The organism is Brevibacterium antiquum CNRZ 918 (genome assembly GCF_900169145.1).
Classification (GTDB): domain Bacteria; phylum Actinomycetota; class Actinomycetes; order Actinomycetales; family Brevibacteriaceae; genus Brevibacterium; species Brevibacterium koreense.
In genome coordinates this window covers 461374-516852 of sequence record NZ_FXZD01000001.1, presented here as the reverse complement: position 1 = coordinate 516852, position 55479 = coordinate 461374, and the positions used below count along the sequence as shown (strand labels likewise).

The following is a 55479-nucleotide window of genomic DNA, read 5'->3' as shown; positions in this document are numbered from 1 at the left end:
TAGATCATGGGGACGATGAACGCGAAGCAGGCAGAGAGCAGACCGGCCCAGAAGAGCCAGAACTGGGTACCCGTGGCACCGTAGAATCCGGCACCGAAGAGGTAGAGACCGAACACGACGAGGGCAAACGAGAAGATGAAGACGATGACGTCAGCGAACGATGCTGAGTTCCGGCTTCTCTTCGTGGTGGCGATATTGGACATGTTCTCCTCCGACGGTCATTGAGGTGCAGACTGACACACTGCGAGCAAGTCTACACGCAGTAGAGAAGAATCCGGTTGCGACCCTCGCTCGAGTCACGGCAGGGATCGATCAGTCGCGTGCGGAGCTCTTCTCCGGGACCAGCCAGCCCAGGAGCGCGGAGACGATGGAGATGATGATCGCGGCGAAGACGGCTTGGAAGAAGAACGAATCGATGGTGAACGCGAATGGGGTGAAACCGCTGAGCCAACTGGTCAGGGCCAGCATCACTGCGTTGATGACGATCGAGAACAGCCCCAAGGTCAGACAGGTGATCGGTGCCGACAGAACACTGAGGATCGGTTTGATGAACGCGTTCGCCAGACCGAAGATCAACCCGATTACGAGGTAGGAGATGATCGTGGCAGGGATAGCTCCGGTCTGGTCTTCCACGACGCGGTTTCCTTCGATGGCGACGCCAGGCAGTATCCAAGCCGCAACCCAGATCGCACATGCGTTGACGACAACTCGTGAGAGGAAGTTCATGCTGATATGTTCCCAGATCCGCCTGCATTCTTTCTGAGTCGCGGATGGGAATGCGGTCCGTGCCGACCACCGTGCTGGCCTCCGTACCGGCCCCCGCGCCGACCACTGTGTTGGCCAGCCCTGCTGTCTAAGCGGCCGGCAATGGTGAGCAAACTCAAACCGCTTCGTCACCGTAGGCCTCGTGGGCCCGCGGTGATGCCTGTAGCCTGGGAATGGCGCCATACGTCGCCGAGAGTCACAGCAGTGTGCATCTACCGAGTGCTTCGATCCAGGTCACCACGGCGGCACAGAACCCCATCGAGTCGATGGGTAGAAACTGGATTGGTATGTCGAGCAACGAAACCCGCACCCGCACTCACGAAGTCGCCGCACCGAAGCTTCTGACCGTCGTGGGCCGCACCTACTTCCCGATCGCCTTGATGGCCCGTCTGCCTTACGCCATGGTGGTCATCGGAGTCCTCACCCTCGTTGTTGCGGGCAGAGGATCACTGAGTCTCGGCGGAATCAATTCCGCCATGGTCGGTCTCGGAACAGCGATCTTCGGATCCTTCATCGGCGCGGCCGCCGACCGTTGGGGACAGCTACCAGTGCTCCTGATCGCAGGTCTGGCCAACAGCGCCGCGCTGATCTTCATGGCATGGGTCGTCTTCAGCCCGCTGCCTGACGCAGTAGTGCTCATCGCGGCCTTCGCCATCGGTGCCACGGCTCCACAGGCGGCCCCGATGTCGCGCTCCCGCCTCGTCGAGATCATCATGTCGAAGCTCGCCGGGCCGGGACAGCAGAAGACCCTGAGTTCGACCATGGCCTACGAGTCGGCCGCGGATGAGTTCGTCTTCGTCTTCGGCCCCTTCATCGTCGGCCTGCTCGCGACGACCTTTCATCCTGTGGCGCCGATCATCGGTGCAGTCGTCATGACTTTGATCTTCATCTCGGCCTTCGCTCTCCACCCGACCGGTCGGGCCCATGTCAACGCGTCATCGGGCCCGCGCGCCCAGGCCCCGGCCAAGGAACTATTCACCTTCGCAGTCCTCGTCGTCGTCCTCGGAACCTTCGGCATCGGACTCGTCTTCGGCTCGACCCTGACCGCACTGACCTCACTGATGAATGATCTCGGCCATCCGGAGGAAGCCGGCATCTTCTACGGCATCATGGGCATCGGGTCCGCGATTCTGGCGATCGCCGTCGCACTCTTCTCACCGCGTTATGCATTGTGGGCCCGCTGGCTGTCATTCGCCCCGGTGATGCTCGTCGGTGCTTTCATCATGTCAACCTCAGACTCGATGATCACCGTGGTCATCGCCCTGTTGCTCATGGGCTGTGCGGTTGGACCGACGCTGGTGACCTTGTTCAGCCTCGCCGCCGAACGCAGCCCGCTCGGTCGTTCTGCGACCGTCATGTCCATGGCCGGGTCCGCGATCATCGTCGGTCAGTCACTGGCATCGGCAGTCAACGGAATCCTCGCCGAGGAGGCCGGGACCTCGGCCGCGATGGCTGTCCCGATGGCGGCTTCCGCACTCGTCCTCGTTGCCGGCCTGCTCAACCTCTTCGTCGGCAAAAGAGCCCGAAAAAGAGACCTGGTTCACTCCTAGTTTCCGTCTTCTGGGACGTCTCGTCCCAGCATTGAGATGGTGTGACCTGAGCAATAACGGAGAGTAGCATTGCCGCTTGTTCACAGTGAATCGCGCAGCACAGTGCGCGTTTGCACGCCACAACGGAAAGCACGATATGTCATCAAGCACCTCAGCCACTGAGGCCGCGCGGAACGACACCCGATTCTTCGGGCACCCACTTCCGCTCATGCAGCTCTTCAGCCTCGAACTGTGGGAACGGTTCTCCTACTACGGCATGAACGGCATCCTCGCCCTCTACCTGTACTTCCAGGTCTCCGAGGGCGGACTGGGAATGCCGCAGCCAACCGCCATCGGAATCGTCGGCGCCTACGGCGGCGCCGTGTTCCTGGCGACGATCCTCGGTGCATGGGTTGCCGACCGGATCCTCGGTGCGGAGCGAATCCTCTTCTACTCGGCGATCATCATCATGGTCGGCCACATCTGCCTGGCGCTCATCCCCGGATTCGGCGGCGTCGCCTCCGGTCTCATTCTCGTTGCACTCGGATCCGGTGGTCTCAAGGCCAACGCCTCCGCTCTCGTCGGTGAGCTCTATACCGAGAAGGACCCGCGCAGGGATGCCGGATTCACCCTCTTCTACATGGGCGTCAACATCGGGGCCCTCCTGGGACCGCTGATCACCGGCCTTCTGCAGAAGGAGATCGGATTCCACTTCGGCTTCGGCGCCGCAGCAATCGGTATGGCTCTGGGTCTGATCATCTATGCGACAGGTCGTAAGAACCTGCCCGACGAGTCGCGGGGTGCGGTCAACCCGCTGGCGACCTCGAAGCTCTACCTCTTCCTGGCGGCCATCGTCGTCGCAGTCATCCTCATCGTGATTCTCTGGTTCTCCGGTGTCGTCAACCCCGACAATCTCGACTGGTGGATTGCGGGAATCTCAGCCGGTGCAGCGGCCTGCTACTTCATCGTCATGGGTGTCAGCCCGCAGACGAATGCCGATGAGCGTTCACGGGTGCTCGCATTCATTCCCTTCTTCATCACCTGCGTTGTCTTCTGGTCCCTCTACCAGCAGATCTTCGGAACGCTCACTGCCTATTCCGACACGCAGATGAACCGTGAGATCTTCGGCTGGGAGATGCCGATCAACTGGCTCCAACTCATCCCGCCGATCTTCGTCATCGCCTTCGCTCCGGTGTTCTCGGCGATCTGGTTCAAGCTGGGCACACGTCAGATCTCGACTCCGGTCAAGGCAGGGCTCTCGCTCATCCTCATCGGCATCGCATTCCTGCTGTTCCTGCCGTATGCGAATGCCGGCGAGCATGAGACACCGCTGCTGTGGGTAGCATTCATCCTGCTGCTCTTCGTCTTCGCAGAACTGCTCATCTCACCCATCGGTCTGTCCTTCTCCTCGAAGGTTGCCCCGAAGGTGTTCCAGTCACAGATGATCGCCGTCTTCTTCCTCGCCTCGGGCGTGGGAACGGCTCTGTCCGGTGTGCTGGGCGGCTACTACTCGGCCGACAATCAGACACCGTATTGGACATCTATCGGCGCGGCGTCGATCGTTCTCGGTCTGCTGGCTCTGACCCTGACGAAGCCGATGCTCAAGGCTCTGCGCGGCATCCGCTGACCCTTAGCAGTCCCATCGTGGCTCCTTCGAGCTGCAGCGAACTCCCTCGCTCACACAGTGTGAGCGGGGGAGTTTTCTCATACTCCGATGAAGATGGGCAGCGCCTCGGGATGGTGGGCATGGACGATCGTGAGGAAGACGAGCGCGTCGAAGAGGAGGTGGACCGTCACGGTGTATGGCAGCGACTTCGTCCGGGTGAAGATATAGGCCTGGACGAGTGCGAACGGAATCGTCAGCACCGGTCCGATCGACCGATAGCCCAGCTCCCAGAGGAAGGACACGAAGATGACGGTGGTGAATACGTTCGCGGTCCAGAAGGCGAAGTGCTTGCGCAGCAGAGCGAAGACCGTGCAGATGAAGAACAGCTCATCCCAGATGCCGACGGCGTTGACGCCGAAGAAGAGACGGACGATCTCATCCCACTGCGTCACCGGCGGCCAGTTGAGATAGACCCCAGTGCGCATGAAGTACTGGGGGAGGACGAGCCAGGCGACGACGATCACGAACAGCAGCCACGCCCACTCCAGACGCGACCATCGCTGCCCCCGACGCAGCGGGAAGACGATGGTGCGGTCCTTGAATCCGTAGCGGGTGATCAGCCAGGGCCCGATCACTACGGCAGAGAGCACGACCCCCATGCGAGCGATATTGGACCACGAGATATCGGCGGCCACCGAGATCGAGGAGATCAGACCCAGGCAGCCGGCGATGACGCTGAGGTCGCGTGCGAATTCCCGGTCGGCGCTCCAGGCGACGATGAGGGAGGCTACCATCGGTACATACCCGAAGGCTCTCACCTCAGGAAACGTGGTTCCCAGTCCGAACAGGACGAAAGCGGACAGTGCCAACAGCGTCGCGGCCAAGCCTGGCCAGGAAACGAGGTCGAATCGGCGAGAATCAGTGTCGAATCGTGTTTGAGTGTCCACGCCTGCCACTCTAAGTCACCACTGTCCGAACGCGAGTGCCCGAAGCGGCAACTCCTCGTAGGATTCCCAACAGACGAAAGGACACCCGTGGAACCAGAGGAATACTGCCGACTCATCCTCGCTTCGGCTCCCCAGCGCACCGAAGAGACGATTCCCACCATGTCAGGCCATGGCAGAATCGCCGCGGAAGACGTGATCGCCGATTCCCCCATTCCCGGCTTCGCCACCTCGGCGATGGACGGCTTTGCACTCGACGAGACGGCTCTGACCAGTGCCAGAACCGGCGCCGAGGTGGATGTGCGCGGTGACATCCCCGCCGGTGCCAGGCCCGTGGACATCACACCGGGGACCGCCGTGCGGGTGATGACCGGGGCCCAGGTGCCCGCCACCGCCGAGGTGGTCGTTCCCGTCGAGTACACCGATGCCGAACGCACGGGGCCGGCCCCGGACCGAATCCGCATCTCCTCCTGGCCCAAGGGCGCGCGACCAGGCTGGAACATCAGAGCAGTGGGGGAGGACACCGGGAGCGGAGATACCGTCATCACCGCCGGTGAGGTGATCAACTCCGCCGGTGTGGGCACGCTGGCGATGATGGGACGCGAGACCATCCGCGTGCGCCGGCCGCTGACCATCGGTCTCATCGTCACCGGAGATGAGCTGGTCACCGATTCCGCCACCTCGTCGCAGCCATTCATCCACAACTCGAACCTGCCCATGCTCAGTTCCGCGATCGCCGCTGCCGGCGCGATCCCCGTCGAACGCAGCTGCGGTGACGACCCAGCAGTCTTTCGACAGATCGTCGACGAACTGCGCGACAGCGTTGACCTGATCATCACCACCGGCGGAATCAGCGCCGGTGCCTTCGAGGTCGTCAGGCAGGAACTGGGCGATGACCATTCGACGTTCCTGCGTCTGTCGATGCGACCGGGTGGGCCGCAGGGGCACGGACGCATCGCCGGCGTACCGCTGCTGCATTTCCCGGGCACACCGACAGGGGCCATTCTGTCCTTCCACCTCTTTGCACGTTCGGTCATCGCTGCGCGGCCCCTCGCATCGAGGTGGAGGAAGGCCGTGTACACCGGTCCCGAAATCACGGGCCACAGCACAGCGGTCAGCCTGGTGCCGGGTCGTCTCACCGCTGGGGGAGAGATCGCGCCATTCGAGCGGTCACGACTGCGAGACTTCGCCGGCGCCGAGGTCATCATCCGGGTCCCTCGAGCGCCCGGGATCATTCGCCCCGGCGATGTCATCAGGGTCCTAGACTGCTGAAGCCAACTAGACTGGGATGCATGTCAGGCAAAACCCTCAGCTCCGCGGACACGGCACGCTATGCCCGTCAGATCCGCCTCAGCGGCTTCGGACCACAGGCCCAATCCGCGCTCCTGGATTCCCATGTGCTCGTCATCGGCGCAGGAGGACTCGGGGCACCGGTACTCACCTACCTGGCAGCCGCCGGAGTCGGACACATCAGCATCATCGACCCCGACACAGTGGAACTGAGCAACCTGCACCGCCAATTCATCCACTCCGAGACAGGTGTGGGGCAGCGCAAGGTCGAATCCGCGAAACATCGGCTGGGCGAGCTGAACTCCGCCATCGACATCACCACCCACCCGGTCCTGCTGACACCGGACAACGCCCTCGAACTCATCGGTGCTGCCGACATCGTCATCGACGGAAGCGACAACTTCGCGACCAGATACCTTGCCAACGACGCCTGCGAGATCCTGGAAAAACCCCTCGTCTGGGGCACGATCCTCGGATTCGACGGCCAGGTCGCCGTCTTCGACACGAGGCAGGGGGCGACTCTGCGCGACCTCTACCCCGTCGTGCCAGGACCCGGATCGGTCCCGGACTGTGCAACAGCCGGTGTCCTCGGCGCACTGTGTGGAAGCATCGGTGCTGCCATGGCGATGGAGACGATCAAGGTCCTCACCGGCATCGGCACGCCGCTCTGCAACGCAGTCTCCATCCACAGCAGCCTCGACGCCAGCTGGGAGACCGTTCCGGTCGGACGGATACCGAATCGCCAGCCGATCACGGACCTGGAGAGCCACCTCGGCGACTACGGTGACACACTCGGCAGCCATGGTGACGAGAGCGCCGCCGGGACGTCCGAGGGGACGGATCCGAGCGTGACATGGGCGTCGCTGGCACCCGGCACACACCTCGTCGACATCCGAGACGACGACGAGGTCTCGGCGGGCATGGTCCCGGGAGCCCAGCACATACCGATGGACGCTCTCCTGGAGGATCCCGGACAGCTCGCCGGACACGAACTGGTCGCACTCTACTGCCGTTCGGGCGTGCGGTCGTCACGGGCGTGCGCCCAACTGCGCGCACAGGGTACTGAGGTCAGCTCAGTCTCCGGCGGATACCTCGCATACCTGTCACTGCCGCACTGACAAACTCAGCTGCGCTGACGACATCGGCCACACGGAACCAGCCGGTCTCAGCCGCCGGCGAAGGGCGGCAGGACGTCGACGGTGTCACCCTCACTCAAGGGCGCTTGCGGGTCTGTGGCGGCGACCGCATTGACGAGGAAGCTCGAACGGGAAATGACTGTTGTCGCCTCGGTGCTGGCGTCCTTCGTCAGGGTCGTCATCAGCTCGTCAATGGTTGACGCGGCCGCGGTCGATTCCTTGGTTCCGAAGGCCTCTCGTGCGGCTGCGAAGAAGCGGACTCTGATCTGGGGCACTTATCCTCCGATGGCGCTCATGGGACGTTGGGGCTGTTCGAAGCTCTCGGAATCCATGCCGTGTCCGGCCAGTTTCTTCCAATGCGCGCCCTTCCACAGGTTCGCGATCGCCTCATCGTCGGCACCACCGCGCATAGCGGAGAGCAGATCCACCTCCGTGTGCGAGAACAGGCAGGTCCGAACCCGTCCCTCTGCCGTCAGACGGGTGCGGGTGCAGTCGGCACAGAAAGGCCGGGTCACCGAGGCGATGATGCCGACGTCGCCGATGATGGTCTCCGGATCGTTCCTGCTTGCAACCAGGAACTTCTCCGCTGGCGCACCGTTGCGGGGAGCGGAGTCGGGGGTGAGGACGAAATCGGGTTCGAGCAGGGCGAAGATGTCAGCGGCCGTGATCATGGTGCCGCGTTCCCAGGAATGCCCGGCGTCGAGCGGCATCTGTTCGATGAAGCGCAGCTTGAGCCCGCGCTCCAGGCACCAGGCCAGCAGTTCGGGAGCCTGATGGTCGTTGACACCTGGCAGCAGAACGGCGTTGATCTTCACCGGATCCATACCGGCGGCCTGGGCGCCCTTGATCCCGTCGAGCACCCGATTGAGGAACGGGCGGCGAGTGATCGTCGCGAACGTCTCGGGATCGACGGTGTCGAGGGAGACGTTGATGCGGTCGAGGCCCGCGTCCCGCAGCTTCGGCGCCCGTTTGTCGAGGCCGATCGCATTCGTGGTCAGTGCGATATTGGGGCGGGGCTCAAGGGCGGCGACACCGGCGATGATGTCGGTGACGTCTTTTCGGGTCAGCGGTTCGCCACCGGTGAACCGGACCTGGTCGACGCCGAACTTCTCGACGCCGATGCGCACGAAGCGAATGATCTCATCGGCTGTCATGGCCGCATCGCGGGACATGAACTCCACACCCTCCTCGGGCATGCAGTAGCTGCAGCGCAGATTGCAGAAGTCGGTCAGTGAGATGCGCATATCGCGGGCACGTCGACCGAAGGTGTCCAGGAGCGAATCCTCCTGATGGGCTGTGAACGTCTCGCCCGGATCCACTGTCGGGGTTCTCAGAACGGGCGTGGGCAGGCTGATCTTGCGCATTCTGCCATCCTCCTTGATCAACTTCTTCGTTATCATCGTCCCATGACTACCGCCATCATGCATCGTCGTCGTGTCCTCGACACGATCGGCCCGCTGCTTCAATCGCAGACGATTCCGATCGGCGAACTCCTCGATACACCTCGTCGCCTGAGCACCACTTTGAGCTCACCGATCGATGTTCCCGGCTTCGACAACTCCAGCATGGACGGATATGCCGTCGCCGCCACCACGCTTCGCGATGCGAAGCAGAGTCACGCCACCGACGACAATGGTAGACGACAGACAGTCTACGGCCCCATTCCGGTCCACGGCCGGGTTGCGGCTGGAGCCCGTGGCAGCGAGGTGGCGGCCGGAACCGCAGTGGAGATCATGACCGGGGCTCCGCTGCCTGCCGGCACCGACACGGTGATCAAGATCGAGGACACCCACCCCGGGCGCTTCGAATCCCCGGAGATCACCATCACCCTGCCGGCCACGGATGCAGGCGCTGAGCCGGGCGCCTTCGTCCGCTCGCGCGGCAGCGACGTTGCTGCCGGATCCACAGTGCTCAGCGCCGGAGTGATGCTCACGCCGGCCCACCTCGGCGTCGCTGCCGCCTGCGGAATCACCGAACTCGAGGTTCAAACCCTGCCGCGCGTGCTCATCGTGAGCACAGGGGATGAGATCACCGCCGCTGCCGCAGCCGGAATCCACGACGCGAACTCGATCACCCTGGGGGCCAGCCTGCGCCGCCTCGGCGCCGAAACGACCCTCCTCACCGTGCCCGACGATCCCCAGGCTCTGCTCGACGCAGTCAGAGCAGCCGACTGCGAGCTCGTCGTCTCGACCGGCGGGATCTCGAAAGGCGCCCACGAGGTCGTCAAGCTCGCCGCCGAACTCGACGAAGGCTCGAGCATGGTCTTCGAACCCATCGCCATGCAGCCCGGCGGGCCGCAGGGATGCGGACGCCTCGCCGACACCGCATGGGTGGCACTGCCCGGCAATCCCGTCAGTGCGCTGATCAGCTTTGAGATGTTCATTCGCCCCGCGCTGCTGGGTTTGGACGTCGATGAGGAACCTCGCGAAACGGAATACCACCGTCTGCTCGGTGGCCTGGACGAGGCTCCGCCCAGCGGAAAGCTGCAGGTGCGGCGTGCCGTGATGGGCCCCGACGGCCTTGAGCTCGTCGGCGGTACCCGCTCGCATCTGCTCCACAACTATGCTCAGAGTTCGCATCTGGTCTTCATCCCGCCAACCGATTCCGGTGCGCACACGAATGAGCTCGCCCCCGGCGCAGACGATAGGCTGAAGACGTGGAAGATCACATGACACTCACGCACATCGACGACGACGGCGCCGCCCATATGGTCGACGTCGGAGACAAGGACGTGACCAAACGTCGCGCCGTCGCCACCGCACTTATCACCACCCGGAGCGAGGTGATCGACATGATCGCCGAGGCGGGCCTGCCCAAGGGTGATGCCCTGCCCGTGGCACGCATCGCGGCAGTCATGGGCGCCAAACGCACCAGTGATCTGATTCCGCTGTGCCACCCGCTGCCGCTGACGGGCATCGATGTCGACTTCGAACTCCTCGACGACGCTGTTCGCATCGCGGGCGCGGTCAAGACCGTGTCGAAGACGGGTGTCGAGATGGAGGCGCTGACCGCAGTGTCCATCGCCGCCCTGACCATCTTCGACATGATCAAGGCCGTCGACAACCAGGCGATCATCGGCGACATCAAGGTCATCGAGAAATCCGGTGGGCGCAGCGGCGATTGGAGCCGGGACACATGAGCGTCATCCACACCGACATCGTCGAGACCCCGATCAGCACCGCCGCACTTGAGGCGGATGTCCTCGATGACACCTGCGGTGCTGTGGTCAGCTTCTCCGGTGTCATCCGCGACCACGACGAGGGTCGCGGGGTCCATCGACTGACCTATGAATCCCATCCGGTGGCAAGCGCGCAGATCGCCGAGGTGGCCGCTGAGATCGCAGCCAAACACCCGGCCGTACGTCTGTCCGTCGTCCATCGCGTCGGTGCCCTCGAGATCGGAGATGTGGCCTTGGCCGCGGTCGTCGCCTCACCACATCGCCACGACTCCTTCGCCGCCTGCTCCGAGCTGGTCGACGAGGTCAAGGCGCGTGTGGCGATCTGGAAGCACCAGTTCTTCGCCGACGGTGAGGACGAGTGGGTCGGGGCTCTCGAATGACCGAACTGCGCATCAACGACGCGGCCCGGTTCCTCGGAGTCAGCGACGACACCATCCGCCGCTGGATCAGCGACGGGAAACTCACCCAGCACAAGGACGCCTCCAACCGGGCAGTCGTCGAGGGGCGGGAACTGGCTGCCCTGGCACAGACGGGTTCAGGTGCCCTCGAGGATCCGACGGGTGTCGTCAGCTCCGCCCGCAACCGATTCGCCGGTCTCGTCACCGACGTCGTCATCGACGGCGTGATGGCCCAGGTCAGCCTCCAGTGCGGCCCGTTCCGGGTTGTGTCGCTGATGTCGGCTGAGGCCTGCCGGCAGCTCGAACTAGAACCAGGCAGCCTGGCCACCGCCTCGGTGAAGGCCACAATGGTCTCCATCGACTCCCCGGGTACTCGCTGAAAACTGCTCACCGGCTGCTTTTCTCCGGGACCGAGGCTGTTTAAGAAAAAGCAACATCAGTTCCGCAAACACTGAGCCAGATTAGCCATTTACGCGCAGATGCGGGTTTAATGGGCGAATGAAGTATTTGTCTGCAGCCTGCATCGTCGCAGTGCTCTCACTGACCGCCTGTTCTTCCGGGACAGAATCAGACTCGGAATCGGGGGAGAAGACGACGTTGACCGTCTTCGCCGCAGCCTCTCTGACCGAGGTGTTCGAAGACATTGCGGAAGACTTCACTAAGACAGAGACAGGCGTCGACGTGAAGTTCTCCTTCGCAGGATCCTCAGACCTGGTCGCCCAGATCTCCGAAGGAGCGCCGGCAGACGTCATCGCAACCGCCGATGAAACAACCATGGACACACTCGCAGCGGATGACCTGCTGGCCGGAGAACCATCGAACTTCGCATCGAACACGCTGACTCTGGCCGTCCCCGAAGGCAATCCAGGAGACATCTCCTCATCGCAGGACTTCGCCGGTAAGGATCTCGTCGTCTGCGCCCCGCAGGTGCCCTGCGGGGCCGCGACCCAGAAATGGGCGAAGCAGAACGCTGTCACACTTGACCCTGCCAGCGAGGAGAACTCCGTCACCGATGTGCTCGGCAAGGTCAGCGCAGGGCAGGCCGACGCCGGCATCGTCTATGTCACCGACGTGGCACGTGCCGACGGCGATGTCGAAGAGGTCGAACTCGACGGAGCCGATAAGGTCATCAACAAGTACCCTGCGGCCACTGTCGACGCCAGCGAGAACAAGGACGCGGCCGATGCATTCGTGACATTCCTGCAGTCAGACGTGGCAGCGAAAAGACTCAAAGACGCAGGATTCTCGACCCCATGACAGAACATTCCCGAGGGCACTCCTCGCAGACCACCGTGATGAGATGACGGTGCGCAGATGACGAAGACGCGCAGACGGAACGCCCATCCGGCGATACCGGTGTGGCTATGGATCCCCGCAGTTCTCGGCATCGCCTTCCTCCTGGTCCCGATCATCGGGCTGGTCGCACGCATCGATCCGGGCCACCTCGGCGAGGTCATCCTGGCACCTGAATCACGGCTGGCGATGGGGCTGTCGCTGCTGACTGCTCTGATTGCGGCGCTGTGCTGTGTGGTCATCGGATTTCCGTTGGGATACCTGCTCGCGACGCGCACCTTTCGCGGGCAGCGAGTCGTGCGCACCCTCATCCTGCTTCCGCTCGTGCTGCCTCCGGTCGTCAGCGGTCTGGCGCTGCTCTACACCTGGGGGAGAACCGCGACACTCGGATCCCTGCTCACGGACATGGGACTCGGGCTGGCCTACACATCCGCGGCAGTGGTCTTCGCCCAGATCTTCGTCGCTCTGCCGTTCATGGTCATGTCCGTCGAAACTGCCGTCGCCGCACGCGGACATGACTTCGAACTTGCCGCCGCTGAGCTCGGTGCCGCACCCAACCGGGTGTTCTTCCACATCACCCTTCCGCTGCTGCGGCAGGGGATCATGACCGGCGCCATCCTCTGCTTCGCTCGAGCGCTGGGGGAGTTCGGTGCCACCCTGACCTTTGCCGGCTCCCTCTCCGGGGTCACCCGAACGATGCCGCTGCAGATCTACCTGGTCCGCGAAACCGACCCACAGTCTGCCATCGCCCTGTCCCTGCTCCTCATTGTCGTCGCCTTGGTCATCATCGTCCTCGCCTATCGTTCCCCTCACGCCCCCAGACTCCGGGCACCCAAACCCCACGAACCGCAGTCGACGACACGCTCGGTCAATGAGACGCTGCCAGCCGGTGAACCCCTGCCCGTTGACGGTCTCGGGCCGACGACAGCGAGCGCAGCCACGATCCGCCTCAGAGCATCCGTTCCCGATCGTGGCCTTGACATCGACCTGTCGATTCCCGGCTCGTCGACGACGGCGATGATCGGCCGGAACGGGGCAGGCAAGTCGAGCCTGTTCCAGCTGATGACCGGCGCCATCCCCGCCGACTCAGGCTCCCTGCACATCGGGAAGGACACCATCTTCGACATCGCGGACGGCAGCTGGCCGCCTGTCCACTCGCGCGGAATCGTCCATCTCGCACAGACACCTCTCCTATTCCCGCATCTGAATGTGATCGACAACGTTGCCTTCGGGCTCAAGGCCCAAGGACTCACCACCACGGAAGCACGCTCCCGTGCGCAGGACATGCTCACCAGGCTCGGAGTCGGCCACTGCTCCGGTCGGGCACCAGAGGCAGTCTCTGGTGGACAGGCGGCCAGGATCGCATTGGCCAGGGCCCTTGTCGTCGATCCGAAGCTGTTGCTGCTCGACGAGCCCCTGGCTGCTCTCGACGTCGACGTCAAGGTCGAAACCCGGCGAGTTCTGGCACAGGCTCTCGCTGGCCGCAGCGCCGTCATCATCACGCATGACGCCGCCGATGTCACCGTTCTGGCGACCACCCTGGTGCACATCGACTCCGGGTCTGTGGCCACCGTGGCACCGGTGGAGCAGATCGGGCAGCGTATCTCCGACGCAGGCCCAGACATGCCAGGTCACGAGTTCCTGACCAGTTTTTGCGCCACGGACGCAGAAGGAATAATGTGCATTACGACACAGTAGTTACTTTGAAACTGCACTAAGGAGCACAGCGTCGTGGCAGAACTTTCCTATTCCTCAGGACCATCCGAGACACCTCTGCTGGGGCAGACAATTCCCGCAAATCTGAAGGCCACAGTTGCCGCACATGCCCAAGAGCTGGCGCTGGTGGATCGGCATTCCGAGCGGCGGTGGACCTATGCCGAGTTCGACCGCGACACCGACGCCTTGGCGATCGGACTGCTTGAGCGCGGAGTGAAGAAGGGCGAGCGGGTCGGAATCTGGGCGCAGAACGTCGCCGAATGGGCTCTCGTCCAATACGCCACTGCGAAGATCGGCGCGATCCTCGTCAACGTCAATCCTTCCTACCGCAGTCACGAGCTCGAATACGTCGCCGAGCAGTCGGGCATGTCGATGCTCATCTCCCAGATCTCGGCACCTCCGCACTCGGACTTCCATGCGATCGCGACCGAGGTTGCCGGAAAAGTGGCGGGCCTCGAACTGGTCTTCATCGACACGGTTCCTGCCGACCTCCTCGGCGATGCGGTGATCGGCGAACGCGAATCCTTCGCTCACCTGATCGGAACCGGTCGTGACCTGCTCGACGACGGCGCAGCCAAGTACTCGGTGCGGCTGGAGAAGCTTGCGGGCGAACTGGCGATGGACGATCCGATCAACATTCAGTACACCTCGGGCACCACAGGTTTCCCCAAAGGGGTGACGCTGAGCCATCACAACATCCTCAACAACGGCTTCTTCATCGGAGAGCTGCTGTCGTACTCTGCGAAGGACTCTGTCGTCCTGCCGGTTCCGTACTACCACTGCTTTGGCATGGTCATCGGAAACCTCGCGGCTCTCAGCCACGGCGCGGCCATCATTCTGCCCTCGCCCGGATTCGACCCGGGTGCGGCGCTGAGCGCAGTTTCAGAGGAGAAGGCGACCTCGCTCTACGGGGTGCCGACGATGTTCATCGGCGAACTCGAGCATCCGGACTTCTCGAGCTACGACCTCAGCTCACTGCGTACTGGCGTCATGGCCGGCTCTCCCTGCCCGGTCGAGATCATGAAGCGCGTCATTTCCGATATGAATATGGACGAGGTCGCCATCTGCTACGGCATGACGGAGACCTCGCCGGTGTCCATGATGACCCGCGTCGACGACACCCTCGAAGCCCGCACTCAGACCGTCGGCCGCGTCATGCCCCACCTCGAGATCAAGATCGCCGACCCGGTCACCGGGCAAGCTGTCCCGCGCGGACAGAAGGGCGAACTGTGCACCCGCGGCTACGCGGTCATGCTCGGGTACTGGGAAAATCAGGAGAAGACCGCCGAGGCGATCGATGCATCCCGGTGGATCCACACCGGTGATCTGGGCATCATGGACGATAACGGCTACGTCGACATCTCCGGACGGATCAAGGATATGGTCATCCGCGGCGGAGAGAACGTCTACCCCCGTGAGGTCGAAGAGTTCCTCTACCACCATCCGTCGATCAGGGACGTCCAAGTCGTTGGGGTCGCCGACGAGAAGTACGGTGAAGAGCTCATGGCCTGGGTCATCCTCAAAGACGGCTTCGACTCTTTGACCGCAGCGGAGGTCAGGGAATTCTGCAACGGCAAACTCGCCCATTTCAAGATCCCGCGCTACGTGGAGGTCCGAGAGTCATTCCCGATGACCGTGTCGGGCAAGATCCGCAAGATCGAGCTGCGTGAAGAAGGCGAGAAGATCATCCAGAAGACGAGCCTCGTCTGAGGAATCGGTGCGATAGTCCTCGGTGAGGGCCGCACCCGCACGTCCGTGAAAGACTGCAACCGACGATTGGCCCAGGTCACAAGTCGGTTGCAGTTTTTCTGGCAAGCATCCACGTTTTTCATGTGAGACCTTTATTCACTAAGATCAACTCTTATGAGAGCTGAATCACAACCGTTGGTGTCCGTCACAGATGTCGAGAAACACTACGGTGATTTTCACGCCCTGAAGCACATCAACCTCAACATCAAAGAACGCGAAGTCGTCGTCGTCATCGGTCCCTCCGGCTCCGGCAAATCGACCCTGTGTCGGACGATCAACCGTTTGGAGACCATCACCTCCGGTTCGATCACGATCGACGGGAAGGAACTTCCTGCGGAAGGCGCAGCTCTGGCGCACCTGCGCTCGGACGTGGGAATGGTCTTTCAGGCCTTCAACCTCTTCGCCCACAAGACGATCCTGGAAAACGTCACACTCGGACCGATCAAGGTCCGCAAACTGTCCAAAGCCGAAGCCGAACAACAGGCCATGGCCCTGCTCGAACGCGTCGGGGTCGCTCACCAAGCCGACAAATACCCCGCACAGCTTTCGGGCGGGCAGCAGCAGCGAGTCGCCATCGCCCGTTCATTGGCGATGAAACCGAAGGTGATGCTCTTCGATGAGCCCACCTCGGCGCTGGATCCGGAGATGATCAACGAAGTCCTCGACGTCATGGTCGGACTCGCCGAAGAAGGCATGACCATGGTGGTCGTGACCCACGAGATGGGCTTCGCCAGAAAAGCCGCACACCGGGTCGTCTTCATGGCCGATGGGGAGATCGTCGAGGTCGCCGAGCCCGAGGAGTTCTTCACCAACCCGCAGACCCCACGCGCCAAGGACTTCCTGTCCAAGATCCTCACCCGCTGATCGCAGCGAACGAAGTCGTTCGTCACCGCACAGTCCTGCACCACCTCACACAGCACCACACTCACAAGGAGAAACGATGAAGAAGCTCAGACTCTCAATCGCATCTGTCGCGATCGGACTGCTCGCACTCAGCGGTTGCGGCCAAGGTGGAACCCCTGATGCTCCTGCCGAGGGCGACGGCGCCCAGGCGGAAGCACCCGAATACACAGTCAACGACAGCGCCGATTTCAAAGACTCCAAGACCTGGAAGGCCGCCAAAGACGCCGGCGAGCTGAAGGTCGGCGTCAAGTACGATCAGCCGGGACTCGGCAACGTCAAGGCCGGATCCGAACAGCCCGAAGGCTTCGACATCGAAATCGCGAAGATGGTGGCCGCGCAGCTGGGCTTCAGCCCAGACCAGATCAAATACACCGAGACCGTCTCTGCCAACCGTGAGCCCTTCCTGCAGCAGGGCAACATCGACATGGTCGTGGCTACCTACACCATCAACGACGAACGCAAGAAGGTCGTTGACTTCGCCGGACCGTACTACGTTGCCGGTCAGGACCTGCTCGTCGCCGAAGATTCCGACATCGCCGGCCCCGACGATCTGGACGGCAAGAAGGTCTGCTCGGTGGACGGTTCGACACCGGCACAGAACATCGAAGAGAAATACGACAAGGCAGAGCTCGTGGCCTATGACACCTACTCGAAGTGTGTCACTGACCTGCAGTCGGGTTCCGTTGACGCGGTGACCACCGACGACGCGATCCTGCGTGGCTACGCAAAGCAGTACGAAGGCGAGTTCAAGGTCGTCGGCAAGCCCTTCACCGAAGAGCCCTACGGTGTTGGTCTGCCCAAGGGTGATGACGCGATGCGCGATGCTGTCAACGATGCCCTGCAGAAGGGCATGGACGACGGGGACTGGAAGAAGGCATTCGAATACACCCTCGGCTCCGCCGATGATGTCGAAATGCCTGAAATCGACCGCTACTGACCAGCCTTCAGATTGACATGATGCGAGGGCACCCAACGGTGCCCTCGCATCGATTAAGGAATCTGGAATGGATTTTCTGCAACTTCTCGAGATGTTCCTCTCAGGCATCTGGGGCACCGTCAAACTCTTCACCGTCGCCCTGATCGGCGCCCTCGTACTGGGCACGATCCTGGCCGGAATGCGCGTCTCACCGACACCGGTCCTGCGGATCGCGGCTTCGACCTACATCAACGTCGTCAGGAACACACCGCTGACGCTGGTGATGTTCTTCTGTGCCTTCGGACTGCCGTTCCTCGACATCCGCTTCGGCTCGACCAGCTCCTTCAACTCCTTCATCTACGCAACGCTGGCGCTCACTGCCTATACGGCATGCTTCGTCGCCGAGACTCTCAGGTCGGGCATCTCGACGATTCCCGTCGGCCAAGCCGAAGCAGCTCGGGCCGTCGGGCTCACGTTCGGCCAGACCCTGAGCCAGGTCATTCTGCCTCAGGCGTTTCGCACCGTCATCCCGCCTCTCGGCAGCGTCATTATCGCGCTGCTGAAGAACACCTCGATCGCCTCGGCGTTCAACAACCGTGAACTCATCTCGGCCATGCGCAATGCCATCGAGGTCCGGGGCGACCTGGTGATCCCGCTGCTGTTCGGGACCGCTCTTGCCTACCTGATCTTGGCGCTGATCCTGGGTCGCGTCTTCGACTACCTCGAGAGGAAACTGGTGATCCTGCGATGAGCGCACCGACACAGGTCCTGTTCGACGAACCCGGTCCCAAGGCTCGTCGCAACAACATCATCCTCTCGATCGTCTCGGCCCTTGTGCTGGCCGGACTCATCGCCTTCATCATCTGGAAGTTCGCCGACGCCGGACAGCTGGACGCGGCGAAATGGTATCCATTCACGTTCTCCCAGATTCAGCTGGTCCTGCTCCAAGGCATGGCCGCAACCCTTAAGGTCGCGGTCGTCGCCTCCCTGCTGGCTCTGGTCGTCGGAGTCGTATTCGCGCTGCTGCGGCTCTCGAGCAAGAAGGTCATCTCGGTACCGGGAACCATCGTCCTCGAGTTCTTCCGCGGAGTCCCTGTCCTGCTGCTGATCTTTGCGATGTTCCTCATCTTCGGAAACACCATCGGAGCATTCTGGTCAGTCGTCATCGGCCTGACACTCTACAACGGGACGGTTCTGGCCGAGATCATCCGTGCCGGTATCCTCGCCGTTCCGAAGGGTCAGCGAGAAGCCGCCATGGCCATCGGTCTGCGCCCCGGACAGGTGATGAGCCTGGTGCTCATGCCGCAGGCGCTGCGTGCCATGATGCCTACGATCATCGCCCAGATCGTCGTGCTGCTCAAGGACTCGGCCCTGGGCTTCATCGTCACCTATCAGGACCTGCTGTACCAGGTGAATCTCATCGGCCGTGAGTACAACAATCTGCTCCCGACATTCCTCGTCGGTGCCGTGCTCTTCATCATCATCAACATGATCGTCGCCGGCATCGCCCGGTGGTTGGAGAAGCGTCTCCAGCGAAAGGCCACCGCTCCCGTCGGAGCGGAAGGCCTGTCGGCGAAGACTGTCGCATAGACGAGCTGAGACGGGTGGCGTCGGTGAGTGAAGATACCGGCGCCACCCTGTAATGTTCGTGACAAGGACGATGCCGTTGACAAGGAGTCCCACATGCAGCCCGAACCCAGTTCCACCCCCGTCACGGTGGTCAAGAACCCCGGTCGCGAACGCTTCGAGATCTTCACCGCCGAGGATCCCGTACAGTTCGCAGGCTTCCTTGCCTATCGCGTCATCGACGAACACACGGTCGAGCTCCAGCACACCATCATCTCCGAAGGCTTCTCACGTCGCGGCTTCGCTCGCACACTGGTCACCAGTGCTCTTGATCAGATCCGGGACGAAGGCGGTCGCATCGTCCCGACCTGCAGCTACGTCCAGGACTACCTTGAACGATTCCCGCAGTACGCCGACCTCGTGGCGAAAGCTTGAGCACACCACACACAGACTCGATTCCACGGGCCGCAGGGCTCAACTCTGTGCAGCTTGGGGCAGGTCGCTTCGCTCCCAGCCCCAGCGGGGACCTGCACATCGGCAACATCCGCTCAGGACTGCTGGCATATGTTCGTGCGCGGCAGACCGGGAGACGGTTTCTCTGGCGCATCGAAGACCTCGACCGGGTCCAGCCCGGTGCGGCGCAATCACAGCTTGAGGTCTTCGCCGATTTGGGGATCGCACCGGACGAGCCACCGCTCATCCAGTCCGAACGGCTCGGCATCTACACCGAAGCGCTGAATCGCCTCGAGGGGCGCGGGCTTGTCTATGAGTGCTACTGCTCCCGCAAGGACATCCAGCAGGCGCCGTCTGCACCCCATTCTCCGCCCGGGTCGTACCCGGGGACCTGTCGTGATCTGCTCGAGTCCGAACGAGAACAGCACAGACAGCGCCTCCAACAGCAGGGACGCAGCCCAGCGCTGCGTCTGCGGACTGACAATGTCGAGGTCACCATCGAGGATCGACTGCTGGGTGAGATCACGGCCCCGGTCGATGACCTGGTCCTCAAACGCGGTGACGGGGTCTTCGCCTATAACCTCATCGTCGTCGTCGACGACGCTGCCAGCGGTGTCGACGAAGTGGTCAGGGGCGACGATCTGGCCACCTCGGCGCCACGTCAGGCTCATCTGGCCGACCTGCTGGGACTGCCGCAGCCGTCGTGGCTGCACGTTCCACTGGCGGTGAACACCGCAGGCAGCCGATTGGCCAAACGCGATGGCGCGGTCACCTATCAGCAGCTGCGAGCACTGGGATGGACACCAGATGATGTCTATTCCTGGATCGCCACGTCCCTCGGTGTCATCGGCGCCAAGGGATCATGGTCAACCATCGACGACATGGTGGCAGGACTCGACTTCGATCGGATTCGCACCGACGAGACGGTGTTCGTTCCGCCCTCCGAAGCACTCGGCTGACAGGTTCAGGCCGCGGAGACGATGTTCTCGTCGATGACCTTGCTGTAGATGGATTCGAAAGTGTCGAGCGTGTACTCGATGTCGTGTTTGGCCACCACATCGAGTGAGGCCCTGGCCATCGCGTCGAGGTCGTCCTCGGAAAGCTCACAGATCTGTGTGAAGCGCGAAGCCAACTCCTCGATATCCCTTGGCGGGAACAGGAAACCGTTGATCCCGTCTCTGACGAGGTGCGGCAGGGCCACCGCGTCAGCGAGGACGACTGGCTTTCGGGAGGCCAGCGCCTCCAGCGTCGCGATCGACTGAAGTTCGGCGGTCGAGGGCATACAGAAGAATGTGCAGCGCTGGTAGGCGTCCACGAGCTCCTTGTCGCTGATCTTGCCCAAGACATGGACGCGGTCGGCGATGCCGAGCTCGGCAGCCAACTCCTTGAGCGGCTCTTCCTGGTCCCCGCCACCGACGATGTCGGCTTCGAGTCCGAGCGCCGGATCAGTCTTCGCGAGCGCTTCGACGATGTCGGCGGCGTGCTTCTCTGAGGAGAGTCGGCCCACAAAGAGGACACGCGGTGGCGCTGAACCCGAGACTGGTTCAGACACTGTCGCAGGCTGAACGGCTTCATCGTCGCGCAGATGCGCGAAGCGCTCCAGGTGGATGCCACACGAGACTGCTCGGATGGGGGAGGTGAACCCGTTCTGGGTGAGAAGGTCGGCGGCCAGCTGCGTCGGCACGGTGATGAAGTCCGCGGACTGGAATTTTCTGCGCAGATCCCACCAGGCGACAGCGGTGCCCCCGTCGAGCAGCGATTTCGGCGCCCGCAGATACGGGCGGACATTGTCGGGCATGAAGTGGTTCGTGGCGACGACGGGAATGCCGCGCCTGCTCGCCTCAGAGAATGCGTAGCGCCCGATGACGAAGTGTGCCTGTGTGTGAACGACATCGGGTTGAAGAGTGTCGAGGAGGCGGGACAGCTCCGGTTTCGTCTCCCACGGCATGCAGATGGTCCAGGTGGGGTGCAGGAGCCACCGATGTGAGGTCATGCGGTGGACGGTGACACCATCCTCGGTGCTCACTGAGGCCTTGCCTGTTGCAGAGGGACAGGCGACGTGAACATCGTTGCCGCGGGCAGCGAGCCCAGCAGCCAGACGTTCCGCGAACTTCGCGGCACCATTGACCTCGGGAGCGTAGGTCTCCGTCGGGATGAGAATACGGCGGGCTGGGGTGTGGCTGTGGGCGGACAGGATTCAACTCTCCTCGGTGTCGGTCAACTGGTCTGTGCGACGAGCGACTCGACGCTGGTGTTCTCGATCTTTGACATCGGGGTGATACCGCGACAATACAACGACGCCCAGACAGGCGACCAATCCGGTGGCTGCGATCACGACGATGAGCCAGACCGGAGCGGCCGATGCTTCGCCCAAGACGACCGAGCCGAGGACCACAGCACCGATCGGGTCGACGACAGTCAGGCCGGCGATGACCATCTCCGGGGGGCCGGCCGCATAGGCATTCTGCACGAACCAGGACCCGAGCGCCGTCGCAACGATGAGGCCGACGACGTTGAGCCATGTGACCTGGTCCAGTCCTGCCCGCAGCAGTTGGACGCTGACGAGGTGGGTATTCGTGGCCACACACGCGAACAGCAGGCCTGCGGCCATGATGAGGACGAGCTGGGGCGCGCTTCGGAAGAAGACCATGATGGACAGGCCGGCAGCGACGACGACAGCGGTGATCCAGACCAGCGGCAGCGCGTCGGAGCCCAGATGCGCCTCTGTACGAGCGGTGGTGGCTGACAGCGCTACGAAGATGGTCACACCGACGGTGCACCAGACGACTGCCTGGACAAGACGTCGATTGACCTTGAGCCCACGATGGCGCACACCCAGAAGAACAGACACGATGAGGGAGAAGGCACCGACAGGTTGGACGACCATCACCGGGGCAAGCGCCAGTGCGACGATGTTGCCCACAGTCCCCAGGCCCGTGACGATCAGTCCGATCAGCCATTTCCTGTTGCTCAGCAGCTCTTTGAAATGAGCCCAGCTCAGCCCGTTGTGGGAGTTATTCTGACCTGCGACGGCTTCATGTTGGTACAGCGCTCCATAGGCCAGAGCCACCGCCGCCAGGACGGCGAGGGCGATTGCCACTAAGGTCACGTGCTCTTCTTCCGCTGCATGGATGGGGAGAGGAATCCCTTTGATTTTACAGTGCGGTCACCTCGCCGAGGTGGTTGTTGACTGGGTTTGTCCTGACTGTACGGATTCCACGGTATCTGGTGGTGGGGTTAACCGGAACTGTGAGCTAAAGCACTGTTGTCCGCTTTGTCGCAGACCTTGGGTCTTTGCTAAGCTGACACAACGTGCGCAGGCAACTGCGACATTCCTCCGTAGCTCAGTTGGCAGAGCATTCGACTGTTAATCGAAGGGTCGCTGGTTCGAGCCCAGCCGGGGGAGCAGCTCAGGCCCCGTCCGTTTAGACGGGGCCTTTGTCGTGCCCTCGATTCTGAAGCAGTCAGTGTCGGCGCGCTCGCGAGGAACGGGAATAGTTGATCGATCAAGCAGGTTGTCTCGGGTATGAAGGCATTCGGGTTCTTGAGTTTCGGTCACTACGGGTCGGGAAGTGCTCCAGGGGAGTACGGGGCGAAGGAAGCGCTGCAGCAAGCAGTCGAGATCGGTGTCGGAGCCGACGATCTCGGCGTCAACGGCGCCTACTTCCGAGTCCATCACTTCGCTGAGCAAGCGGCTTCGCCGATGCCGTTGTTGGCAGCGATCGCGGCCAGGACCTCTCGAATCGAGGTCGGTACCGGTGTCATCGACATGCGCTAGCACATGTCGTGGCTATGACGCCGGTATCTTCCCTTGGCCGACAATAGAGGTGAGCTGGAGGCCGCCTTCCCGCAACGAGGTCGTGCCACCCAGCAATTGGCTCGATGTCCACGCTCCACACGACATCGTCCTAGACCTCGCAGGGTCTAGTCACAAGCCCTCGCGTTGACTCACGAGAAATGCCCGCGAAACGGTTTCGTTGCCTCATGAGAGGGACGCCCGCGTAGGTCGGCGTGTCCTGGGCCGTGGTGACGGTCGGCGGGCCGAGCGTGAGGCGTGGGGCTGATGATGGCGCAGAGGCAGGCGGTCACCCGGCAGGTGGCGATCCGGTATCGGTCGGCGTCCAAGGGCGCGAAGGCGGTGATCCTGGATGAGTTGTGCGCGACGACGGGCTGACACCGAGACCATGCCCGTAAGGCGCTGCGGCAGGCGCTGGGACCACGACCGGCGGGACGTCCGCGGCGGTGATCCTCTGGACCGACGATGCTCCCGTAGGCTACGCACGCCTTGTCGCCCTCGGCGCGAAGCCCGTCAAGACTCCCGAGCCGTGGCTCGACCACCTGCTGATCGCGTGGGTCGAGGACCCCGACGGACACCTGGTGCAGGTCGTCCAGACCCTCAACCGACCAGTGGTCGAGCCGGAACACGGCCAGACGTCAAAGCGGAACTTCACCGAGTTTCGGTACGTAGCAACCTCACGCGACATGCCGTTTTTGCTTTTCCGGTCAGCTCTGGGCCGCGGACACACGACGGATCAGTCGCGCAACCCCCTGGCATACCAAGGCTGCGGGCAGGAGCAATGCGACGCCGTTGACCGTGTCACGGAACCGCAGCTCGCAGCCGTCCCGCTGGAGTTCACGACGCGCCATGAGCGCCCCGGGAAGCATGACCGGCAAAGCCGTCGCAACACCGGCCGTGTAACCACGCTGCGCGCCTGAAGCGCCGAGGTGAGTCACGACGTGGGCTTCCAACCCAGCAACGACTGCCCGATAGATCGCCGATTTACCGGCAGAGCGCACGCCGCGGCCACACGCCACCGCCACCAGAATTCCCATCAGACCCACGGCGATCCACGATTGCTGCGGCGTGATCCTGAGTTGTTCTACACCAGTGCGATCCACGAGACGATCGCAGGATGCAGGAAACGCGAACGCCTCCTCGATGTCGTGGATTACCCACGCCGCAAAAAGTGCCGTCGGCCCCTTCCAACTCACAGTTCAGCCTTCCCCTCACGCATCCAACGCCGATGAATCTATGGGCAGACGCACACGCCCACCAGCATCATTTCACAGCCGACAGAGTGTTTGCCCTAACCTCAAGTTTTCATAGCGGCCTGGTCCTGAGTGGCAGCAGCGCGTTTGCTGGCAGACCGGCTGAAAACGAGGAACGCGACCCCCGCTGCCACAACGAGTGCGATCATCGCCCCAGCTGCTAGCGCATGTCCGATTTGTGACACTCATGACGGAACTGTCGCCGCCCCGGTACAATTCGAGTATGAGCGAAACGAGAGCAGTCGATCCTGACCTCCAGCAAGTACGCGCGAAGATCGATTCCCTCGATCGCCAGATCATTCAGCTCATCGCAGAACGGCAAAAATGGGTGGTGAGGGCTAGCTCACTGAAGAAGGACGAGTCGGCTGTGCGCGCCCCCGACCGCGTCGAGCAGGTCATCACCAAGGCCAGGACTCTGGCTAGTGACGCACAAGCATCCCCTGATGTCGTTGAAGCCACCTATCGAGCGATGATCGACGCATTCATTAGCCTTGAGCTCGACCATCATCGAAATCACTAGCCACACCCTTTTGGAGCAGAACCCCCGTGATCAGAAGATCGCGGGGGTTCTGTCATGACTGCCGCACGCGCTCCTCGCGCTTGCCCTCGGGAATAGTGCTCACCTACTTCCGCCAGCGTGGCCACTTCGGCATCCCGCGACCCTTCCACGTCTCCACGAGACCGGCGGCCCACCGGACGGACGCGAAGAGCCCGTAGCCGGACCCGGCGAGGCCAGCGCCGACCGCGAGCCACCGCCCGATGCCGAGCCACACGCTCCCGTCCACGTCCAGCGCCCACTGAGCGCCGGTGATGAGCCCGGCGATGCCCATCCAGAGCCCAGCGATGACGACCACCACCGGCAGGAGCGCGAGGCACATCGCGGCGGCGGCCGACCAGAGCTGACGGGCCTCCAGCTTCGCCGTGGCGGCGATGATCCGCTCAGCTCGCTCATTCGACGCGTCCAGGTTCGCCGTGACGACCTGCCCGGCCTCCCCGGCGACCTGCTCGACGGCCCTCGCGACCCGCTCCTCGGTGCGCTTCTCGATCCGCTGCACCGCGCCGCCGACCCGGCTCACGAGCTGCCTGTTCTCCTCGGCCTGCGCCGTGAGCTTCTCAATCGCCGAAGCCGTAGCCGCGTGATCCTTCTGCGCCTCGGCGATCAGACTCTGCGAGGCGGCGCTCAGCCTCTTCCCGTCGAGACTCTGCGCGAACTCGCCGAGCGTGCTCGCGATCTCGTTCTGCCTGCTCGCGATACTCGCGATCTTCTCGGACACGTCGCTGGAGGGCGAGGAGGTCGACGGCGGGGCCGTGATCCGCTCCAGCCGCCTCGTCGTCTCCTCGTCCATGACCTTCACGAATCCCGTGAGCTTCTTCTGCTGCTCGGCCACCCGGTCGAGCCTCGCGGTCTGCGCCTCGACGGCGGCGAGGATCGAGTCCAACGTCTCCGCCGTCCTCGACTGCCCGTCGGGCTGCGTCTGCTGCTCGTCCTGCTCGTCCTGCTGCTTCAGCCTGTCGAGTGCTGCGCTCATCGTTCTGCTCCTTCTGCTGCTGGTGGTAGTCGAAGAACGCCTGCGCACCCTCCGGGGTGAAATCAGTCGAGAGCGTGCTGGTGCGCTTGCGTCGCTCGCCGCGCTTCGTCTCGTCGCGGTCGTCCTCGATGTAGAGCGTCCACGTCTCCTGGCCGACGTTCTTACCCTTCGTGCTCACGGTGGAGTGCAGGCGCATCCGCGGTACACGGTCGCCGTCGTCACCGACCTGCTGGTTCTGTTCCTCGATCACGGCTTCGAGACCGGCCTTGTCGACCGACCGTGGGTCCGCCAGCGCGGCGGTCATCCGGTCGCCCATCTGGCGGTCGAGCGAGCCTTCGGCGAAGTCCTCCCGGCGAAGCTCCCAGTCCTTCGGCGCGTGCTCCAGGGTCTTGACGACCGAGAGCCCGTGCTCCCTCATCAGCTCATCGTTCGCCGACTGCACGCCGCGCTGGTTCCCGGCCTTGCGGTCGTGGAACGTACGGTAGTCCGAGAGTGCCTTCCCGGTCCGGCTGTTGTGGTTGATCACCAGGATGTGGTTGTGGGCCTTACCCCCGCGACCGTCCGTATGCGTCACCACGAGGCAGTCCGAATCCGGGTGCATCTTTGTCGCGAGCAGGTATCCAAGATCGTTCACCCGCTGCACGTCCTCCGGGTTCTTCGGGTCGAACTCCTCATCGCTGAAGCTCTGCCGGTAGTGGAGGGCTTCGATATCGCGCTTCGTGTTCTGCGTGAGCGCGCGGGCACGCGCCGAGAACGCACCCGGGCCGCCCGGCACGTCGCACGTGACCGCGACCCCGCGCTCGTCCTCCTTGCCCCGGATGTAGCGCTCCGTGTCCGCGGCGCTGGCGCTCGGGCTGTAGTGCGTGGTGCTCACGATGCCGTCCGATCCCCGAGCAGAGCGCGGACCTCGCGCAGCAGCTCGATCAGCTCGGGCACGTCCGCCGACAGCGACACCGCCTCACCGGCCCGCGCGCGGCGGTCTAGGTCGTTGACGTTGATCGCCAGCGGACGCACCTGCGCGGCCAGCTCGCGGGTGTCCGCCGAGGCCTGCACGCGCGTCTCGACCCCGAGCAGGTGTGCGGCCACGGCGGCGTCCAGCTCCTCGCTCCGAGCGGCGTGCAGGGCATCGCGCACGACGCTCCGCACCCACGTGCTCGGAGCCAGCCCGAGCCGCTTCGCACGAGTGCGAAGCGCCCCGAGCGTGGCGTCATCGAAGCGGGTATCGAGCCGCCCGCCGCTGCCACGACGACGCTTCGCGTCGCCGTGACTCTGCCGCACAGCCTCCGCATCAGCCCGACCGGTGTTCACCTGGGAGTCGGCCTGCTGCTCCACCTGTACGCCAGAGTGGCAAGCAGTAGGCCTGTCGGACACTTCGCTCACGCTCGTGTCCTCCAGCCCTGCTTGCGAGGGGACTGCGTCCCCCTCGACCCCCTGGAGGCGCGCATCGAGTTCGGCGCTCATGCCGCACCTCCTTTAGCGAGTGCCGGCGTCTCGCCGGTGATGACGCCACGGGCCACGAGCTCACTGAGCAGCGAACGTGCCTGCTGGTCCTCGGCGTGAGCCGAGAATCGACGCGCCTCCTCGACCACCAGACCCGCGTCGGGCGACCTCTTCGCCACCTCGCCCAGCACAACATCCACGGCAGAGGCATGATCGAGGTCCTTGATCGTGACCGACTCCCCGTAGCCAATCGTCACCCGCTCGGAACGAGAGCTATCGACGCCACCGGGAATCGAAATCACTCGCTCCCGGGGTAGATTCTCCCCAACCGTGCTCACGGTGTAGTGCGGCTCACCGTCGACCTTGCGCGCCTCGACCATCAGCGTGAGGCGACGCACGAGCTGATCCAAGGAGTCACCAGACGAGCGCTTGCCCGGAACGAAGAATCCGAACTCGACGGGATCGACCGCGACGGCAATGAGGATCAGGCGCGGGGCCGCGTCCGGCTTGTTGTAGTAGCGCGCCGAGATCGGCCCGCCCTGCCGAGGATCGAGCAGCTGGAGGAAGTCGGCCCACTCCATGACTCGCGAGCTGGGCTCGTTCATCATGAAGATCGGCTCGCCGTTGTAAGCGTCCGGACCGTTCTTCGCCGTGGCGCGGAAGACCGGCCAGCCCAGCCGCGCCGACAGCTCTGCGGCGACCGACTCGACAAGGTAGCTCTTGCCCTGATCGCTCGCGCCCATCGCCCAGATGACCGTCTTCTGGAAGACCCCCGCCCGGAGCTTCTCGACCTCGAACAGCATCTCGCGCTTGGCGCGGTTCTTCAGCGCCAGGTTCACCTTGGCCTCGTTGCGCGTGTAGATGTCCATCAGGGTCTTGTCCCTCAGGATTTCCAGCTCATCGACCTCACCGTCGAGCACCTTCTGCACGAGCGTGTCGCCCAGCTCGTTCCACTCCTTCATCGGGACCGCGGCCTTACGGCCGATCACGGCGCGGCGAGCCCAGGCGTCGCGGTGCTCGGCCTCGATCTCGGCGTAGTCCTTCCCGCGGAGGGTGACGACCTCCTCGACGCCGTACTGGTGCTTGTCCGGGTCCTTCGCGTGGATCAGGTACGACCATGCGTTCTCGATCCGGCCGCCGCGGGGCGGACCCTTGACGACGCTCTTGTCGCCGAACCCGAACACCTGATCCATCGCGGTGCACTGGAGCTTGCCCTCGACCTTGCGCCCGGGGCTCTGCTGAATCACCACGTGCACGTGATCGTCCTTGGGGCACCCGTCCGCCAGCACGTCCTTGTCGTGCTTGATGATCCAGAACCCCTGGCAGTCGCCTCCCGCGACCGCGTAGCGGCGCAGGATCTCCTCGCCGATCGCTCGCACATCGCTCGAGAGGATCAGGGCCACGTCCCAGCCCGGCCAGAACTCCGGCTTGAGCTGCTGCGTGAACGTCACATACGCCGACGGCTTGCGACCACTGGGACCGCTCGGCTTCTTCTGTGCAGCGCTCACCGCGACCACCGCCCGGAGTGCGCGCCATTACGAGGGCGGCGCCTCAAATGGCGCGCGTAATGGCGCGCGTCGGAAGCCCTGCTGAAGCCGCTGCGACGGGCGTCGAAACGCCTCGCGGAACGGCTCTGAAACCCCTGCTGACCAGGCACGTTGTAGCACGGGGGGCTATCGGCAAGCTTGAGCCCCCCGCGCGTAGGAACACACGCTGCGCGCCATCTGGTAGCAAGAGTCCGGGAACTCTTCGAGGGCACGACACACTGTAGGCTCCCGCCCTCGTGCGCTGCGCGCACTCGGTTGGGGGTCAGGGTGGTGGAGCGGGGCATGCGATCACGCATCAGCGACCACCGCCTTGCGGTAGCGCTTGATGACGGCCTGATGCGTGACGCCGAGGGCGTCGCCGATCTTCGCCCAGGTCACGCCTTCGGCGCGGGCGTCGGCGACGGCGATCTCGACGGCCTCTTCCAGCACGGAGCGGAGCACGCCGAGGTCGTAGAGCCGTGCCTCCATGTTGGCGAGGGAGGGGTCGCCCTGACGCCAGCGGAAGCCGGTCAGGTGATCGAAGGCGGCGGAGTTCGCGCTCATCAGCGATCACCGCCCATCATGGCGGCGACGGTGGCGCGCTGGCGCGGGTTCAGCGGAGTATGAGTCAACCGCTCACCAGCCACGCGACCCGCAGCGCGGGCGGCGGCGATGACGGGCGCGAGGCCCTCATCGCGGGCAGGGAGCCCCTGCCCCTGCTCGAGGTCAGGCGGAAGGCTCGTGAAAGTGCGGGTGTCCGTCGAGGACATAGAAAACTCCCGAAGATCGTTCTTCGGGGGTTCCAAGAGCCCTCACTCTTGGCGACCTCTCGGTCGGAGCTTCGACGGTGGCCCGCCCGTCGGGGATTGCTTTCGTTTCACCGGGGGTGTCTCACCCTCGCTCACGCGAGGTTCACTCCGTTTGCCAGCCCGGGGACATGCCACTTCGCTGCCCCCGCGGACCACGAAGCGCTGTCCATTCGCCTCTGCAACGATTCTCCCATGACTCGACTCACCATTGCAATGACGAGTCGAATCATGAGTCAATCGCGACGCGGCTCGATCCGGATGAGGTCGGGATCGAACCGCACGTGACCGGGCCGGATCGGCGCGACGGTCACCGTCACCAGCTCGTCCACGAGCATCCGGCGACGGTCCACATCCAGCGCCTTCCACTTCGACTCGACCATCTCCCGGCGCTCCACGGTTCCGACCAGCTCGTCCACGTCCGCGAGCAGCTTCACCGCCGCCGACACCGAGCGGTCGAGCAGCTCCGCGTCGATCTCGTCGATGCGGGCCTTCACGTCATTGATCGCCGCCGTGATCTCAAGGACCGGCTGATGGATGTCGCGCAGCAGCGGGCTCAGTTCCTTCACGCGCTCGACCAGCGCGTTCCGCTCGGTCAGCAGCTCCTCGCGGTCCGGCCTACCGTCCTCCTGCGGCATCACCAGGTCGTGCACGTCCACCGAGGACAGGCGGGTGAGCACCGCCTCGGTGACCATCGCATCGACGGGCTCGCGCTGGCGCGTGAGGTGGAAGTGCTCTCCACAGCGATACGTCGGCTGCTTGCGGCTGTTCGTCCCCGAGACAAGCGTCGCCCCGCACTTTCCGCACAGGCCGATCCCGGAGAGTAGGTACTTCGGCTGGTTCCCCTGCCTCGCCGACCTCCGCACGTTGTCCTCCAGCTTCGCAACCGCGGCCCGCCACGTCTGCTCGCTCACAATTGGCGGGAACACCTCGCCCTGCACGGGGTACAGCTCGCCCGACGCGTAGTGCTTGATGTAGCCAGCGTAGAGCGGGTTCGCCAGCAGGTACCTCACGGCATCGACTGAGAACTCCGACCCGCGCGCGGTGAGGTGACCGGCGCTGTTCAGGTCCTCGCGGATGCGTCGGATCGACAGCGACGGCTCGCCGAGGAACGCGTCGAAGGCTCGCCGCACGGCCTCGGCCTCCTCGGGGATCAACTCGCCATCGCGCGTCCAGCCGAACGCCTTCCAGGCCGACGTGGGGATGCCTTCTGTACGTCGGCGCTCGTTCGATCTGATCTGGCGCTCTGCCTTGCGCCGGGCTTCGAACCGGGCGAGGGCGGCGAGCATCGTCGCCCGGAACTCGCCGTCCGCCGTCGAGAGGTCGATCTCGCCGTCCACGGTGACGACGCGCAGACCGAGGTCGATCAGTGTGTTGAGATCCTTGGTGCTGCGCAGGAGGCGGTCCATGTCCACGGCGACGACCATCGAGAACCGGCCCGCGCGGGCGTCGTCCAGCATCTCTGCCCACCGGGTGCCAGCGCGGCGCTTCTTCGTCGCCGACACCGCGTTGTCCTCGTAGACCTCGACCACGTTCCAGTCCTTGGCCTCGGCCAGCGCCTTGATCTTCCTCAGCTGGGTATCGACCGTCCAGCGGTCGCCCTTGCGGTCCATGGAGGCACGGACGTACGCCGCCACTTCGTTCGTCTTCCTCAGTGCTACCAACTCGACCATGCAACCAAGCTTATATGAACGAGTGTCACAACGACGATATGCGCTACGAGAACCCTCTCTATCTGGCAGAGGAAGCCGCAGCCCTTGACCTGCTCTCGGATCAGCGTGTGGCACTGGGCATCAGCCGCGGATCACCGGAACCAGCCGACCAAGGCTGGGAATCCTTCGGCTACAGCGACAGCGATGATGCGAAAGCGGCGAACATGGCCCGCGACAAGTTCGCACGATTCCTGTCCGCCATCAGGGGCGATGAGATCGCGCCTGCGGATCCGATGCAGTTCAGACCCGATAGGAAGCTGCGTGTCGAACCTCATTCGCCCGGTCTTGACCAACGTGTCTGGTGGGGCGCCGGAACCGCAGCGACCGCCGAATGGGCGGCTGCTCAGGGCGTGAATATGATGAGCTCGACCCTGCTGACCGAGGCGACCGGCGCTTCATTCGGCGAACTGCAACGCGATCAGATCGATCGTTATCGTGCAGCGTGGAAGTCCGCCGGCCATGACTGGACTCCGCGCGTGTCCGTCAGCCGCAGCATCTTTCCGATCACCACAAACCTCGATGACCTCTACTTCGGCCGTCGCTCCGACGGGCAAGGTGATCAGATCGGCATCATCGACGGCACCCGCTCGACCTTCGGCAAGACCTACGCCGGCGAGCCCGACGAACTCATCGAAGCGCTCAAGGCCGACCCTGCCGTCGAAGCCGCAGACACGGTGCTGCTGACGATCCCGAGCCAACTGGGAGTCGACTACAACCTCCACATCCTGGAATCCTTCGCCAGCTACGTCGCTCCGGCCCTGGGATGGCAGCCCAACACCTCTGGTCCGGTGACCGGCTCGACGATGTGATTTCCCCGGGGCGCGAGCACGGACACGTATGATGAAACAGTTCCCACAAAGGGGACTGTCGAATCGACTAGGTTCCGCACGGTGACCTCTGTGCGGAATTCGGTCCGAGCAGAGGTGATCAGGTGAGCGACGGCCAGCGCATGAATCAGGTTCAGAGACGAATCGTCCTCATCGGTCTCGTCCCGCTCTTCATGTCTCTGCTCTCAGTCTCAATCATCAACGTCGTCCTGCCGGCCATTGAGACTGATCTCCAGGCCTCGTCCTCTGCCCTGCAGTGGGTCCTCACCGGCTACGCCCTGTCCTTCGGCGTCGTGCTCGTGGCAGCAGGACGAGCAGGAGACGTCTTCGGCCGCGGCCAACTGTTCATGATCGGAGTGGGCCTGTTCGGCCTCGCCTCACTCGTTGCCGGCATCGCCCCCGGTGCACTGACTCTCAATATTGCTCGCGTCTTCATGGGGCTCGGGTCAGGTCTGCTCAATCCGCAGGTCGTGGGACTGCTGCAGCAGTACTTTCAAGGGCCGCAGCGCGGGCGCGCCTTCGGACTTATGGGCACCACCGTCGGCCTCTCCGTCGCAACAGGTCCGATCCTCGGCGGTGTCTTCATCGCTCTCTTCGGCCCTGAGCTCGGCTGGCGTGCGGCCTTTCTCGTCAATGTCCCCTTCGCAGTCATCTCCCTCATACTCGCCAAAAGCTGGCTGCCGAAATCAGCCTGGCACCCTATCGCCGCCAACGACGGGTCCGATGCGAACCCGACGGTCGCCTCGGCGAACGGGGGACACGTCCCGAAAAGGGAGCGCGACCTCGATCCCGTCGGAGTCATCCTCCTCGGTGTCGGAGTCCTCCTTGTGCTGCTGCCCTTCGTCGAGTCCTCGGTCGGCTGGTTCATCTGGCTCGGCCTACCTCTGGGACTCATCACGATCTGGCTCTGGACCCGGTGGGAGCGCCGGTACTCCGCCCGTGGACACGCTCCCATGGTCGATCTGAACCTGTTCAGCATTCGGAGCTTCAGCAACGGTTCGATCATCATCACCCTGTACTTCATGGGCGTGACGAGCGTCTGGGTGCTCATCGCCATGTACATGCAACAGGGGTTGGGCCACACCGCACTGGCGGCGGGCATGATCGGCCTTCCGGCCGCCCTGCTGTCGGCTGTGTCGGCAGATGTGTCCGGACGTTTCGTGTTCCAGATCGGACGCCGACTCGTCGTCTGGGGGATCGTCACCTGCCTGGTGGGCCTCGTCTCGACGATCGGCGTCGTCTTCCTCCTCACACAGGGCATCGGCAGCGAATGGTGGATGCTGCTGACTTTGAGCTTCATCGGAGCTGCCCAGGGAATGGTCATCAGCCCGAACCAGACCCTGACGCTGCAGGAAGTGCCGCTGAAGTATGCGGGATCGGCCGGGGGAGTCCTGCAGACGGGCCAACGCATCGGCACGTCGATGGGCTTGGCAATCATGACCGCGCTGGCCTTCGCCGTCACGGCGATCAGCGATTGGAACATCGGCATGATCGCCTCGTTCGCGGCCATTGCGCTCATCGTGATCCTGGCCGGAATCGTCGGTCTGGCCGAGGTCAGACGAGGCCGGCGCCGTCAGCTCTGAGCGCAATAATGTTACGGAATTTAGACAATCGCGTCTGTTCTCATGTGGAAGACTGTGAACGCATGTTTGCCCATGGAAGGACATATGGTGGTTGAGGCGGTACACGATCTGGACCTGGCTCTCGAAGAGTTGGTGCGCTCAGGTGGGATCGAAACCTATTTCGCCCCTGTCGTCGATGCGTACACCTTCGACAAAGTGGGATATCAGATCCTCCAGGCCCCCATCGATGACCCGGCACTCGGGCACGCTGAATCCGAAAATCTGCGCCGCGAGATGCATGCCTCGGCGATGATCGGCGATATCGATGCTTCACTTCGGGCAACAGCTCTGAGGACTGCCGAGGCGGCGGGACTGCCCAAGTCGAACCGGCTCTTCCTCCACGCAGAAGGCGAATCCTTCGCCACCCTTGAAGATCGCACCGAAGAACCCGACCGCTCAGTCATCCTGCAGCTCGATGCCTCCCGCGTGTCGTCCTCACCAGCGTCCGTCCTCCGCGCGGTCCGTCAGGCCCGGTCGATGGGCTGGGGCGTGGGAATGTCCTCGGTCGGTGCTGACCTGCGGAGCACCTCATTCGTGCCTTTGGTCAATCCGTCTGTCGTTGGTCTTCACCCGGACGTTCTTCGCATCGACTGCGAATCGCATCTGGCCGAGCTCAATCGACTTCTTCATGCTCACCTCGAACGCACTGGAGCCGTGATCCTTGCAGAAGGGGTCACCACCGAGGATGATCTCGACCGGGTGCGAGCTCTGGGCGCACGCTTCATGTCAGGACCGTACTTCGGCCCCGCGACCAAGGAACCCGAACCATTCGCAGAACCGATCGAGGACGGTCTGGTCGATCACCATTCGCGTAACCTTCCGGCACTGGGCACTCCCTATTCGATCGCCCAGGGTCTGCGGCGTGAACCTCTGGTGATGAATCGTGAGCTGCTGATCGCTCAGATCGCTGCCCTCGAAGAACGCGCCCTGGCTTCAGGTGCCGCCACAATCACCCTCGGAGTCTTCGGCGAAGACGAGACCTTCTCCCAAGCCACCCGCGATCGCTATGAACGCATCCGCGACACGGTGGGACTGACCGCGATGTTCTCCGGTGGGTTCACCGAACCGCCGATCTCTGGTGTACGCACAGGCGTCGTCGATGCGTCGGATCCCATGCGCAATGAGCACGGTGTCGTCGTGGTCGGTCCCGATTGGTCGGGTCTGGTTGCCGCGTCTAAACGCAACGATCCCGGCAGTGATGGTCAGACTGTCTTCGACGTCTACATCACGACGGAACGCTACACCTGCGTCGACGCCGCGCGCAGTGCGCTGACACGCATTTCGCCGGTGTCCTCAACCAGCTGAAGGACTCAACCCCCGTCGGGCAAACGTTGGGGCTCCAGCGGCTGCGCTGCGTGTGAGCCGAATGGGTCCGGGCCGTCAGTTGGTGCTAATCTTATTTCTGCTCGCCCCCGTAGCTCAGCTGGTCAGAGCAGGGAACTCATAATTCCTTGGTCGTCGGTTCAAGTCCGACCGGGGGCACCACTGATATAGCATCGGTGCATGACGATTGTCGTTCGTACCCCAGTCATCGAAGACGCCACGGCCATGGCCAAGGTCCATGTCGAGACATGGCAGGAAACGTACCAGGGCACTATGCCCGATGACGTCCTCTTCGCACCAGATTCTCTCCAGCGCCGAGAACACATGTGGAACTCACTTCTGGCTGGCGGCACTTCAGGCAAACTCACTATCGCGGTCGCTGAACACGATCGTCAGCTGGTCGGAATTGCTATGTCTGGGCCATCTGACGACGAAGACCGTCAGGGGGAGTCGGAGCTGTTCGTCCTCTACACCTACGAATCGGTCCACGGCCAAGGTGCAGGTGCCAAGCTCTTGGAGGCAGTCGTTGCACCAGATGAGTCTGTGTCCTTGTGGGTCGCTGACCCCAACCCGCGGGCGCAGGCGTTCTACTGCAAGATGGGATTCGCTCCTGACGGTTCCCGCAGCACCGACGATGATGATGGTGTCACCGAGATCCGGATGATCCGACCATCCCGATAGAGTCTTCGCCGCTGTGTGTCAGTCAACGTCTTCTGTTCGAGGAACGTGTTTTCCCGGAGTGAATGTCTCTCCCGACAGCGGCGCGTATGCCGTCCACTCGCCATCGGGACCGGCCTCAGCCACCAGCTGTGCCGCGCGTTCGTCCTCAGCGTCGAGTTCAGCAACGATGGTGGAAAATGCGGCAAAAGCCTCGTCGTTGTCTGCTGGGCTGCGGCTCTGAACCGTGTACGTCGGTGCGTGATGTTCGTACGAGGCGAATTCGACAACGAATTCCTCGCCGAGTTCGTTCGCGACCTGCCCGGCCAGATCGATGCCTGTCTGCGTGAAGGTTCGAGCTTCTTCCGCTGATTTCCAGTTGAAGTCGGCATCCAACGCTTCGTAGTACGACTGTTCCCACGCGTCGAGCTGATGAATCAGGTCTGGGGACAGGCCGGTGTCCTCATAGTCAATTGGAAAGACGAGCCACAGGACAGTGTCTGCATAGTCCGGGAACATGCGCACGGTGGTGGTTGTGCAGTTCTCATCCGTCATGCCGCCATCGTAGAGCACAAGGTGGCTGGTCCCCAACGACCTTCCGTGTCCGGGAAGCTGGCATTGAGCTGACCGGCTCCCTTCCTGTGCTGGTGCAGATCTCGGCTACACGCGACGCCACCAGGTCTTTCGGTGCTTGGCGCACAGGAAAAACTCGTCTATCATAGGCTCTAGCACCTCCTTTCGGATCGTAGGGGAAGACGTATCCGAGGTAGGAGGCACAAATGGATATGACACAGGGCGTACTATTCGTCCACTCAGCACCTCGCGCGCTTTGCCCGCATATTGAATGGGCAGCGGGCGGGGCAATCGGTGCACAGGCACGCTTCGACTGGACACCCCAGCCGGCAGCGCCAGGTCTTGTGCGCGCCGAGGTCTGCTGGCGAGCGCCAGCGGGTTCTGGTGCTCGCATCGCATCCGCACTTCGCGGATGGGACTCACTGCGCTATGAGGTGACCGAGGAGCCATCTGCCGGAGTCGACGGAGGCCGTTGGAGTCACACTCCGGAGCTCGGTATCTACCACGCGGTCACCGACTCTGCTGGCAATATTCTGGTTCCCGAAGATCGCATCCGCTCCGTCATGGAACGCGCCTCCGGTGATCCGATCAAACTTTCCACTGAGATGGCGCTGGCCCTGGGCGAAGCCTGGGACGAGGAGCTTGATGCCTTCCGCCACGCTGGCGAGGGCGCACCAGTGCGCTGGCTGACAAAGGTCGGCTGAGACTCTCACACAGCTTCCTGCGACGTTGATCCGATGACGTCCCTCAAGTTGCGGTAAACGACTATGGGCACACCTTCCTACCTCGGGTGTGCCCATAGTCGTATTCACGTGTGAGAGTTTGCAATGCCTCGAGTTCGACACTGCTGCCGCAGTCTCGTTCTAGGGTGCTCCAGACACAGATCGGGGCCCCAGCATAATTGCTGGGGCCCCGATCTGATCGCTGCTCAGAGGCTGTACTGGTTTCGATGAACCAGTACAGGAACAACGCCGCCTCGTGAAGCGCTATCGCATCACAAAGCTCTATCGCTGATTTATACCGACTTGAACGCGACGACGGCATTGTGCCCGCCGAAGCCGAACGAGTTCGTAATCGCTGCGATTTCTCCGGCGGGAAGTTCTGCAGGAGTGTCGCGCACGATGTTGATGCCCACGACGTCCGGGTCGACTTCCTCGATGTTGATCGTCGGGGGAGCCATGCGAGTCTCCAAGGCCTTGACGGTGAGGATCGACTCGACTGCGCCGGTTCCGCCCAGCAGGTGACCGGTCATCGACTTGGTCGCACTGACGAGAGCATCTCCGACGTGAGAGCCCAGCAGTTGGCTGATCGCCAAGGACTCCGGGATGTCGCCCACTGGTGTCGACGTGGCGTGGGCGTTGACGTGCTTGACGTCTGCGGGGCTCAGGTCCGCGTTGTCCAGCGCACTCTGCATGGCACGCAGTGCGTACTGACCACCTGGCTCACCACCGGTGATGTGGTAGGCGTCGTTTGAGATGCCCCAGCTGGAGACCTCGGCGTAGATCTTCGCACCACGAGCCTTGGCGTGCTCTTCGGTCTCAAGGATGAGAGTTCCTGCACCCTCACCCATGACGAACCCATCGCGACCGACGTCGTATGGGCGTGACGCAGTCTCAGGGGAGTCTGTCCGACGTGAGAGCGCCTGCATCGAATTGAATGAGGCGATCGTGATCGGGTGGATCGCGGCTTCGGAACCACCGGCGATCACGATGTCGGCGTGACCTGAGGCCACAACGTCATAGGCGTGCCCCAGGCTCTCGGTCGACGAAGCACATGCAGAGACCATGGTCTGGACACCCGCACGAGCCTTGAACTCCATCCCGATGGCTGCTGCAGGCCCGTTGGGCATGAGCATCGGCACTGTCAGTGGCATGACCCGACGCGGGCCCTCTTCCTGGAGAGTGTCCCAGGCGTCGAGCAGAGTCCAGACGCCGCCGATTCCGGTCGCCCAGGAGACTGCTGTGCGATCCGGATCGGTCTCCTCGAGACCGGCATCGGCCATGGCCTCACGGGCGGAGATCAGAGCAAACTGGGAGGAGGGGTCGAGGCGTTTGGCCTGGACGCGTTTGAGATTCTCGGGAACGACCTGTGGGTCGACCTGTGCTGCGAAGTCGACGGCGAGGCCGTACTTCTCGGACCAATCATTGTCCATTGTGTGGACGCCGGACTTGCCGGCCAGGATGGCTTGCCACGTGGCATCGGCCGTCGCGCCCAATGGGGTTACCGCACCAATCCCGGTGACGACAACTTTAGGTGTCATGGTACAAACCTCGTCGATAGTGTGGACACGGCCCGTCGGTGGACGGGCCGTGTACGGCTAGTTTCTCAGGCCTCTTGAGCCTTGTTGATGTAGTCAACAGCGTCCTGGACGGTGACGAGGTCTTTGACGTCGTCATCCGGAATCTTCACGCCGAACTTCTTCTCCGCGTTGACGACGATGGTCATCATCGAGATGGAGTCGATGTCGAGGTCATCGGTGAAAGACTTGTTGGCCTCGACTGCTTCCACAGCCAAACCGGTTTCTTCGTTGACGATCTCTGCCAGTCCAGCGAGGACTTCAGCTTCGGTGAATGCCATTACTTTCCTACTTTCTAGTGTCAGCCGAGGGTTGGTCGACTGGTTGAGGAACTTTTCGACGAGTGTCCCGCCGAATATCTTAGGACATTCACGGAGAGTTTTCCGTGAATGAACCCGTTTAAGGGAGACGGATCACTTGTGCACCGAAGACCAGACCGGCTCCGAAACCGATCTGCAGTGCCAATCCTCCGCTGAGTTCGGGCTGTTCGCGCAGCAGACGCTCGGTGGCCAAGGGAATCGACGCCGAGGAGGTGTTGCCGTTGTCTGCGATATCTCGAGCGATGACGACTGATTCGGGCAGCTTGAGCTGCTTGGCCAGTTCGTCGATGATGCGCATATTCGCCTGATGGGGGATGAAGGCAGCCAGGTCAGAGGCTTCGATGCCGGATTCGGCAAGGGCCTCCTTGGCCACTTCGGCACCATCCCAGACGGCCCAACGGAAGACGGTCGGCCCGTCCTGGCGAAGGGTCGGGAATGGGGTCTCGCGGTCGTCGCGGACGTCATAGAGGGACTCGGTCATACGGATCGTCGACCAGTTCTCACCCTTCGAACCCCAGACGGTCTTCGAGATGCCCGGCTCGTCGGAGGACGAGACGACGACAGCGCCGGCTCCGTCACCGAGGATGAAGGAGATCGAACGATCCTCCGGGTCGATGACCTCGGAGAGCTTCTCAGCGCCGATTACCAGGATGTTGTCCATGGCTCCGGAGCGGACCAGTGCGTCGGCCTGTCCGATGCCGTAGCAGTAGCCGGCGCATGCGGCGCTGATGTCCCAGGCCGGGATGTGGCCGGTTCCCAGGCGATCGGTCAGTGCCGCTGCCGCTGACGGTGTGAAGTACTCGAAGGTGACGGTGGCGATGATGATGCCGCCGATGTCCTCGGGTTTGAGTCCGGAGGAAGCGATCGCTTCAAGCGCGGCCTCCTCGCACATATCGAGGACACCGACGTCCTTGCTGGCACGACGGCGGGTGATGATGCCGGTGCGCTGTTGGATCCACTCATCGGAGGAGTTGATGGGTCCGGCGATGTCGTCGTTGGTGACGAGGTTTTCGGCGCGGTAGGCGCCGATGCCCGTGATCTTGGAGAAGCTTCCGGGCTCTGCGGTCTTCAGTGTTGGCATGGTGGTCTTCCTTTGATGATCAGGCGTGGGCCGCGGCGAACTCACGCGCCCCGTCGAGGTCTGCGGCGGACTTGATGGCGAATGTTTCCACGCCCTTCATGGCGCGTCGTGCAATGCCGGTGAGAGTTCCACCGGGGACGAGTTCGATCATTCCGGTGATTCCTGCGTTCAGCAGGGTCTCCTGGCACAGGTCCCAGCGGACCGGGTTGGTGACCTGTTTGACAAGGCGGTCAACATAGTTCTGACCGCTGCTGATGACTGTTCCATCGGAGTTGCTCAGAATATAGGAGGCAGGATCTGCGATCTCAAGTGCCGAGGCGGTGGCAGCCAGTTCCTTCGTCGCTGAAGCCATGTATTCGGTGTGGAAGGCACCAGCCACGGGCAGAGCGATGACGCGTGCCCTCTCCGGCGGATTCTCTGCCAGCTTCTCCAGATCCTCCAGCGATCCCGCTGCCACCGTCTGTCCGCCGCCATTGACGTTGGCGGGGCTGGCGCCGGCTGCTTCGATGGCAGACAGAACATCGCTGGGTTCGCCACCCACGACGGCTGACATGCCTGTGGGTGTCTGAGCCGCGGCAGCGGCCATACCGGTTCCGCGCACTGCGACGAAGCGCATAGCGTCGGCTGGCGAGAACACACCGGCGATCTGTGCGGCAGCGATCTCGCCGACCGAGTGCCCGGCGACATAGTCAGCCCGGACTCCGAGCTCAGCGGCGCATGCGATAGCTGAGGCGACGAGCAGCGGCTGCGCCAGTGCTGTGTCCTTGATGGTCTCGTCATCCGATTCGGTTCCGTGCAGTCGCAGGTCGATCCCGGATGCAGAGGAAAGTTCGTCGATCTGTGCGGCGAAGGCGTCCAGTTCCAGGAAGGAACTCAGAAAGCCCGACTTCTGGGCCCCTTGGCCCGGGCACGTGATTGCTAGCACTCAGTTCTCTTTTCGCTCGACTTCTGTGTTCAATCTAGTGGATGGATCTTTCGGATCAGTGTGTTTTGTCGGTGTTCGACAATTGCCCCGCATCTGACAGTCGCCCGTACACCAACGCGATATGGATGACGAATGCGTCGCGGGAGATCGTCGGATCGAGTGTGATCGCCGAGGTGATCTTCCGGAGCCGATATCTCACTGTGTTCGGGTGGACGGAGAGCGCCTTGGCCGTGGCTTCCAGGGATGACCCGAATTCGACGTAGGCGCTGACCGTTTTGAGCAGCTGCCCGGTTCCCGAGGTCAGCGGTTCGTAATAGCGGCTGATGAGTTCGCTCAGAGCGACGGTGTCGCCGGCCAGAGCGCGTTCAGGCAGGAGCTCTTCCGCTTTGACAGGGCGGGGTGAGTCGGGACGGGCGGTGGCGGCCTTGAGCGCCATGATCGCTGCCTTCGCCGAGGTGGCGGCCTCTGCCAGGCTGGGAACGCTGGGTCCGACAATGACTTCGGAGGGGCCGAAGCACTCGGAGAGATCCTCAACGGCGCTATCGAGTTCGGTGGCACCACCGAGGACGATGAGCAGACGGTTGTCGTGGATGCCGACGAGGGCGTCATCAGCCCAATTGCGGGCCTTGCGGCGGATGACGTCGAGGCCGCGCTTAGCCGACCTCTGCGGGGCCCGACCGACGAGGACGCTGACAGGGCCCTCGGACTGCCAGCCGAAGGCAGCAGTGCGGCTGGCCAGCTCATCGACGGAGTCGCCGCGGACCAGAGCATCGACGACCATCGCTTCTAAGCGGGCGTCCCAGCTGCCCCTGGCCTCAGCCGCGCGGGCATAGACATCTGCGGCGGCGAAGGCAATCTCACGGGAGTAGACGAGAACGGCTTCCCGCAGAGCAGGCTGCTCGACCGCACGAGCAATGTCGGGCACCCTCTCCTCAACGACTTCGACGACGATCTTGAGCAGCTGGAGGGTCTGCTGGAGGCTGATTGCGCGGATGAGGTCGCGGGGGGCGGATTTGAATATCTCACTGACGACTCGAAGATCCGTATCGGGTTTGCGGTACCAGTCGATGAAGGACGAGATGCCCGACTGGGCCAACAGCCCGACCCAGGATCGGTCAGAGGGAGACATGCTGCGGTACCAGGGGAGCCGAGCTTCGAGTCTCTGCAGGGTCACAGTGGAGAGGACCCCCACTCCCGCCCGGAGACGGCGTGCCGTCTCTGCACGGCGCCGGAGCGTTTCGGCGTCAGTTGTCATAGGCACCACTTTAAACGCTTCGCTACAATTCGCTTGTACGCGACACACAAGTGTTTGTCAGTTGAGACAAGTATGGCCGGATTCTTGGAGACTCCGGCCATACTCAGTGTGGTGCCATCTCAGCGCCTAGTGCGCTGTGATCAGGCGCCGGCGCCCTCGGTCGAGCCCGAGGTGCCCGCTGTGACGTCGTCGAGCTGGTACTTCCGCGCTGCCTCAGCGGCTTTGTCGATCGAGATCGCTCCGGTGTCGGCCAGGGAGATCAGTGCCTGTGTCACGACCGAGGGGCCGTCGACGTGGTAGTAGCGGCGAGCGGCCGGACGGGTGTCCGAGATCGCGTAGCCGTCGGTGCCCAGTGACGTGAAGTGGCTGGGCACATACTGGCGGATCTGATCCGGAACCGCGCGCATGAAGTCCGAAGTCGCCACGACAGGTCCCTCGACCTCCGCCATCTTCTGGGTCACGTACGGCACGCGTGCGTCGGCATCGGGATTGAGCAGCCGGTCATCTTCGGCGCTTAGGCCGTCGCGACGCAACTCGGTCCACGAAGTCACCGACCACACATCGGCCGACACGCCCCAGTCCTCGGCCAGCAGCTCCTGCGCTTCAAGGATCCACGGGACGCCGACGCCGGAGGCCATGAGCTGGACCTTCGGGCCGCCGTTGTCCGGGCCCTTCGACAGGAGGTACATGCCTTTGAGCACTCCGTCGACGTCGAGGTTTTCTGGTTCAGGGGGCTGGACCATCGGCTCGTTGTACATTGTCAGGTAGTACATGACATTGGGGTCACGCTCATCGGCCGGATCGTACATGCGGTGGATGCCGTCACGGACGATGCGGGCGATCTCGTAGGTATAGGCAGGATCGTAGGACACGATCGACGGATAGGTCGATGCCAGCAGATGCGAATGACCGTCACCATGCTGAAGCCCCTCAGCCACCAGGGTTGTCCGGCCAGCGGTGGCACCGAGGACGAACCCGCGGGCCATCTGGTCGCCTGCCGCCCAGAAGAAGTCACCACTGCGCTGGAATCCGAACATCGAGTAGAAGATGTAGAACGGGATCATCGGCTCACCGTGCGTGGCATAGGAGGTGCCGACAGCGGTCAGCGCTGCGGTGGCGCCTGCCTCGTTGATGCCCATATGGAGCAGCTGGCCATCAGTGGCCTCTTTGTAGGCGAGGAAGAGATCACGGTCGACCGAAATGTAGTTCTGGCCGTGCGGGTTGTAGATCTTCGCCGTCGGGAAGAGCGAGTCCATGCCGAAGGTACGGGCCTCGTCGGGGATGATCGGCACAATGCGCTTGCCGAACTCCTTCTCACGCATCAGGTCTTTGAGTACCCGGACGAAGCCCATGGTGGTGGCGATCGTCTGCTTGCCCGATCCGCGCTTGCCGGCATCGAAGGCCTTGTCGGAGGGCAGCTTGAGATCGATGTGGGTGCTGCGCCGTTCGGGGGAGTATCCACCGAGCGCAGCACGGCGCTCCTGCATGTACTTGACCTCCGGGGCGTCCTGCCCGGGGTGATAGTACGGCGGGAGCTTCGGATCGGCCTCGAGGTCCTTGTCAGAGATCGGGATCTGGAAGTGATCACGCGCCAGCTTGAGGTCGTCGATCGTCATCTTCTTCATCTGGTGCGTCGCATTGCGGGCCTCGAAGTGAGGTCCCAGCGAGTAGCCCTTGACGGTCTTGACCAGGATGACAGTCGGCTGGCCGGTGTGCTCGGCCGCAGCCTTGTAGGCAGCGAATACCTTCCGGTAATCGTGACCTCCGCGCTTGAGGTTCCAGATCTTCTCGTCGCTGTAGTCCTCAACCATGGCCTTCGTGCGGGGATCGCGACCGAAGAAGTTGTCACGGACGAATCCGCCGGACTCGCCTTTGTAGGTCTGGTAGTCGCCGTCCGGAGTGGCGTTCATGAGGTTGACCAGTGCGCCGTCCCGGTCCTTGCCCAGCAGGGCGTCCCATTCGCGACCCCAGACGACCTTGATGACGTTCCATCCGGCGCCACGGAAGTAGGCTTCGAGCTCCTGGATGATTTTGCCATTGCCGCGGACAGGTCCGTCGAGGCGCTGCAGGTTGCAGTTGATGACGAAGTTGAGGTTGTCGAGTTCTTCGAAGGCGGCGACATGCAGCATGCCGCGGCTCTCAGGCTCGTCCATCTCACCATCGCCGAGGAATGCCCAGGTCTGCTGCTGAGAGGTGTCCTTGATGCCCCGATTGTGCAGGTATTTGTCGAACTGCGCCTGCGCGATCGCATTCACCGGCCCCAGGCCCATCGACACCGTCGGGTGCTCCCAGAAGTCGGGGAGCTGATGCGGGTGCGGGTAGGAGGGCAGTCCGCTGGGCTTGCCGTTGATCTGGTGGGACTGCTGCTGACGGAATCCGTCGAGGTCCTGTTCGCTCATCCGGCCTTCGAGGTAGGCGCGAGCATACATGCCGGGGGAGGCGTGGCCCTGATAGAAGATGTGGTCGCCGCCGCCAGGATGATCCTTGCCGCGGAAGAAGTGGTTGAGTCCGATTTCGTAGAGTGTGGCCGACGAGGCGTAGGTCGAGATATGTCCGCCGACTTCGACTCCGGGCCGCTGGGCACGGTGGACGAGCATCGCGGCATTCCAGCGGTTCCAGCGCCGATAGCGGCGCTCGACCTCTTCGTCGCCGGGGAACCACGGTTCGTTCTCGGCGCCGATCGTGTTCACATAGTCGGTGGCTGTCAGGCTGGGCACGCCGATCTGCTTCTCTCGCGAACGCTGGAGCATCCGCAGCATGACGTAACGTGCGCGTGAGCGCCCACCCTCGTCAATGAGGCCGTCCAGCGATGCCAGCCACTCCTCAGTCTCTTCGGGATCGATGTCGGGCACCTGGCTGGGCAGCCCATTGAGTATCGGTCCGCCCTGTTTCCGATTGTCCACGGTGTGGTCCTCTCTTCCGCTCCACGATCTCCGTTGGTGTCGAGATCCGGGTGATCGAGTGGAATGGAAGTTCAAATTATGAATGAGCCCAGGGTCCACCAGATACTTCCTCCAGCCTAGTCCTCCGGCGCGAACTTCGCTGGGCCGAAATCTTGTGATCTCGATGACGAGTTCATGGTATTCGATGCCCTTTGACGTGGATTGCATCGCCTCGGCGCGCCGCCATTTGCGCCTTCGGCACACTTGACGGAACAATAAGGGCATGAGTAACTCCTCTTCTGAAAGGACATCTTCCACGTCGACCCTCCCCAGCGAGCTGGGCCAGAACCTTGGTTTGGCTGCGGGAGACTATGTGCAAGAAATCGGCTACGACGATGACGTCGACTTGGACCTGTGCCAGGCGATCGAAAACATCATCGGTGACAAGATCGCGGACGGTGATGAAGACGGTGTCTTCGATGTCATTCTGATGTGGTGGCGCTCCGACGACGACGACCTCATTGATGGTCTCGTCGACGCGCAGGCCACGTTGAAGGAAGGCGGGGCCGTCTGGCTTCTGTCTCCCAAGGCAAGTCGGCCCGGCCACATCAGCCCGGCCGACATTTCTGAGGCAGCTCCCACAGCTGGTATGCACGTGACCTCGACGGTCAGCGCGGCTGAGTACTGGGCAGGCTTCCGTTTGGTGGGCAAGAAGAACCATTCATGATCCTTCGGCCCGGAGATCGGGCCCCTGATTTCGCCGTATCTGATCAACTCGGCTCCACGCTCCACCTCGCCGAGGCTCTCCGTCGTTCGACTGTCATCCTCGTCTTCTTCCCGTTCGCATTCTCACCCGTGTGCGGCGACGAGATCCGAGCACTCGAAGACCTCAGGCAGGTGCTGCAGGCGAATGCTGAACCGATTGAGATCATCGGCATGACCGTCGACTCAAAGTACACGCTTGCCGCGTGGTCGGAAGTTCGCGAGGTCGCCCTTGACCTTGGTGCTGACTTCTGGCCACACGGCGAGGTGGCAAAATCCTACGGAGTCTTCGACGCAGACCATGGGGTGGCCGAACGCGGAGTCTTCGTCATCTCCCGAACGGGTACGATCGTGACCAGTCGTCAGGCAGCACGAACCGAGACGCGTGACTTCTCCGTTGACGTCGCTCATGCGCGATCAGTCTGCGGCTGAGTCACTGTGATCATCGGGTAACAACGGGAGGAATGAAACATGGCCACCATCTTCACCAAGATCATCAATGGGGACATTCCGGGAACTTTCGTCTACCAGGACGATGTGTGCGTTGCATTCCTCGATGTGTCACCGCTGACCGAGGGCCACACGATGGTCGTGCCCCGGGACGAGATCTCGCACTGGATCGACGCAGACCAGGCACTGTTGGACCATCTCATGGCCGTCAGTCGCAAGGTCGGACGTGCCCAGCAGGAGGCGTTCGGCTGTGAGCGCATCGGCGTGATGATCCAGGGCTATGAGGTCCCGCACCTGCACATCCATGTCTGGCCGACGAACACGATCGCCGACTTCGACATCTCGGACCGTGCTGAAATGCAGACCCCTGAACAGCTGACAGGGCCCGCAGAGAAGATTCGGCGAGCCCTAAAACAGCAGTCGTGAAGCATCCCATTGACCGCTGAGGTCCTTCGCTCGATAAGTTCTGATCAGTCGCTGCGATCCTTGACCTGGTCGAAACAGGACCTGAGCGAATCTCGGACGAGGAGTGCACCCTCAAGGCCACCCTCATTGACTCTGAACTGCCGATCGATGGCATATGCCTCGGACAGACCGCATACATAGTCGCCGGCGTCACCAGGCGGCTCATTCCTCGGAGCCCCCGGGATGGCACTTGGCAATTGAACGTGACGGCGGGCCGGATGGATCCTGGCATTCTCGAGATTCGGCGTCTGCTCCCGCCTCGGCGATTCGGTTCAACGACATTCTGAGTTCATCGAGTACGAGGATGCGCTGCCGGTGTTCTGCAGCGCATCCTCGTCCCCGTCATCCGCGACGGGCCGACACTGCGCAGGTCAGGCAGCGGCCCTGCTGGCGTCGAGGGCTGCTACCAGATCGTCGGCGAGGTCATCGACGTGCTCGAGTCCCACCGAGAGTCGAATCAGACCATCTCCTGGCTTGGCCGTGGCCGCGACAGGTCGGTGAGTCAGCGATGCAGGGTGCTGAATGAGCGTGTCGGCTCCGCCCAGGGACACCGCGTGGACGACGAGACTGCAGTGTTCGACGAAGCTGCGTGCTGCGTCGAATCCACCTGCGAGCTCCAGCGCGATCATCGCGCCGCCTCCCGACATCTGGCGGCCGAGCAGTCCGCGTGGATCCTGCCCGTCCAGGCCCGGGTAGTGGACCGCGGCGATCGCCGGGTGTGCCGCCAGACGCTCGGCCAGCTCACCGGCGGTCGACTGTGCGGCGCGCATGCGAACGCCCAGTGTACGCAGTCCCCGGTGGAGAAGGTAGGCGCCCATGGGGTGCAGCAGTGCTCCCGTGATCGCTCGGACCTGTCGCAGTCGCATCGCCCACTCGGAGGTGGTGGCGATGATCCCACCCATGGCGTCACCATGGCCGCCCAGGTACTTTGTTGCGCTGTGGAGGACCAGCGCGACGCCGTGGTCGATGGGCTGTTGGAGCACCGGGGTGCAGAAGGTGTTGTCCACGAGCACTGGGACGTCACCTGCGGCAGCGACAACGCTCTCCAGGTCGACGAGGTCGAGGCTCGGGTTGGCCGGAGTCTCGACGATGACGAGTCCGGTGTCGTCTTGGATCGCGGAGGCGATGTCAGCCTCCTCCGCCCAGGTGACAGTGGTACCCAGCAGCCCCGATTCGAGCAGGTGGTCACTGCCGCCGTAGAGCGGGCGTACGGCAACGATGTGTGGCGTTCCGGCACTGACGGCAGCGAGGAGCGCCGCAGTCATGGCGGCCATACCCGTGGCGAAGGCGACTGCCTCGTCGGCGTGTTCGAGTTCGGCCAGGGCGGTCTCGAAGCGTGCGACACCGGGCTGCCAGAGGCGCTGGTAAACGGCCGAGTCGCCGTCCTTGAGCGGGTGGCCGGTGGCAAGCCATTCGTAGGAATCGCCGCCGGTGGCGACATCGTTGACGGGGTTGGTTGTAGAGAGATCGATCGCCGGAACGTGGACGCCCGCTTCGGTGAGGCCTTCCATTCCGCCGTGGACCATGAGCGTATCTGGGTGCATTGAGTTCATACGAGCAGTTAAGCCATTCCTGCAACACACTGCAAACTATCGTCACGAATCTGCGAAATTCCTCGATCTGGTCGAAGATTCTTGACCACCGTCTGCCAGACTGTGAGTCATGTCGCAGAAAATAGAACTCGATGATGTCGATCGGAAGCTGCTCAAGGCCCTCAGTGATGATGCTCGCGCCTCCGGGACTGCACTGGCGTCGGCGGTGGGCATCTCAGAATCCACCGTCTCCCTGAGACTCAAACGCCTGAAGACACTGGGCGTGATCAGAGGGTTCAGAGTCGACATCGATGCTGCGGCCGTGGGCATTCCGCTGCAGGCGCTGATCTCCATCCGTTTGGCCAAACACGACCGCGCAGAGATCGATGCCTTCACTGCCGCGGCCCCACGGTTTCCCGGTGTCGTGAGGATGTATCACATGGCCGGAGCCGATGACTATCTGCTCCACATAGTCGCCAGCGACACCGAGGCTGTGCAGTCCTTCGTCCTCGACTATCTCACCAGGTACCCGGCAGTCGCCCATACCAGGACAAATCTCATCTACAGGGTTCAGGACGGCGAGGCGTGGATCCCCACGGAGCCGTGATGCCCGTGCCTCGTGTCCACGCGCAGGGTAGGAGATCTTTGATGCAGGTGGCAATGTACACTCAGCCCGTCGGTATCGATCCTCACATGTGGGGTCCGTGTCTTGGGACGCGGCCGGCCAACCGGTCGAGGTCAGCTCCGGCTCGTGATCGTCAGGCCCTGCTTGCGTTGATGCACGGAGAGGTATCGCAGACCCCGCGCCTCGTCGGCGAGGAAGCGCCGACGAGAGAGTCGAGGCAGCCAGACGATCTGTCCGGGGGCAAGCGAGATCGTGGAGAGCTCGGTCTCCAGTGTTCCACTCCCACCGAGGATGTGGATGAGTACGTCGAGGGCGGGCCCCGTGTGTTCGCGGATCTCTCCACCCGGTGCCAGAGCGATGACATTGGCATCGAGATCACGCTGCTGGGGTTCCAGCCGCCAGACGGACCCCGATGACTCAGGGACCTCGGCGAGGTCGTTGGCATCGACGAGCACGCGCGGCATCGGAGTTGCTGCTCGTTTGCTGATGCGAATCCGGACGTCCTCATCTTCACTGGCCAGTGGTTCCCAGCCGAGGGTCTCGCCGAGTTCCGACTCCATCTGGTGCTTGAGAGGGCTCGGTTCGTGATCGTTGATGAGGGTCAGCCCCGCGTCGACTTCAAGCTTCCTGTAGGCATTGAGGATGAGCGTGTGGCGCTGGGACTTCGGTATGCTTCGAACATCGATGACGGGTTCGTCGCCCACATTCCTCCTTCGGAGCAGATTCCATTTCCGGCATGTCTAAACTAGCACCATGAGTTCCCAGTCTTGGCCCGAGCGATCATGTACTGCGGGTGCGGCCCTCCTCTCGCGATCAACAGGGTGGTCGAGCTGCTGGAGGACGTGAGCTTGGCATCCGATCAGGCTGATCTGCAGAGCCGGCAATGTTGCCGGACACACATCACCCACCAACGAAAAGGGACCGAACATGGCTGACAATTCAACCGCCCACAACCTCGGGGGCCTGGCTGCGGAACTCCTGGTCAAGGCGAAAGCTGCTCGCAGCGGTCGCAGTGCACAAGGTGTTTATGGCGGCAAATACCTCAAACAGGCTCTACTGGCCCTGACATCAGGCTCCCAACTGGCCGAACACGAAGCTCCGCCCGAGGCCACCCTGCAGGTCGTTCGGGGTCGTCTCACACTGTCGACTCGTGACGAGTCCTGGGAGCTTGCGGCCGGTGACTTGATGGCCATACCCCCGCAGCGGCACTCGGTGACAGCGATCGAGGACTCGGCGTTTCTGCTGACGATCAGAATGGATGTCAACGGCGAATAGACACGAGCTATGGTATTCGGGCTCTCCACCTGGATCCCTTGACAGGTTCCGTGCCATCATGGCATGAACAGTTCCTGTCCAGTGCAGGAAGCAGGAGGTTGTCGCATGGGAATCGAATTGCCCCGGCCGGTGGGCTTTGTCCTTGGCGGAGGCGGCAGCTTAGGGGCAGTGCAGGTGGGCATGTTGCGCGCCCTGACTAAGCACAGCATCACGCCCGATGGAATCACGGGAACCTCGGTGGGTGCGCTGAACGGAGCGATGCTCGCCAGTTTCGAAGACGGACTGGAACGCCTCGAGACAGCGTGGGTGGGGATCAAACAAGACGATATCTTCCCCGACAACCTGCTTGAGATGATTTGGCGGCTCGGCCGTTCCCGCACGCACGCAGTAGAGAATGCTCCGCTCCGGAGCATGATCGAGAAGACAATCGCGCACGAGCGATTCGAACAGCTGCCGATTCCCCTCCGCGTGGTCACGCTTGACCTGCTCACCGGCACTGAGGTCGTGTTCAAGGCCGGACCCCTTACACCTGCGCTGCTCGCCACTGCTGCAATTCCAGGCGTGTTTCCAGCGGTCAACATTGACGGGCAGGAGCTCGTCGACGGCGGCATCGTGTCCAATGTGCCGGTCAAGCAGGCTCTTGCGGCCGGTGCTGCCTCACTCGTGGTGCTCGACACCACGGTGCCGGCTGACCCCGACCACCTGTCCACAGGTCGAGGGGCCCGAGTCAGAGACGTCTTGGCCCGAGTGACAGAGATCCAGTTCCGCGCCCAGTTGCTCGCCTCACTGCCGAGTGTCGCCGCCGAGGTGCCTGTGCTCTATCTGCCACCACCGACTCCGCGAACTGTGTCACCAGTCGATTTCACACAGTCGGACGCACTCATCGAAGATGCATACGATGTCGCGGACAGATTCCTCAGCAGCATTGTGGTCGACGGTGCAGGAATCTACGGCGATCCCTACACTCGGTACGTGGTGGGTCGCGCCAATAGAAGGTTGGACGCAGCAACGGATATTGAGACTTAGACAATCGAAGTCTTGGTCTGCAGTCGGACCAGACTCCGAAGCCAGGCCCGCATCGGAACCGCACACCCACTCGGACTGAGGCTGACGGCCCATACGACCGATCCGCCTCCGACAGTACTATTGCTTCATGACTGACGACGAGACGCGTGCGAATACAGGCGATGCAGCATCGAAAGACGAGTCCAAGCGCAAACCCGTGTCTACTGCGGTGCTGTTGAGTGCGCTCGGTATCGGGTTCATCGTGCTGCGCATGTTCGCCGTGTCCGGGTATGACTGGGAGACTGCATTCCTCGTGAGCACTACGCTCAGCCTGGACGACGGTTTGGCCCTTGTCTTCGGATCCCTGATGTCGGGGTACTTGCTGACGGCTTTCCTTCTGATGCTGGTCCTGCCGATGATCTTCGCCGCGTACTTGTGGGGTCAGCGGCGACATCGTCCGGTAGTGATGCTGCTCCTCGTACTCGGACTTGTCGCGCTCTTCGCACTCGCGTTCAGCTTCGGGTTCTGGTGGCTTCCGGTGGCATCGGCTGGAGTCTTCGGGGTGTATGCGCTGATTCGGATTCTGCCCAGTCCGAATAGTGTGCGACGCGGATTCATGGCCGTCCTGGCTAATATGCGGTGGGTCGTAGGGGTAGCCGTTCTGCTGCTCGCGGCGCTTGTGGGAACACCCTGGGTTCCACATGAAGTCATTGAGACCAAAACTGGAACTGTCAAAGGCTATGTGCTCAGCGTCGATTCAGGTTTCTTGAATGTGCTCACTGATGAACATGAGTTCCTCATCGTGCTGAGCAGTACGGTTCTCTCTCGCACCTAGAAGTCGTCGATATGTGAAGTCCTCCGGCACGGATCCGGTCCGCCCGCTGCACAGCGACCAGGGAGATGATGTCGAATCCGACAGAGACGTGAAACGTGCACGATGTCGTGAGACAGGTCCGGGCCAGAAATGAGAAATGTGCCGCGACATCGAGTGAACGACGTCGCGACACATCACAACGGTCGGGATAGCGGGATTCGAACCCACGACCTCCTCGTCCCGAACGAGGCGCGCTACCAAGCTGCGCTATATCCCGTGACCAGCCACTACTATAGCGAGGGTAGCGCGAATCGAAAAATCGGCGCCCCCGATTTTCCGCAAATGGAAGGAAAGACTCATTGGCACTCACTGCCGAGAGCATCACAACGACTGCTCTTGAAATTCTCTCCCGCTACGGCTTGGGTGATCTCTCGATGCGCAGACTCGCGCGTGAACTCGACGTGCAGCCCTCCGCTCTCTACTGGCATGTCAAAGACAAGCAGGAGCTCTTCGTTCTCATCGCCAAAAGAATGAATGCCGAGGTCAACACCCGGTGCCCGTCTTCGTCCGATCCGCTGGCTGCGGCCATGGCCCTGCGAGAGATCCTCCTCAGCTACCGCGACGGCGCCGAAATCATGTTGCTCGGCTACTCGATCGACCCGAGCGAGGTGACGCCTGCGGCATTGAATGTCGAGGCGCTGGGGGAGACCACTTCGCATGGCGTGATGGAACATGCACTGGGCGCCGTGACGATCGAACAGAATCGCGGTCTGTTCGGCATCGAGTCCGCTGACGCAGGGGAGCACTTCGCCGCCAATGCTGGAAGATTTCTGGGAAGGTGTGCGCAGCATTGAGCAATTCGTCTGCTCGCCTGCCTTATGGCATACTGGTCGAGCACGTTCGGGCACAGTCTTCGGACCTGCAGTGGGGCCTATAGCTCAGTTGGCTAGAGCATCTCGCTTACACCGAGAGGGTCGGGGGTTCAAGTCCCTCTGGGCCCACCAGACAGGACACCTCGTTCAACGGGGTGTCTTTTCTCTGGTCAAAACCCCGCCGCTTCACCATGGGGCACCAACGTCACGAGCCCTGTTCAGGATGCCAGGCCGATCGCAGAGCTGATATGCCCAGTCCCCGATGTCGTTGAGGAGACAGCACTCTCCTGCCGGGAGTACCTCTCGAACTCCGAAGTCGCGATTAGGGCTGATGTCGACAGTATCGGTAATCGAACTCTCGATTGTGAAGCCCACTTGCACAGTCCGAGACCAGCTGGAGCCACATCAACCGTGATGGTGGTGGAGATCTGATGAGCGCGTGCCAGGCCCGGATTCTCATCATTCGGGCCAAGGCCCGCGTGGTGCCGAACAGACAGCTCTCAGAGTGACGCGGGCGGGATTCGGCCCTCGATCTCAGGGCAGGTTTCGACGGGATCGTCCTGGTCGGTGCCGCGCCATTTCGCGATGCCGCGCATGACCTGATAGATGATGATCGCCGAGGCTGAGCCAAGTGCAATGCCTTCGAACTGAAGGTCACCAGGCGTCCAGGTGAAGTTGGCTATCGCGACGATGAGTGCCACCGCAGCGGTGTTGAGGTTGATGGGATTGGAGAAGTCGACCTTGTTCTCCACCCAGATGCGCACGCCCAGCATGCCGATCATCCCGTAGAGCACGGTCGCGGCTCCGCCGAGGACCCCTGGTGGGATGGTGGCGATGATCTCCCCGAATTTCGGCAACAGACTCAAGATCAGGGCGATGACGCCTGCACACAGGTAGGCGGCCGTTGAGAAGATCCGAGTCGCTGCCATGACACCGATGTTCTCCGCATAGGTCGTTGTTCCCGAACCCCCGCCGGACCCGGCGAGGATCGTGGAGAAGCCATCGGCGAACAGCGTGCGGCCCGTGATCGAATCGAGGTCACGTCCGGTCATCGCCGACACGGATTTCACATGTCCGATGTTCTCAGCGATGAGGACGAAGACGACCGGGAGGAAGAGCCCCAGATAGCCCAAGTCGAATGCGGGAGCGTGGAAGGCGGGCAGCCCCACCCAGTCGGCCTCGCCGACGGTCGAGAAGTCGATCTGCCCCTGCAACCATGCGGCACCGTAGCCGACGAGGACACCGATGAGGATGGACAGTCGGCCGAGCATTCCGCGAAACAGCACACTGGTGAGCAGGATGGTGACAATAGTGATGACCGCGGTCAGCGGAGCTTCCTTCACCCAGTCCCAGGCTGCGGGGGCCAGATTGAGCCCGATGAGAGCGACGATGGCACCGGTGACAACCGGTGGCATCGTGACTTCGATCCACCGCACTCCGGCGAAGTGCACGACGATCCCCACCAGCGCGAGACTCACGCCGACGGAGATGATCCCGCCCTGTGCCAACGCCATGGCATGGGAGTCCAGATCCTCGCCCGAGGTGGCCGCGAATCCGGTGACGGCACCGATGGGCGCCAACAGTCCGAAGGATGACCCCAGATATGAGGGCATCATGCCCTTTGTGATGAGGAGGAAGAGCAGGGTCCCGATGGCAGTGAAGAACAGTGTTGTCGAGGGCGGAAAACCGGTCAGCAGCGGCACGAGAAATGTCGCTCCGAACATGGCGACCACGTGCTGAGCTCCGATTCCCACTGTCCGTGGCCAGCTCAGACGTTCCTCAGGCAGAACGGTCTCACCAGGACGGATCGTCTTTCCATCCCCGTGCTGTCTCCAGCCGGCCTTGTCGTCGAAGGGACTGGACGCAGGTGTCGCCTTGCTGGGGGATGCCACCACTGTCTCCTCATCCGCCTGCCCGAAGGCGACGGTGTCTGTTCGTCACGCGTTCACTGCCGAGAGCAGTCTATGCGCTTTCCCCCACCCGGCATGAGCCGATGCGGCGAGTCCTGATACGCTATTGAACACCGTTCAGGAGCGAGCGTGCGCACCGCACGTTCATCTGCCACAAAGAGGAGAAGCCGCCAATGCCCAGCTGGTTCGACAACCTCGCCGACTCCATACTTGATGGTGGCGTGATCACCGAAGAACAGGCGGTTGCCATGCTGGCAACGTCCGACCGAGACCTCCTCGCACTCATAGCCGCAGGATCGGCACTCAGGCGCAGGCACTTCGGTATGACCGTCAAGCTCAACTACTTGGTCAACCTCAAATCAGGGCTGTGCCCGGAGAGCTGCAGCTATTGCTCACAAGCCCTCGGGTCGGCGGCGCCGATCCTGAAATACTCGTGGCTGAAAACCGAAGAGGCGGTGCAACAGGCAGATATCGGGATCCGCGGGGGAGCTTCTCGGGTCTGCC

At 62.7% G+C, this 55479-nt stretch carries 56 protein-coding genes, 4 tRNA genes and 2 pseudogenes (2 of these 62 cut by a window edge); 36 read left to right on the top strand and 26 right to left on the bottom strand.

Translation table 11 applies throughout. The features are described 5' to 3' along the window. Positions 1–203, bottom strand: partial view of a hypothetical protein gene (locus BANT918_RS02370; protein WP_101618759.1) — the 5' portion only. It extends 25 nt beyond the left edge of the window; 203 of the gene's 228 nt are visible here — the first part of the coding sequence; it begins with the start codon at positions 201–203; its stop codon lies off the left edge, out of view. A 109-nt stretch (positions 204–312) separates the two neighbouring features. After that, a complete protein-coding gene (locus tag BANT918_RS02365) occupies positions 313–726 on the bottom strand; it encodes a phage holin family protein (protein ID WP_101618758.1) in 414 nt (137 codons plus the stop codon). Positions 727–1052: 326 nt separating this feature from the next. Between BANT918_RS02365 and BANT918_RS02360 the strand changes: the two genes are divergently transcribed. Together BANT918_RS02360 and BANT918_RS02355 are read left to right on the top strand one after the other, a co-directional pair. Beyond that, positions 1053–2315, top strand: coding sequence for an MFS transporter (locus tag BANT918_RS02360; protein ID WP_101618757.1), 1263 nt, complete (start codon positions 1053–1055; stop codon positions 2313–2315). Between the two features lie 136 nt (positions 2316–2451). Then, the gene (locus BANT918_RS02355) at positions 2452–3921 is read left to right on the top strand and encodes a peptide MFS transporter (protein ID WP_101618756.1); all 1470 of its coding nucleotides are present in this window, start codon (positions 2452–2454) and stop codon (positions 3919–3921) included. A gap of 77 nt (positions 3922–3998) precedes the next feature. On the opposite strand, the gene BANT918_RS02350 is transcribed toward BANT918_RS02355, so the two are convergent. Further along, a complete protein-coding gene (locus BANT918_RS02350) occupies positions 3999–4847 on the bottom strand; it encodes a CPBP family intramembrane glutamic endopeptidase (RefSeq protein WP_308298009.1) in 849 nt (282 codons plus the stop codon). Between the two features lie 87 nt (positions 4848–4934). On the opposite strand from BANT918_RS02350, the gene BANT918_RS02345 reads away from it, so the two are divergent. Together BANT918_RS02345 and BANT918_RS02340 are read left to right on the top strand one after the other, a co-directional pair. Further along, positions 4935–6116 carry a molybdopterin molybdotransferase MoeA gene (locus tag BANT918_RS02345; protein ID WP_101618755.1) on the top strand — a complete coding sequence of 394 codons (1182 nt, stop codon included), beginning with the start codon at positions 4935–4937 and terminating at the stop codon, positions 6114–6116. A gap of 20 nt (positions 6117–6136) precedes the next feature. Then, entirely contained in the window at positions 6137–7252 is a 1116-nt protein-coding gene (locus BANT918_RS02340; protein ID WP_069600100.1) for a ThiF family adenylyltransferase, read from the top strand. A gap of 47 nt (positions 7253–7299) precedes the next feature. Here the strand turns inward: BANT918_RS02340 and BANT918_RS02335 are convergent, their stop codons facing one another. Both BANT918_RS02335 and moaA read right to left on the bottom strand, forming a co-directional pair. After that, positions 7300–7545 carry a MoaD/ThiS family protein gene (locus tag BANT918_RS02335; protein ID WP_009882448.1) on the bottom strand — a complete coding sequence of 82 codons (246 nt, stop codon included), beginning with the start codon at positions 7543–7545 and terminating at the stop codon, positions 7300–7302. Next, positions 7546–8634, bottom strand: coding sequence for a GTP 3',8-cyclase MoaA (gene moaA, locus BANT918_RS02330; protein WP_101556357.1), 1089 nt, complete (start codon positions 8632–8634; stop codon positions 7546–7548). It lies immediately after the preceding gene. A gap of 42 nt (positions 8635–8676) precedes the next feature. Here moaA and BANT918_RS02325 point away from each other — a divergent pair, with 42 nt between their 5' ends. The 13 genes from BANT918_RS02325 (at position 8677) to gluQRS (ending at position 20401) form a co-directional block, all read left to right on the top strand. Then, complete coding sequence (locus BANT918_RS02325) at positions 8677–9942, top strand: molybdopterin molybdotransferase MoeA (protein ID WP_035278444.1); 1266 nt, start codon at positions 8677–8679, stop codon at positions 9940–9942. Continuing rightward, positions 9939–10409 carry a cyclic pyranopterin monophosphate synthase MoaC gene (moaC, locus tag BANT918_RS02320; protein ID WP_069600102.1) on the top strand — a complete coding sequence of 157 codons (471 nt, stop codon included), beginning with the start codon at positions 9939–9941 and terminating at the stop codon, positions 10407–10409. The genes BANT918_RS02325 and moaC overlap by 4 nt, the downstream gene beginning before the upstream one ends. Further along, positions 10406–10828 carry a molybdenum cofactor biosynthesis protein MoaE gene (locus BANT918_RS02315; protein ID WP_069600103.1) on the top strand — a complete coding sequence of 141 codons (423 nt, stop codon included), beginning with the start codon at positions 10406–10408 and terminating at the stop codon, positions 10826–10828. Before moaC ends, BANT918_RS02315 begins: the two co-directional genes overlap by 4 nt. Continuing rightward, complete coding sequence (locus tag BANT918_RS02310; protein WP_096145519.1) at positions 10825–11226, top strand: TOBE domain-containing protein; 402 nt, start codon at positions 10825–10827, stop codon at positions 11224–11226. Before BANT918_RS02315 ends, BANT918_RS02310 begins: the two co-directional genes overlap by 4 nt. A gap of 118 nt (positions 11227–11344) precedes the next feature. Then, positions 11345–12103, top strand: coding sequence for a molybdate ABC transporter substrate-binding protein (gene modA / locus BANT918_RS02305; protein ID WP_035278442.1), 759 nt, complete (start codon positions 11345–11347; stop codon positions 12101–12103). 57 nt (positions 12104–12160) lie between these two features. Next, a complete protein-coding gene (locus BANT918_RS02300; protein WP_009882440.1) occupies positions 12161–13837 on the top strand; it encodes an ABC transporter permease in 1677 nt (558 codons plus the stop codon). Between the two features lie 33 nt (positions 13838–13870). Beyond that, positions 13871–15565 carry an AMP-binding protein gene (locus tag BANT918_RS02295; RefSeq protein WP_096145521.1) on the top strand — a complete coding sequence of 565 codons (1695 nt, stop codon included), beginning with the start codon at positions 13871–13873 and terminating at the stop codon, positions 15563–15565. A gap of 153 nt (positions 15566–15718) precedes the next feature. After that, the gene (locus tag BANT918_RS02290) at positions 15719–16468 is read left to right on the top strand and encodes an amino acid ABC transporter ATP-binding protein (protein WP_050773352.1); all 750 of its coding nucleotides are present in this window, start codon (positions 15719–15721) and stop codon (positions 16466–16468) included. Positions 16469–16544: 76 nt separating this feature from the next. Continuing rightward, a complete protein-coding gene (locus BANT918_RS02285) occupies positions 16545–17444 on the top strand; it encodes a glutamate ABC transporter substrate-binding protein (RefSeq protein ID WP_009882436.1) in 900 nt (299 codons plus the stop codon). A 67-nt stretch (positions 17445–17511) separates the two neighbouring features. Further along, positions 17512–18174 (top strand): amino acid ABC transporter permease, encoded by a 663-nt coding sequence (locus BANT918_RS02280; RefSeq protein WP_009882435.1) that lies wholly within the window; start codon positions 17512–17514, stop codon positions 18172–18174. Next, positions 18171–19013, top strand: a complete 843-nt coding sequence (locus BANT918_RS02275; protein WP_101618754.1) for an amino acid ABC transporter permease — start codon at positions 18171–18173, stop codon at positions 19011–19013. Before BANT918_RS02280 ends, BANT918_RS02275 begins: the two co-directional genes overlap by 4 nt. Positions 19014–19106: 93 nt before the next feature. Further along, complete coding sequence (locus tag BANT918_RS02270; protein ID WP_009882431.1) at positions 19107–19424, top strand: GNAT family N-acetyltransferase; 318 nt, start codon at positions 19107–19109, stop codon at positions 19422–19424. A 47-nt stretch (positions 19425–19471) separates the two neighbouring features. Further along, positions 19472–20401, top strand: a complete 930-nt coding sequence (gluQRS, locus tag BANT918_RS02265) for a tRNA glutamyl-Q(34) synthetase GluQRS (RefSeq protein WP_101618840.1) — start codon at positions 19472–19474, stop codon at positions 20399–20401. 5 nt (positions 20402–20406) lie between these two features. Here the strand turns inward: gluQRS and BANT918_RS02260 are convergent, their stop codons facing one another. After that, positions 20407–21597, bottom strand: coding sequence for a glycosyltransferase (locus BANT918_RS02260; RefSeq protein ID WP_233430325.1), 1191 nt, complete (start codon positions 21595–21597; stop codon positions 20407–20409). A 42-nt stretch (positions 21598–21639) separates the two neighbouring features. Then, positions 21640–22551: a DMT family transporter gene (locus BANT918_RS02255; RefSeq protein ID WP_233430320.1), complete on the bottom strand. Its 912-nt coding sequence runs from the start codon at positions 22549–22551 to the stop codon at positions 21640–21642. 224 nt (positions 22552–22775) lie between these two features. Here BANT918_RS02255 and BANT918_RS02250 point away from each other — a divergent pair. Further along, a tRNA-Asn gene (locus BANT918_RS02250) sits at positions 22776–22848 on the top strand. Between the two features lie 120 nt (positions 22849–22968). Continuing rightward, the gene (locus BANT918_RS02245; protein ID WP_009882425.1) at positions 22969–23220 is read left to right on the top strand and encodes an LLM class flavin-dependent oxidoreductase; all 252 of its coding nucleotides are present in this window, start codon (positions 22969–22971) and stop codon (positions 23218–23220) included. 725 nt (positions 23221–23945) lie between these two features. Here the strand turns inward: BANT918_RS02245 and BANT918_RS02240 are convergent. Then, a complete protein-coding gene (locus BANT918_RS02240; protein ID WP_081448532.1) occupies positions 23946–24434 on the bottom strand; it encodes an HXXEE domain-containing protein in 489 nt (162 codons plus the stop codon). A 280-nt stretch (positions 24435–24714) separates the two neighbouring features. Here BANT918_RS02240 and BANT918_RS02235 point away from each other — a divergent pair, with 280 nt between their 5' ends. Continuing rightward, positions 24715–25011 carry a chorismate mutase gene (locus BANT918_RS02235; protein WP_101618753.1) on the top strand — a complete coding sequence of 99 codons (297 nt, stop codon included), beginning with the start codon at positions 24715–24717 and terminating at the stop codon, positions 25009–25011. Between the two features lie 103 nt (positions 25012–25114). Here BANT918_RS02235 and BANT918_RS18035 read toward each other — a convergent pair whose 3' ends face one another. The 7 genes and pseudogenes from BANT918_RS18035 to BANT918_RS02200 all read right to left on the bottom strand — a co-directional run bounded on the left by BANT918_RS18035 (position 25115) and on the right by BANT918_RS02200 (position 31465). Next, the gene (locus BANT918_RS18035; protein WP_233429430.1) at positions 25115–26020 is read right to left on the bottom strand and encodes a hypothetical protein; all 906 of its coding nucleotides are present in this window, start codon (positions 26018–26020) and stop codon (positions 25115–25117) included. 412 nt (positions 26021–26432) lie between these two features. Next, a pseudogene (locus BANT918_RS18030) lies at positions 26433–26795 on the bottom strand (relaxase/mobilization nuclease domain-containing protein); the annotation flags it as partial. 95 nt (positions 26796–26890) lie between these two features. Continuing rightward, positions 26891–27481: a hypothetical protein gene (locus BANT918_RS02220; protein WP_101618751.1), complete on the bottom strand. Its 591-nt coding sequence runs from the start codon at positions 27479–27481 to the stop codon at positions 26891–26893. Beyond that, the gene (locus BANT918_RS02215) at positions 27478–28911 is read right to left on the bottom strand and encodes a Rep family protein (protein WP_208617967.1); all 1434 of its coding nucleotides are present in this window, start codon (positions 28909–28911) and stop codon (positions 27478–27480) included. The genes BANT918_RS02220 and BANT918_RS02215 overlap by 4 nt, the downstream gene beginning before the upstream one ends. A 391-nt stretch (positions 28912–29302) precedes the next feature. After that, positions 29303–29550: pseudogene (locus BANT918_RS02210) on the bottom strand (helix-turn-helix domain-containing protein). After that, positions 29550–29756 carry a hypothetical protein gene (locus tag BANT918_RS02205; protein WP_005464719.1) on the bottom strand — a complete coding sequence of 69 codons (207 nt, stop codon included), beginning with the start codon at positions 29754–29756 and terminating at the stop codon, positions 29550–29552. The pseudogene BANT918_RS02210 and the gene BANT918_RS02205 overlap by 1 nt, the downstream one beginning before the upstream one ends. 272 nt (positions 29757–30028) lie before the next feature. Continuing rightward, entirely contained in the window at positions 30029–31465 is a 1437-nt protein-coding gene (locus tag BANT918_RS02200; protein WP_005464717.1) for a recombinase family protein, read from the bottom strand. Between the two features lie 14 nt (positions 31466–31479). On the opposite strand from BANT918_RS02200, the gene BANT918_RS02195 reads away from it, so the two are divergent. The 5 genes from BANT918_RS02195 to BANT918_RS02175 all read left to right on the top strand — a co-directional run bounded on the left by BANT918_RS02195 (position 31480) and on the right by BANT918_RS02175 (position 35957). Next, positions 31480–32313: an LLM class flavin-dependent oxidoreductase gene (locus tag BANT918_RS02195; RefSeq protein WP_324761542.1), complete on the top strand. Its 834-nt coding sequence runs from the start codon at positions 31480–31482 to the stop codon at positions 32311–32313. A 122-nt stretch (positions 32314–32435) separates the two neighbouring features. Then, on the top strand, positions 32436–33914 hold the full coding sequence (locus tag BANT918_RS02190; RefSeq protein ID WP_096160826.1) for an MFS transporter: 1479 nt from the start codon (positions 32436–32438) through the stop codon (positions 33912–33914). Between the two features lie 84 nt (positions 33915–33998). Next, the gene (locus tag BANT918_RS02185; protein ID WP_009882405.1) at positions 33999–35258 is read left to right on the top strand and encodes an EAL domain-containing protein; all 1260 of its coding nucleotides are present in this window, start codon (positions 33999–34001) and stop codon (positions 35256–35258) included. A gap of 103 nt (positions 35259–35361) precedes the next feature. Continuing rightward, positions 35362–35438 (top strand) — tRNA-Ile (locus BANT918_RS02180). Positions 35439–35456: 18 nt separating this feature from the next. Continuing rightward, positions 35457–35957 (top strand): GNAT family N-acetyltransferase, encoded by a 501-nt coding sequence (locus BANT918_RS02175; protein WP_096160835.1) that lies wholly within the window; start codon positions 35457–35459, stop codon positions 35955–35957. An 18-nt stretch (positions 35958–35975) separates the two neighbouring features. On the opposite strand, the gene BANT918_RS02170 is transcribed toward BANT918_RS02175, so the two are convergent. Beyond that, positions 35976–36488 (bottom strand): hypothetical protein, encoded by a 513-nt coding sequence (locus BANT918_RS02170; protein ID WP_135447022.1) that lies wholly within the window; start codon positions 36486–36488, stop codon positions 35976–35978. A gap of 230 nt (positions 36489–36718) precedes the next feature. On the opposite strand from BANT918_RS02170, the gene BANT918_RS02165 reads away from it, so the two are divergent. Then, the gene (locus BANT918_RS02165; RefSeq protein ID WP_069601345.1) at positions 36719–37210 is read left to right on the top strand and encodes a DUF3145 domain-containing protein; all 492 of its coding nucleotides are present in this window, start codon (positions 36719–36721) and stop codon (positions 37208–37210) included. 311 nt (positions 37211–37521) lie between these two features. On the opposite strand, the gene BANT918_RS02160 is transcribed toward BANT918_RS02165, so the two are convergent. The 6 genes from BANT918_RS02160 to aceE all read right to left on the bottom strand — a co-directional run bounded on the left by BANT918_RS02160 (position 37522) and on the right by aceE (position 45286). After that, a complete protein-coding gene (locus tag BANT918_RS02160) occupies positions 37522–38766 on the bottom strand; it encodes a beta-ketoacyl-[acyl-carrier-protein] synthase family protein (RefSeq protein ID WP_069600111.1) in 1245 nt (414 codons plus the stop codon). Between the two features lie 65 nt (positions 38767–38831). Then, positions 38832–39083 carry an acyl carrier protein gene (locus BANT918_RS02155; RefSeq protein WP_009882400.1) on the bottom strand — a complete coding sequence of 84 codons (252 nt, stop codon included), beginning with the start codon at positions 39081–39083 and terminating at the stop codon, positions 38832–38834. A 118-nt stretch (positions 39084–39201) separates the two neighbouring features. Beyond that, a complete protein-coding gene (locus BANT918_RS02150; protein WP_101618746.1) occupies positions 39202–40203 on the bottom strand; it encodes a beta-ketoacyl-ACP synthase III in 1002 nt (333 codons plus the stop codon). Between the two features lie 19 nt (positions 40204–40222). Continuing rightward, positions 40223–41128, bottom strand: a complete 906-nt coding sequence (locus BANT918_RS02145) for an ACP S-malonyltransferase (RefSeq protein ID WP_101618745.1) — start codon at positions 41126–41128, stop codon at positions 40223–40225. Positions 41129–41183: 55 nt separating this feature from the next. Then, positions 41184–42383, bottom strand: a complete 1200-nt coding sequence (locus tag BANT918_RS02140) for a PucR family transcriptional regulator (protein WP_101618744.1) — start codon at positions 42381–42383, stop codon at positions 41184–41186. A gap of 140 nt (positions 42384–42523) precedes the next feature. Next, on the bottom strand, positions 42524–45286 hold the full coding sequence (gene aceE / locus BANT918_RS02135; protein ID WP_101618743.1) for a pyruvate dehydrogenase (acetyl-transferring), homodimeric type: 2763 nt from the start codon (positions 45284–45286) through the stop codon (positions 42524–42526). A 262-nt stretch (positions 45287–45548) separates the two neighbouring features. Between aceE and BANT918_RS02130 the strand changes: the two genes are divergently transcribed. The 3 genes from BANT918_RS02130 to BANT918_RS02120 are packed head-to-tail and all read left to right on the top strand — an operon-like array spanning position 45549 to position 46903. Continuing rightward, positions 45549–45992 (top strand): DUF3052 domain-containing protein, encoded by a 444-nt coding sequence (locus BANT918_RS02130; RefSeq protein ID WP_233429428.1) that lies wholly within the window; start codon positions 45549–45551, stop codon positions 45990–45992. Next, positions 45989–46459 carry a redoxin domain-containing protein gene (locus BANT918_RS02125; protein WP_101618741.1) on the top strand — a complete coding sequence of 157 codons (471 nt, stop codon included), beginning with the start codon at positions 45989–45991 and terminating at the stop codon, positions 46457–46459. The genes BANT918_RS02130 and BANT918_RS02125 overlap by 4 nt, the downstream gene beginning before the upstream one ends. 39 nt (positions 46460–46498) lie before the next feature. Beyond that, entirely contained in the window at positions 46499–46903 is a 405-nt protein-coding gene (locus BANT918_RS02120; RefSeq protein ID WP_101618740.1) for an HIT family protein, read from the top strand. A 410-nt stretch (positions 46904–47313) separates the two neighbouring features. On the opposite strand, the gene BANT918_RS02110 is transcribed toward BANT918_RS02120, so the two are convergent. Then, positions 47314–48495 carry a trans-sulfuration enzyme family protein gene (locus BANT918_RS02110; protein ID WP_101618738.1) on the bottom strand — a complete coding sequence of 394 codons (1182 nt, stop codon included), beginning with the start codon at positions 48493–48495 and terminating at the stop codon, positions 47314–47316. A gap of 109 nt (positions 48496–48604) precedes the next feature. Between BANT918_RS02110 and BANT918_RS02105 the strand changes: the two genes are divergently transcribed. Next, the gene (locus tag BANT918_RS02105) at positions 48605–49081 is read left to right on the top strand and encodes an Lrp/AsnC family transcriptional regulator (protein ID WP_101618737.1); all 477 of its coding nucleotides are present in this window, start codon (positions 48605–48607) and stop codon (positions 49079–49081) included. 131 nt (positions 49082–49212) lie between these two features. Here the strand turns inward: BANT918_RS02105 and BANT918_RS02100 are convergent, their stop codons facing one another. Next, positions 49213–49803 carry a DUF2249 domain-containing protein gene (locus BANT918_RS02100; RefSeq protein WP_233429427.1) on the bottom strand — a complete coding sequence of 197 codons (591 nt, stop codon included), beginning with the start codon at positions 49801–49803 and terminating at the stop codon, positions 49213–49215. Between the two features lie 223 nt (positions 49804–50026). Between BANT918_RS02100 and BANT918_RS02090 the strand changes: the two genes are divergently transcribed. The 3 genes from BANT918_RS02090 (at position 50027) to BANT918_RS02080 (ending at position 52214) form a co-directional block, all read left to right on the top strand. Then, positions 50027–50374, top strand: coding sequence for a cupin domain-containing protein (locus BANT918_RS02090; RefSeq protein ID WP_101618734.1), 348 nt, complete (start codon positions 50027–50029; stop codon positions 50372–50374). 105 nt (positions 50375–50479) lie between these two features. Then, positions 50480–51400, top strand: a complete 921-nt coding sequence (locus BANT918_RS02085; protein WP_167389352.1) for a patatin-like phospholipase family protein — start codon at positions 50480–50482, stop codon at positions 51398–51400. A gap of 127 nt (positions 51401–51527) precedes the next feature. Next, positions 51528–52214, top strand: a complete 687-nt coding sequence (locus BANT918_RS02080; protein WP_101618732.1) for a hypothetical protein — start codon at positions 51528–51530, stop codon at positions 52212–52214. Positions 52215–52396: 182 nt separating this feature from the next. On the opposite strand, the gene BANT918_RS02075 is transcribed toward BANT918_RS02080, so the two are convergent. Next, positions 52397–52470 (bottom strand) — tRNA-Pro (locus tag BANT918_RS02075). Between the two features lie 82 nt (positions 52471–52552). Between BANT918_RS02075 and BANT918_RS02070 the strand changes: the two genes are divergently transcribed. Further along, positions 52553–53047 carry a TetR family transcriptional regulator gene (locus BANT918_RS02070; RefSeq protein WP_101618731.1) on the top strand — a complete coding sequence of 165 codons (495 nt, stop codon included), beginning with the start codon at positions 52553–52555 and terminating at the stop codon, positions 53045–53047. Between the two features lie 73 nt (positions 53048–53120). Continuing rightward, positions 53121–53197, top strand: a tRNA-Val gene (locus BANT918_RS02065). A 368-nt stretch (positions 53198–53565) separates the two neighbouring features. Here the strand turns inward: BANT918_RS02065 and BANT918_RS02060 are convergent. Further along, on the bottom strand, positions 53566–54957 hold the full coding sequence (locus BANT918_RS02060; RefSeq protein ID WP_267892057.1) for a uracil-xanthine permease family protein: 1392 nt from the start codon (positions 54955–54957) through the stop codon (positions 53566–53568). A gap of 191 nt (positions 54958–55148) precedes the next feature. Here BANT918_RS02060 and bioB point away from each other — a divergent pair, with 191 nt between their 5' ends. Beyond that, positions 55149–55479 carry the 5' end (the start) of a biotin synthase BioB gene (gene bioB, locus BANT918_RS02055; RefSeq protein WP_101618730.1) on the top strand. It continues 725 nt past the right edge of the window, so only the first 331 of its 1056 coding nucleotides appear in the window; its start codon is at positions 55149–55151; its stop codon lies beyond the right edge, outside the window.

What these genes read in the sequence shown, in the direction of transcription:
- BANT918_RS02285 (WP_009882436.1), top strand. Translation starts at nt 16,545, where the DNA reads ATGAAGAAGCTCAGACTCTCAATCGCATCTGTCGCGATCGGACTGCTC.
- BANT918_RS02270 (WP_009882431.1), top strand. Translation starts at nt 19,107, where the DNA reads ATGCAGCCCGAACCCAGTTCCACCCCCGTCACGGTGGTCAAGAACCCC.
- BANT918_RS02245 (WP_009882425.1), top strand. Translation starts at nt 22,969, where the DNA reads ATGAAGGCATTCGGGTTCTTGAGTTTCGGTCACTACGGGTCGGGAAGT.
- BANT918_RS02185 (WP_009882405.1), top strand. Translation starts at nt 33,999, where the DNA reads ATGGTGGTTGAGGCGGTACACGATCTGGACCTGGCTCTCGAAGAGTTG.
- BANT918_RS02140 (WP_101618744.1), bottom strand. Translation starts at nt 42,383, where the DNA reads ATGACAACTGACGCCGAAACGCTCCGGCGCCGTGCAGAGACGGCACGC.
- BANT918_RS02275 (WP_101618754.1), top strand. Translation starts at nt 18,171, where the DNA reads ATGAGCGCACCGACACAGGTCCTGTTCGACGAACCCGGTCCCAAGGCT.
- BANT918_RS02110 (WP_101618738.1), bottom strand. Translation starts at nt 48,495, where the DNA reads ATGAACTCAATGCACCCAGATACGCTCATGGTCCACGGCGGAATGGAA.
- BANT918_RS02325 (WP_035278444.1), top strand. Translation starts at nt 8,677, where the DNA reads ATGACTACCGCCATCATGCATCGTCGTCGTGTCCTCGACACGATCGGC.
- BANT918_RS02155 (WP_009882400.1), bottom strand. Translation starts at nt 39,083, where the DNA reads ATGGCATTCACCGAAGCTGAAGTCCTCGCTGGACTGGCAGAGATCGTC.
- BANT918_RS02085 (WP_167389352.1), top strand. Translation starts at nt 50,480, where the DNA reads ATGGGAATCGAATTGCCCCGGCCGGTGGGCTTTGTCCTTGGCGGAGGC.
- BANT918_RS02120 (WP_101618740.1), top strand. Translation starts at nt 46,499, where the DNA reads ATGGCCACCATCTTCACCAAGATCATCAATGGGGACATTCCGGGAACT.
- BANT918_RS02080 (WP_101618732.1), top strand. Translation starts at nt 51,528, where the DNA reads ATGACTGACGACGAGACGCGTGCGAATACAGGCGATGCAGCATCGAAA.
- BANT918_RS02125 (WP_101618741.1), top strand. Translation starts at nt 45,989, where the DNA reads ATGATCCTTCGGCCCGGAGATCGGGCCCCTGATTTCGCCGTATCTGAT.
- BANT918_RS02160 (WP_069600111.1), bottom strand. Translation starts at nt 38,766, where the DNA reads ATGACACCTAAAGTTGTCGTCACCGGGATTGGTGCGGTAACCCCATTG.
- moaA (WP_101556357.1), bottom strand. Translation starts at nt 8,634, where the DNA reads ATGCGCAAGATCAGCCTGCCCACGCCCGTTCTGAGAACCCCGACAGTG.
- BANT918_RS02360 (WP_101618757.1), top strand. Translation starts at nt 1,053, where the DNA reads ATGTCGAGCAACGAAACCCGCACCCGCACTCACGAAGTCGCCGCACCG.
- BANT918_RS02195 (WP_324761542.1), top strand. Translation starts at nt 31,480, where the DNA reads ATGAACGAGTGTCACAACGACGATATGCGCTACGAGAACCCTCTCTAT.
- BANT918_RS02105 (WP_101618737.1), top strand. Translation starts at nt 48,605, where the DNA reads ATGTCGCAGAAAATAGAACTCGATGATGTCGATCGGAAGCTGCTCAAG.
- BANT918_RS02200 (WP_005464717.1), bottom strand. Translation starts at nt 31,465, where the DNA reads ATGGTCGAGTTGGTAGCACTGAGGAAGACGAACGAAGTGGCGGCGTAC.
- moaC (WP_069600102.1), top strand. Translation starts at nt 9,939, where the DNA reads ATGACACTCACGCACATCGACGACGACGGCGCCGCCCATATGGTCGAC.
- BANT918_RS02290 (WP_050773352.1), top strand. Translation starts at nt 15,719, where the DNA reads ATGAGAGCTGAATCACAACCGTTGGTGTCCGTCACAGATGTCGAGAAA.
- BANT918_RS02235 (WP_101618753.1), top strand. Translation starts at nt 24,715, where the DNA reads ATGAGCGAAACGAGAGCAGTCGATCCTGACCTCCAGCAAGTACGCGCG.
- BANT918_RS02280 (WP_009882435.1), top strand. Translation starts at nt 17,512, where the DNA reads ATGGATTTTCTGCAACTTCTCGAGATGTTCCTCTCAGGCATCTGGGGC.
- BANT918_RS02150 (WP_101618746.1), bottom strand. Translation starts at nt 40,203, where the DNA reads ATGCCAACACTGAAGACCGCAGAGCCCGGAAGCTTCTCCAAGATCACG.
- BANT918_RS02165 (WP_069601345.1), top strand. Translation starts at nt 36,719, where the DNA reads ATGACACAGGGCGTACTATTCGTCCACTCAGCACCTCGCGCGCTTTGC.
- BANT918_RS02340 (WP_069600100.1), top strand. Translation starts at nt 6,137, where the DNA reads ATGTCAGGCAAAACCCTCAGCTCCGCGGACACGGCACGCTATGCCCGT.
- BANT918_RS02310 (WP_096145519.1), top strand. Translation starts at nt 10,825, where the DNA reads ATGACCGAACTGCGCATCAACGACGCGGCCCGGTTCCTCGGAGTCAGC.
- BANT918_RS02205 (WP_005464719.1), bottom strand. Translation starts at nt 29,756, where the DNA reads ATGTCCTCGACGGACACCCGCACTTTCACGAGCCTTCCGCCTGACCTC.
- BANT918_RS02355 (WP_101618756.1), top strand. Translation starts at nt 2,452, where the DNA reads ATGTCATCAAGCACCTCAGCCACTGAGGCCGCGCGGAACGACACCCGA.
- BANT918_RS02170 (WP_135447022.1), bottom strand. Translation starts at nt 36,488, where the DNA reads ATGACGGATGAGAACTGCACAACCACCACCGTGCGCATGTTCCCGGAC.
- BANT918_RS18035 (WP_233429430.1), bottom strand. Translation starts at nt 26,020, where the DNA reads ATGAGCGCAGCACTCGACAGGCTGAAGCAGCAGGACGAGCAGGACGAG.
- BANT918_RS02365 (WP_101618758.1), bottom strand. Translation starts at nt 726, where the DNA reads ATGAACTTCCTCTCACGAGTTGTCGTCAACGCATGTGCGATCTGGGTT.
- BANT918_RS02175 (WP_096160835.1), top strand. Translation starts at nt 35,457, where the DNA reads ATGACGATTGTCGTTCGTACCCCAGTCATCGAAGACGCCACGGCCATG.
- BANT918_RS02220 (WP_101618751.1), bottom strand. Translation starts at nt 27,481, where the DNA reads ATGAGCGCCGAACTCGATGCGCGCCTCCAGGGGGTCGAGGGGGACGCA.
- BANT918_RS02090 (WP_101618734.1), top strand. Translation starts at nt 50,027, where the DNA reads ATGGCTGACAATTCAACCGCCCACAACCTCGGGGGCCTGGCTGCGGAA.
- BANT918_RS02130 (WP_233429428.1), top strand. Translation starts at nt 45,549, where the DNA reads ATGAGTAACTCCTCTTCTGAAAGGACATCTTCCACGTCGACCCTCCCC.
- modA (WP_035278442.1), top strand. Translation starts at nt 11,345, where the DNA reads ATGAAGTATTTGTCTGCAGCCTGCATCGTCGCAGTGCTCTCACTGACC.
- BANT918_RS02300 (WP_009882440.1), top strand. Translation starts at nt 12,161, where the DNA reads ATGACGAAGACGCGCAGACGGAACGCCCATCCGGCGATACCGGTGTGG.
- BANT918_RS02315 (WP_069600103.1), top strand. Translation starts at nt 10,406, where the DNA reads ATGAGCGTCATCCACACCGACATCGTCGAGACCCCGATCAGCACCGCC.